Source organism: Gordonia sp. NPDC062954, from assembly GCF_044543825.1.
In the GTDB taxonomy this organism is placed as follows: domain Bacteria; phylum Actinomycetota; class Actinomycetes; order Mycobacteriales; family Mycobacteriaceae; genus Gordonia; species Gordonia tangerina.
The window spans coordinates 1-57671 of record NZ_JBITWL010000003.1 but is presented as its reverse complement, the minus strand read 5'-3'; the positions used below and the strand labels follow the sequence as shown (position 1 = coordinate 57671).

Annotated in this window: 44 protein-coding genes and 3 tRNA genes; 19 read left to right on the top strand and 28 right to left on the bottom strand. The window is 66.7% G+C overall.

All coding sequences use genetic code 11. The features are described from left to right. Window positions 1-233 precede the first annotated feature (233 nt). The 7 genes from ACIGKQ_RS04340 to ACIGKQ_RS04310 all read right to left on the bottom strand — a co-directional run bounded on the left by ACIGKQ_RS04340 (window position 234) and on the right by ACIGKQ_RS04310 (window position 10387). Window positions 234-3614: a translation initiation factor IF-2 N-terminal domain-containing protein gene (locus tag ACIGKQ_RS04340; protein ID WP_396572482.1), complete on the bottom strand. Its 3381-nt coding sequence runs from the start codon at window positions 3612-3614 to the stop codon at window positions 234-236. 379 nt (window positions 3615-3993) lie between these two features. Continuing rightward, window positions 3994-4410 carry a nucleoside-diphosphate kinase gene (ndk, locus tag ACIGKQ_RS04335; protein ID WP_235722317.1) on the bottom strand — a complete coding sequence of 139 codons (417 nt, stop codon included), beginning with the start codon at window positions 4408-4410 and terminating at the stop codon, window positions 3994-3996. A gap of 48 nt (window positions 4411-4458) precedes the next feature. Next, window positions 4459-4875 (bottom strand): hypothetical protein, encoded by a 417-nt coding sequence (locus ACIGKQ_RS04330; protein WP_396572481.1) that lies wholly within the window; start codon window positions 4873-4875, stop codon window positions 4459-4461. Window positions 4876-5056: 181 nt separating this feature from the next. Beyond that, window positions 5057-5458, bottom strand: coding sequence for a DUF4233 domain-containing protein (locus tag ACIGKQ_RS04325; protein WP_396572480.1), 402 nt, complete (start codon window positions 5456-5458; stop codon window positions 5057-5059). After that, entirely contained in the window at window positions 5455-6849 is a 1395-nt protein-coding gene (locus ACIGKQ_RS04320) for a bifunctional folylpolyglutamate synthase/dihydrofolate synthase (RefSeq protein WP_396572635.1), read from the bottom strand. Before ACIGKQ_RS04320 ends, ACIGKQ_RS04325 begins: the two co-directional genes overlap by 4 nt. Window positions 6850-7106: 257 nt before the next feature. Next, window positions 7107-9755 carry a valine--tRNA ligase gene (locus ACIGKQ_RS04315; RefSeq protein ID WP_396572478.1) on the bottom strand — a complete coding sequence of 883 codons (2649 nt, stop codon included), beginning with the start codon at window positions 9753-9755 and terminating at the stop codon, window positions 7107-7109. Window positions 9756-9781: 26 nt separating this feature from the next. After that, window positions 9782-10387, bottom strand: a complete 606-nt coding sequence (locus ACIGKQ_RS04310; protein ID WP_235722320.1) for a molybdenum cofactor guanylyltransferase — start codon at window positions 10385-10387, stop codon at window positions 9782-9784. 47 nt (window positions 10388-10434) lie between these two features. On the opposite strand from ACIGKQ_RS04310, the gene ACIGKQ_RS04305 reads away from it, so the two are divergent. Next, a complete protein-coding gene (locus ACIGKQ_RS04305; RefSeq protein ID WP_396572477.1) occupies window positions 10435-12756 on the top strand; it encodes an FdhF/YdeP family oxidoreductase in 2322 nt (773 codons plus the stop codon). Window positions 12757-12839: 83 nt separating this feature from the next. Here ACIGKQ_RS04305 and clpX read toward each other — a convergent pair whose 3' ends face one another. From clpX to ACIGKQ_RS04280, 5 genes are all read right to left on the bottom strand, one after another. Then, a complete protein-coding gene (clpX, locus tag ACIGKQ_RS04300) occupies window positions 12840-14120 on the bottom strand; it encodes an ATP-dependent Clp protease ATP-binding subunit ClpX (protein WP_235722322.1) in 1281 nt (426 codons plus the stop codon). 339 nt (window positions 14121-14459) lie between these two features. Next, window positions 14460-15158: an ATP-dependent Clp protease proteolytic subunit gene (locus ACIGKQ_RS04295; RefSeq protein ID WP_235722323.1), complete on the bottom strand. Its 699-nt coding sequence runs from the start codon at window positions 15156-15158 to the stop codon at window positions 14460-14462. A 53-nt stretch (window positions 15159-15211) separates the two neighbouring features. Next, window positions 15212-15823 carry an ATP-dependent Clp protease proteolytic subunit gene (locus ACIGKQ_RS04290; protein WP_235722324.1) on the bottom strand — a complete coding sequence of 204 codons (612 nt, stop codon included), beginning with the start codon at window positions 15821-15823 and terminating at the stop codon, window positions 15212-15214. A gap of 265 nt (window positions 15824-16088) precedes the next feature. Continuing rightward, the gene (gene tig, locus ACIGKQ_RS04285; protein WP_396572476.1) at window positions 16089-17486 is read right to left on the bottom strand and encodes a trigger factor; all 1398 of its coding nucleotides are present in this window, start codon (window positions 17484-17486) and stop codon (window positions 16089-16091) included. 81 nt (window positions 17487-17567) lie between these two features. Next, a tRNA-Pro gene (locus ACIGKQ_RS04280) sits at window positions 17568-17641 on the bottom strand. Window positions 17642-17868: 227 nt separating this feature from the next. Here ACIGKQ_RS04280 and ACIGKQ_RS04275 point away from each other — a divergent pair. The 4 genes from ACIGKQ_RS04275 to ACIGKQ_RS04260 all read left to right on the top strand — a co-directional run bounded on the left by ACIGKQ_RS04275 (window position 17869) and on the right by ACIGKQ_RS04260 (window position 20622). Then, window positions 17869-17942 (top strand) — tRNA-Gly (locus ACIGKQ_RS04275). Between the two features lie 103 nt (window positions 17943-18045). Next, window positions 18046-18231: a hypothetical protein gene (locus tag ACIGKQ_RS04270; RefSeq protein ID WP_235722326.1), complete on the top strand. Its 186-nt coding sequence runs from the start codon at window positions 18046-18048 to the stop codon at window positions 18229-18231. 169 nt (window positions 18232-18400) lie between these two features. Further along, on the top strand, window positions 18401-19669 hold the full coding sequence (locus tag ACIGKQ_RS04265; protein ID WP_396572474.1) for a lipase family protein: 1269 nt from the start codon (window positions 18401-18403) through the stop codon (window positions 19667-19669). 245 nt (window positions 19670-19914) lie between these two features. Continuing rightward, on the top strand, window positions 19915-20622 hold the full coding sequence (locus tag ACIGKQ_RS04260) for a L,D-transpeptidase (protein ID WP_266061269.1): 708 nt from the start codon (window positions 19915-19917) through the stop codon (window positions 20620-20622). 83 nt (window positions 20623-20705) lie between these two features. Here the strand turns inward: ACIGKQ_RS04260 and sthA are convergent, their stop codons facing one another. Both sthA and ACIGKQ_RS04250 read right to left on the bottom strand, forming a co-directional pair. Then, the gene (gene sthA / locus ACIGKQ_RS04255; protein WP_235722393.1) at window positions 20706-22157 is read right to left on the bottom strand and encodes a Si-specific NAD(P)(+) transhydrogenase; all 1452 of its coding nucleotides are present in this window, start codon (window positions 22155-22157) and stop codon (window positions 20706-20708) included. Between the two features lie 173 nt (window positions 22158-22330). Next, the gene (locus tag ACIGKQ_RS04250) at window positions 22331-23266 is read right to left on the bottom strand and encodes a PE-PPE domain-containing protein (protein ID WP_396572472.1); all 936 of its coding nucleotides are present in this window, start codon (window positions 23264-23266) and stop codon (window positions 22331-22333) included. Between the two features lie 168 nt (window positions 23267-23434). Between ACIGKQ_RS04250 and ACIGKQ_RS04245 the strand changes: the two genes are divergently transcribed. Beyond that, window positions 23435-23569 (top strand): hypothetical protein, encoded by a 135-nt coding sequence (locus ACIGKQ_RS04245; RefSeq protein ID WP_266061267.1) that lies wholly within the window; start codon window positions 23435-23437, stop codon window positions 23567-23569. Between the two features lie 30 nt (window positions 23570-23599). Here the strand turns inward: ACIGKQ_RS04245 and ACIGKQ_RS04240 are convergent, their stop codons facing one another. Then, on the bottom strand, window positions 23600-24418 hold the full coding sequence (locus ACIGKQ_RS04240; protein WP_235722329.1) for an Fpg/Nei family DNA glycosylase: 819 nt from the start codon (window positions 24416-24418) through the stop codon (window positions 23600-23602). 27 nt (window positions 24419-24445) lie between these two features. Continuing rightward, entirely contained in the window at window positions 24446-24922 is a 477-nt protein-coding gene (locus tag ACIGKQ_RS04235; protein WP_235722330.1) for a ribose-5-phosphate isomerase, read from the bottom strand. A gap of 22 nt (window positions 24923-24944) precedes the next feature. Between ACIGKQ_RS04235 and ACIGKQ_RS04230 the strand changes: the two genes are divergently transcribed. Next, window positions 24945-25988 carry a M48 family metallopeptidase gene (locus ACIGKQ_RS04230; RefSeq protein WP_396572470.1) on the top strand — a complete coding sequence of 348 codons (1044 nt, stop codon included), beginning with the start codon at window positions 24945-24947 and terminating at the stop codon, window positions 25986-25988. 22 nt (window positions 25989-26010) lie between these two features. Here ACIGKQ_RS04230 and ACIGKQ_RS04225 read toward each other — a convergent pair whose 3' ends face one another. After that, entirely contained in the window at window positions 26011-26643 is a 633-nt protein-coding gene (locus ACIGKQ_RS04225) for a DsbA family protein (RefSeq protein ID WP_328714912.1), read from the bottom strand. A 120-nt stretch (window positions 26644-26763) separates the two neighbouring features. On the opposite strand from ACIGKQ_RS04225, the gene pepN reads away from it, so the two are divergent. Then, a complete protein-coding gene (gene pepN / locus ACIGKQ_RS04220) occupies window positions 26764-29373 on the top strand; it encodes an aminopeptidase N (protein WP_396572468.1) in 2610 nt (869 codons plus the stop codon). 146 nt (window positions 29374-29519) lie between these two features. On the opposite strand, the gene ACIGKQ_RS04215 is transcribed toward pepN, so the two are convergent. The 3 genes from ACIGKQ_RS04215 to ACIGKQ_RS04205 all read right to left on the bottom strand — a co-directional run bounded on the left by ACIGKQ_RS04215 (window position 29520) and on the right by ACIGKQ_RS04205 (window position 31057). Continuing rightward, entirely contained in the window at window positions 29520-30017 is a 498-nt protein-coding gene (locus ACIGKQ_RS04215; protein WP_266061264.1) for a DUF5130 family protein, read from the bottom strand. Next, the gene (locus tag ACIGKQ_RS04210) at window positions 30004-30252 is read right to left on the bottom strand and encodes a hypothetical protein (RefSeq protein ID WP_235722334.1); all 249 of its coding nucleotides are present in this window, start codon (window positions 30250-30252) and stop codon (window positions 30004-30006) included. The genes ACIGKQ_RS04215 and ACIGKQ_RS04210 overlap by 14 nt, the downstream gene beginning before the upstream one ends. A 139-nt stretch (window positions 30253-30391) precedes the next feature. Continuing rightward, on the bottom strand, window positions 30392-31057 hold the full coding sequence (locus tag ACIGKQ_RS04205) for an HNH endonuclease (RefSeq protein ID WP_266061263.1): 666 nt from the start codon (window positions 31055-31057) through the stop codon (window positions 30392-30394). A gap of 160 nt (window positions 31058-31217) precedes the next feature. Between ACIGKQ_RS04205 and ACIGKQ_RS04200 the strand changes: the two genes are divergently transcribed. Both ACIGKQ_RS04200 and ACIGKQ_RS04195 read left to right on the top strand, forming a co-directional pair. Further along, window positions 31218-31658 carry a globin gene (locus ACIGKQ_RS04200; RefSeq protein WP_266061262.1) on the top strand — a complete coding sequence of 147 codons (441 nt, stop codon included), beginning with the start codon at window positions 31218-31220 and terminating at the stop codon, window positions 31656-31658. 68 nt (window positions 31659-31726) lie between these two features. After that, window positions 31727-33781, top strand: a complete 2055-nt coding sequence (locus tag ACIGKQ_RS04195) for a glycoside hydrolase family 13 protein (RefSeq protein ID WP_396572465.1) — start codon at window positions 31727-31729, stop codon at window positions 33779-33781. A 9-nt stretch (window positions 33782-33790) separates the two neighbouring features. Here the strand turns inward: ACIGKQ_RS04195 and ACIGKQ_RS04190 are convergent, their stop codons facing one another. The 7 genes from ACIGKQ_RS04190 to ACIGKQ_RS04160 all read right to left on the bottom strand — a co-directional run bounded on the left by ACIGKQ_RS04190 (window position 33791) and on the right by ACIGKQ_RS04160 (window position 46819). Next, the gene (locus tag ACIGKQ_RS04190; RefSeq protein WP_396572463.1) at window positions 33791-34486 is read right to left on the bottom strand and encodes a hypothetical protein; all 696 of its coding nucleotides are present in this window, start codon (window positions 34484-34486) and stop codon (window positions 33791-33793) included. Continuing rightward, the gene (locus ACIGKQ_RS04185; RefSeq protein ID WP_235722339.1) at window positions 34483-34944 is read right to left on the bottom strand and encodes a thioesterase family protein; all 462 of its coding nucleotides are present in this window, start codon (window positions 34942-34944) and stop codon (window positions 34483-34485) included. The genes ACIGKQ_RS04190 and ACIGKQ_RS04185 overlap by 4 nt, the downstream gene beginning before the upstream one ends. Before the next feature lie 131 nt (window positions 34945-35075). Beyond that, on the bottom strand, window positions 35076-37304 hold the full coding sequence (locus tag ACIGKQ_RS04180; RefSeq protein WP_396572461.1) for a molybdopterin-dependent oxidoreductase: 2229 nt from the start codon (window positions 37302-37304) through the stop codon (window positions 35076-35078). A gap of 67 nt (window positions 37305-37371) precedes the next feature. After that, window positions 37372-42201 (bottom strand): NAD-glutamate dehydrogenase, encoded by a 4830-nt coding sequence (locus ACIGKQ_RS04175; RefSeq protein WP_235722341.1) that lies wholly within the window; start codon window positions 42199-42201, stop codon window positions 37372-37374. 152 nt (window positions 42202-42353) lie between these two features. Continuing rightward, on the bottom strand, window positions 42354-44027 hold the full coding sequence (ettA, locus tag ACIGKQ_RS04170; RefSeq protein ID WP_235722342.1) for an energy-dependent translational throttle protein EttA: 1674 nt from the start codon (window positions 44025-44027) through the stop codon (window positions 42354-42356). A gap of 181 nt (window positions 44028-44208) precedes the next feature. Beyond that, on the bottom strand, window positions 44209-44664 hold the full coding sequence (locus ACIGKQ_RS04165) for a single-stranded DNA-binding protein (protein WP_235722343.1): 456 nt from the start codon (window positions 44662-44664) through the stop codon (window positions 44209-44211). 127 nt (window positions 44665-44791) lie between these two features. Next, complete coding sequence (locus tag ACIGKQ_RS04160; RefSeq protein ID WP_396572458.1) at window positions 44792-46819, bottom strand: cytochrome c oxidase assembly protein; 2028 nt, start codon at window positions 46817-46819, stop codon at window positions 44792-44794. 56 nt (window positions 46820-46875) lie between these two features. Between ACIGKQ_RS04160 and ACIGKQ_RS04155 the strand changes: the two genes are divergently transcribed. Continuing rightward, a tRNA-Arg gene (locus ACIGKQ_RS04155) sits at window positions 46876-46949 on the top strand. Window positions 46950-47217: 268 nt separating this feature from the next. On the opposite strand, the gene ACIGKQ_RS04150 is transcribed toward ACIGKQ_RS04155, so the two are convergent. Then, the gene (locus ACIGKQ_RS04150; protein ID WP_235722345.1) at window positions 47218-48489 is read right to left on the bottom strand and encodes a uracil-xanthine permease family protein; all 1272 of its coding nucleotides are present in this window, start codon (window positions 48487-48489) and stop codon (window positions 47218-47220) included. 110 nt (window positions 48490-48599) lie between these two features. Here ACIGKQ_RS04150 and ACIGKQ_RS04145 point away from each other — a divergent pair, with 110 nt between their 5' ends. The 8 genes from ACIGKQ_RS04145 to ACIGKQ_RS04110 form a co-directional block, all read left to right on the top strand. Further along, entirely contained in the window at window positions 48600-49103 is a 504-nt protein-coding gene (locus ACIGKQ_RS04145; protein WP_235722346.1) for an Rrf2 family transcriptional regulator, read from the top strand. A 45-nt stretch (window positions 49104-49148) separates the two neighbouring features. Further along, window positions 49149-50330: a globin domain-containing protein gene (locus ACIGKQ_RS04140; protein ID WP_235722347.1), complete on the top strand. Its 1182-nt coding sequence runs from the start codon at window positions 49149-49151 to the stop codon at window positions 50328-50330. Then, window positions 50330-50755 carry a hypothetical protein gene (locus tag ACIGKQ_RS04135; RefSeq protein ID WP_235722348.1) on the top strand — a complete coding sequence of 142 codons (426 nt, stop codon included), beginning with the start codon at window positions 50330-50332 and terminating at the stop codon, window positions 50753-50755. Before ACIGKQ_RS04140 ends, ACIGKQ_RS04135 begins: the two co-directional genes overlap by 1 nt. A 132-nt stretch (window positions 50756-50887) precedes the next feature. Beyond that, window positions 50888-52561 carry an ABC transporter ATP-binding protein gene (locus ACIGKQ_RS04130; RefSeq protein WP_235722349.1) on the top strand — a complete coding sequence of 558 codons (1674 nt, stop codon included), beginning with the start codon at window positions 50888-50890 and terminating at the stop codon, window positions 52559-52561. Between the two features lie 28 nt (window positions 52562-52589). Continuing rightward, the gene (locus ACIGKQ_RS04125) at window positions 52590-53135 is read left to right on the top strand and encodes a PadR family transcriptional regulator (protein ID WP_235722350.1); all 546 of its coding nucleotides are present in this window, start codon (window positions 52590-52592) and stop codon (window positions 53133-53135) included. Window positions 53136-53181: 46 nt separating this feature from the next. Then, a complete protein-coding gene (locus ACIGKQ_RS04120) occupies window positions 53182-55245 on the top strand; it encodes an NADPH-dependent 2,4-dienoyl-CoA reductase (protein WP_235722351.1) in 2064 nt (687 codons plus the stop codon). A 206-nt stretch (window positions 55246-55451) separates the two neighbouring features. Then, a complete protein-coding gene (gene cmrA, locus ACIGKQ_RS04115; RefSeq protein ID WP_235722352.1) occupies window positions 55452-56261 on the top strand; it encodes a mycolate reductase in 810 nt (269 codons plus the stop codon). Between the two features lie 73 nt (window positions 56262-56334). After that, a partial coding sequence (locus ACIGKQ_RS04110; protein ID WP_396572454.1) for a DUF222 domain-containing protein occupies window positions 56335-57671 on the top strand: 1337 nt, incomplete at its 3' end.

Below are 57671 nucleotides of genomic sequence, written 5' to 3'. Positions count from 1 at the left end.
CATCCTGGTGCGGTCCGCGGGCGAACCCGCGGATGCAACCGGGGTCACTGTGGATCACTCCAGAGGGCCTGTCGGCGGTTCCGCGCGGCTGATCGGTGCGATTCAGGTGGACCTGATCGTTCCGGGCACAGCGCAGACCCTCCGCCGAAGGCGACCAATCAAGATTACGGGAACGCCGTGTGCCGGGTCAAACTCGACCACCGGCGCCCCGACCTGCTGGTCGCCCTTCGACGTTACTGCTCGGACGGTGGCGGGCCCGCCGGTCGTCCGGCCGTGCGGCGACGAGGCCGCCGGCGTACCGCGACCGCGGCCTCCGCCGTACCACTCGAATCCGTCGGGCCGAAGGTCGTCGTCGGTGTCGGTGTCGAGCCGACCTCGTTGTCGGCGGAGATCACGATCGGCTCGGACGCCTTCGGTGGCGCCGCGGCCTTCCGCACCACCCGCCGGCGACGCCGCGACCGCCCGGACGCAGCGGCGTCGGAGGCACCGGCATCGGACTCGTTGGGCTCGGACGCCGCGCCGGCAGGTTCTGCCGGGGACGACGCGGTCGTCTCATCCGACGCTCCGTCGGTGGGGGTCGCCTCGGTCGCGGGTGCGCTGGCGACGGCAGCATGCTCGTCGGCCGCCGTCACACTCCCCGACTGCGCGGTCGCGCTCGCGTCGCTCATCGCAGCGACCACATCGTCGTCTGCGTGGGTGTCGCCTGCGCGGGTGTCGTCTGCGTGGGTGTCGTCACGTCGACCGGCGTCTGGGGACGCCACCTGCTCGGCGGCGCCCCGCGCACCGTCGGCACCCTCGACGTCGTGGTCGTGGTCGTGGGCATGGGCGGCCATCGCGCGGAACATCGGGTGCTCGGCCGGGTTCTGCGCCGGCTTGTGCTGCTCAGGCGCCGGTTCGGACTTGCGCCGATTCCGCCGTGAACGTTTGGAGCCACCGCCGTCGTTGGCGCTCGACTCGTCGGGACGCGCCTCCACCGGGTTGGCGTGGACCACGATGCCCCGGCCACCGCAGTGGGTGCATGGGGTCGAGAACGCCTCGAGCAGTCCGGTGCCCAAGCGTTTGCGGGTCATCTGCACCAGGCCCAGCGAGGTCACCTCGGATACCTGGTGACGTGTCCGGTCGCGTGCGAGCGCCTCGGTCAGCCGCCGCAACACCAGATCCCGGTTGGATTCGAGGACCATGTCGATGAAGTCGACGATGATCATGCCGCCGATGTCGCGCAGCCGCATCTGACGCACGATCTCCTCGGCCGCCTCGAGATTGTTGCGGGTGACCGTCTCCTCCAGGTTGCCCCCGGAGCCGGTGAACTTGCCGGTGTTGACGTCGACGACGGTCATCGCCTCGGTGTGCTCGATGATCAACGTGCCGCCCGACGGCAGCCACACCTTACGGTCGAGCGCCTTGGCGAGTTGTTCGTCGATCCGGTGCACCACAAACGAGTCGGGCGCATCGGCATGCGGCTTCTCGAAGCGCTCGACGCGCTGCATCAGGTCCGGCGCCACCGCAGTGATGTACCGCTCGACGAGGTCCCACGCCTTGCCGCCCTCGACGACGAGTTTCTTGAAGTCCTCGTTGAACAGGTCGCGCACCACGCGGACCAGCAGATCGGGTTCCTCGTAGAGGGCTTGTGGCGCGCTGGCCCCCGAACCCTTCTTCGCCTTGCCGACCGCTGAATCGATGTCCTTCCACTGCTTTTCCAGACGCGCGATGTCGGCGGCGAGTTCGTCGGCGCTGACACCTTCCGACGCGGTCCGGATGATCACGCCGGCGTCGTCAGGAACCAGTTTGCCCAGGATGCTCTTGAGGCGCTTGCGCTCCACATCGGGCAGCTTGCGGCTGATGCCGGTGGACGACCCGCCGGGCACGTAGACCAGGAAGCGACCCGCCAGCGAGATCTGGGTGGTGAGCCGGGCTCCCTTGTGCCCGACCGGGTCCTTGCTCACCTGGACCAGCACGTTGTCGCCGGGCTTGAGTGCCTGCTCGATCTTGCGCGATCCGCCGTCGAGCCCGGCGGCATCCCAGTTCACCTCACCGGCGTAGAGCACACCGTTGCGACCGCGCCCGATGTCCACGAAGGCCGCCTCCATACCGGGCAACACGTTCTGCACACGCCCGAGATAGATGTTGCCGACCATCGACGACGATGTCTCGGTGGTGACGAAGTGTTCGACGAGGACACCGTCCTCGAGCACGGCCACCTGGGTGTAGTCCTCGATCGGCACGGCCTGACCGGTTTCGCCGGAACCGTTGGCCCCGGTGATCGCACTGTTGGCGCTACGTTCGCGGACCACCATCACCCGGTCGACCGCCTCGCGGCGCGCCAGGAACTCCGATTCACTGAGGATGGGCGGACGGCGACGGCCGGCGTCCCGGCCGTCGCGGCGACGCTGACGCTTGGCCTCGAGACGGGTCGAACCGGAAATGCCCTGGACCTCGTCGCGTGCCTTCTTGCTGCGGGGTTCACGCTCGTGCACGACGGTGTTCGGCGGATCGTCCGGTGAGCTGTCCTCGGCGTCGGCCCCGCCCTTGCGACGGCGGCGGCGACGACGACGCTTCGACGACCCCGCCTCGGTGTCGTCGACGCCCGACGAGTCCGAATCCGACGAATCTTCCTCGGATACCGAACCCTCGTCGGTTCCGGTGGACTCCTCGGAGCGCTTCTTTCCCGAGGAGTCCTTGTCGGCGTCGGCCTTGTCGTCTCCGTGCTTGCCGGATTCGCCCTTGTCGGCGCCATCCTTGCCGGACTTGCCGCCGTCGGACCGGTCGCCCTTCTTCCCCTTCTTGCCGGAGGGCCGTGCGGAGTCGTTGTCCCCATCGGACCGGTCCGTCGCGTCGGACGTGTCGTCGCTCGCCTGCTGCGGCTCGTCTGCACCGTTGTCGGACTGATCACCGCGGCCCCGGCCGCGCCCTCGGCGGCCTCGGCGGCGACGGCGCGAGCCACGCTCACCGTCTGCCGATGTGTCGCTGTCGCCGGTCGAATCGTCGGTGCTGCCGGACTCGTCGGATTCGACCCGCTCGTCCTCGCCGGACCGGGTCGGACGCCGGGTCGGCTCCGCAGCCTGTGGCGACAGGAACAGCGGCTGTGCCATGACGTCCTCGGCCGTCTGCCGCACCGGGTGGTGCTGAGTCTGATCGACCGCCGAGAATAGGGTCGGCGACTCCTCGTGGGTGGCAGCCTGCTCGGATTCGCGAGGCAGCGCGGGCTCGTCGTCCCCGGTTACCGCCTGTGCCGGGGTCGCCTGATCGGCAGCCGGCTGCTGCGTGGTGGTCTGTTCGGCAGCCTCGACCGACGAGCCGGCGCTCTCGGCGGACGCGGCCTCCTCGGCGGGTACCGCGGCCTCCTCGGGCGGTCTCACCGGCGTCTCGGCCTGCTCCGGCGCGTCGACCCGCTCGGCCGCGCCACGCACACGCGCGGCGACCGTCTGGGCGGTCTCCCGGTCGATGCTTGATTGGGGGCTGCGTGTCTCGATGCCGATCTCGGCGAGGTGCGCCAAGACCTCTCGACTCGTCATGCCCAGCGCTCTGGCGAGCGCATGCACACGAAGCCTGCTGGGGAACTCCTCCACCGGTTCCGACGCTGCGTTCGCGTCAGCCGGCGACCCGTTGTCGGTCACTCAAATCTCCTAGAGCCCCCGGGCGCGTCGGGCTGACGCGGCCACGCGAGGGCTTCACTGTCTGTCCCGGTCGGCTGTGGACCGGTGTTGTGTGGTCTTCGCGCGTTCTCTGCGCACCGGAAGACCCGGTCCGCGAGGCGGCGCCTTGCGTTGTCGATGACCTCAACCGGCCGTCGTCTTCCACGCCATCGTCAACACCGATGGGGAAGACGCGCGAATCGGGGTGTCCGATGCCGGATGCGTCATCCGGTTGTCGACGGCAAAGTGTGTCGCCCACAACTGTGCAAGTATCCCACACGACGAGTCGTTCCCCGCACACTACGCACGTTTGGCATCTCCAACGGCGTGTGTGGCGGGGAACGAGAAGGCGAAGGTCGGCTCAGACTCCCAGGTCAGGAAACCACAGGGCGATCTCCCGCTCGGCGGACTCGGGCGAGTCCGAGCCGTGCACCAGATTGTTCTGCGTGCTCAGCGCAAAGTCTCCACGGATTGTTCCCGGGACGGCCTTCTCGACCGGATCGGTGCCGCCCGCGATCTGCCGGAAGGCGGCAACCGCGCGCGGCCCCTCGAGGACCGCGGCGACCAACGGTCCCGACGTGATGAATTCGAGCAGCGAGGGATAGAAGGGTTTGCCCTCATGTTCGGCGTAGTGTCCGCGCGCCACCTCGTCGCTGACCGTCTTGAGTTCCAGGGCGACCAGCGAGAGGCCCTTGCGCTCGATCCGGCTGATGATGTCGCCGACCAGCGACCGCTCCACGCCGTCGGGCTTGATGAGTACCAGAGTCCGTTCAGTCACGAGCACACCATAGCGAGAAGCCGAAAGACCGGTCGGCGATGGCCACCGTCACGAGCAGTATTCGCCCGCCACCGGGAAGAATCCGTAGTTGAACAGGCTCCCGGACCGGGCACGCGGATCGACCACGACCTGCACGCAGCCGCCGGGGGACGCCAGCGCACTCGTGAGAGCGATGTCGAACTGTGCGGCCAGCCCGAGATTGGCCGGACGGTACTGCTGCGGGACGGGCAGTGCCGCGATCGCCTCGGGCACCTGCATCGACGATGCCCGCGAGGTGACCTCGTGGGTGGCGAGGTAGCTGTACTCCCCTTCGCCGACCGTCATCGGTGCTCCGGCGACCGGAAGATCCTCGGTCGGCACAGCCGGCTCGGCGGCGGCGATTCCCGCGCCCAGCGACGTTCCGATCACGGTCAATGCCATCGCGGCGGCGGCCCGGGGGCGGCGAAGGCTGGAGATCACAGACAAGCTATTCCTCACGTCATGAACGGTCACCTGATGGTCCGGGGCCGCGGCGCGAGCCGCTCTTCCCCGGCAGCGACATTCTCACAGCATCGACCACCTCAGGGCGAGAGCCGACAGGTCACAGTCGGGCAACAGGAGTTGCAGGAGCCGAATCGCAGGTCCGGGGTGCAGAAATCCCGGCAGATCACTCGTCGATCGGTTGCTGCCCCGGCAGCATCCCCTTGGCCATCCGAACCTCGACGTCGTGCTTCACGTAGGCGATGTAAACCCAGACACACAGGAAGATCACGCCCACCACGGCCACCGACCACTGCAGGAACCCTCCTGCGATCACCAGGATCTGCAACCCGATATCGAGACGCAGCGCATACGACCGGCCCTGCAGACCGGCTGCGACGATGTGCGCCACCACCACCGCCCCGAGGTATCCGCCGGACAACCAGGTGATGCCCGGCCCGAGATTGGCGACGATCGGGAACGCCAGGCCCAGGACGATCACCTCGAGGATCAAGGTGCCCGCCATCACCCCGCGCAACCCCTTCCACGGGTCCGTCGACGGCGGCGTGAAGCGTACCGGGTCGGTCATGAGGGCTCCTTGCCGAACAACGTCCGGGCCGCCCCGGCGGTGACCACCGAACCGGTGACCACGACGCCGGCACCGGCGACCGGTTCGCCGTCGGACTCTTCGGCAAGTCCGATGGCGGTCTCCACGGCGTCGGGCAGGAACGGCTTCACCACCACCCGCTCCTCACCGAAGATCGGCAGCGCGATCTCGGCCAGCATCTCGGTGTCCAGTGCGCGCGGCGAACCGTTGTTGGTGAGCACCACGCTGTCCAGAACGGGCTCCATGGCCTCCAGAAATCCTTCCGCATCCTTGTCACCGAGCATGCCGATCACCCCGACGAGTCGTCGGAAGTCGAATTCCTCGGTCAACGCCCGCGCCAGCGCCTCGCCGCCGTGTGGGTTGTGCGCGGCGTCGATGAACACCGTCGGGGCCGATCGCACACGTTCCAGCCGGCCCGGGCTCGCCACCGCCGCGAAACCGGCCCGTACCGCGTCGATGTCGAGTTGGCGATCCGGGCCCGCCCCGAAGAAGGCCTCGACCGCAGCAAGTGCGAGTGCGGCGTTGGCCGCCTGGTGAGCACCGTGCAACGGTAGGAATACTTCGTCGTACGCTCCACCGAGGCCCTGCAGACGCAGCAACTGGCCGCCGACAGCGGTGATCGACTCGAGCACGGCGAACTCGGAATCCTGCCGGGCGACGATGGTCCCGGTCTCGACCGTCTGACGCAGCAGGACGTCCATCACCTCGGGCTCCTGCGGCGCGATCACGGTGACAGGGTCCGTGGGCACCAGATCGTCCGCTGCCTTCTTGATGATCCCGGCCTTCTCCCCGGCGATCGCGCTGAGCGTGTCACCAAGGTAATCGGCATGATCCATCGCTATCGGAGTGATGACGGCCACGGTCGCGTCGACGACGTTCGTGGCGTCCCATCGACCGCCCATGCCCGTCTCCACCACCGCGACGTCCACCGGCGCCTCGGCGAAGACGGCATACGAGATCGCCGTCAACACCTCGAACTTGCTCATCCGCGGTCCGCCGGCAGCGGTGGACGAATCATCGACCATCGTGATGTACGGCTCGAGTTCCCGGTAGATGTCGATGTAGGTGCGGGCGGAGATCGGCGCACCGTCGACGGAGATGCGTTCGGTGACGCGTTGCAGATGCGGACTGGTGATCCGCCCCGTGCGCCGGTGTAAGGCGATGAGCAGCGCGTCGATCATCCGGGCCACCGACGTCTTGCCGTTGGTTCCCGCGATGTGGATGGCCGGATAGCCGTGCTGCGGCGAACCCAGCAGATCCATCAGAGCCGCGATGCGGGTCAGCGAGGGCTCGATCTTGGTTTCGGGCCAGCGGGTGTCGAGTTCGGCCTCGACCTCCGCGAGTTCGGCGAGCGTCGCGGCGTCGTCGATCAAGCGTGCGGGACGCCGCGATCCTCCGGCCCCGTCCTCCTCGTCGTCGGCGGGGTCGACATCGGCGGGGTCGACATCGGCGGGGTCGACATCGGCAGAATCGATATCGTCAGGGTCGAGGTCGGCATCCCGCGCGTCGATCTCGTCGAGCAGGGCGCCGAGATCCCGCGACACCGGACCGTCGGGACCGAGGTGGTCGCGATCAAGATCGTCGTCCCAGTCGTCGGCATCGGCGCCGTGGTCCTGATCGTCGCGGGAACTCACGCGCCACCCAAAGCGGCGAGCGCACCACCGAGGCGTTCGACTTCCTCGGTCGCCACCTTCTGTCGTTCCCGGATCTTCGCCACGACCTGTTCAGGGGCCTTGGCCAGGAATTGTTCGTTGCCGAGTTTGCCAGTGGTGGAGGCGAGTTCCTTCTCCGCGGCGGCGAGGTCCTTGGTCAGCCGTTTACGTTCGGCCGCCACGTCGACGGTCCCGGACGTGTCGATCCGGACGGTCACCGTCGCCGACGACAACCGCACGTCGATCGTCGCGGTGGCCGCGAAACCGTCGTCGGCGGGCTCGAGCCGAGCCAGCGAATCCAGATATCCACGGGAGGAATCGAGTGCCGCCGCGTCGAGGCCGTCGATCTCGGCGGCCACCCGCTGTCCCGGGCGCAGACCCTGGTCGCTGCGGAAGCGCCGAACCTCGGTGATGAGCCGTTGCAGGTCGTCGATGTGTTGGGCCGCCGGGGCGTCGGTCGGCACACCACTGGCCGCCGGCCACGACGCGATCACCACCGACTCCTGCCCCGTCAGCGACCTCCACAGCACCTCGGTGACGAATGGCATCACCGGGTGCAGCAGCCGCAACAGGTTGTCGAGCACAGTGCCGAGCACCACCGACGTCGACGCGGACCGTGCGTCGTCGTTCTGCGCATACTGGACCTTGGCCAACTCCAGATACCAGTCGCAGACCTCGTCCCACGCGAAGTGATACAGCGCCTCACAGGCTTTGGAGAACTCGTATGCCTCGAAACCGGCATCGGCCTCGGCCCGGACCTGCTCGAGTCGATCCAGAATCCACCGGTCGGCTTCGGTCAGCGTTGCGCGATCGGGTAGTTCAGCTACCGTGGCGCCGTTCATCAGCGCGAACTTGGTGGCGTTGAACAGTTTCGTCGCGAAGTTGCGCGAGGACTGTGCGTGGTCCTCGCCGACCGATATGTCGCTACCCGGGTTGGCGCCGCGAGCGAGCGTGAAGCGCAACGCGTCGGCGCCGAAGCGCTCCACCCAGTCGAGTGGATCGATGCCGTTGCCCTTCGACTTCGACATCTTGCGGCCGTGCTCGTCGCGCACCAGACCATGCAGGAACAGGTTGTGGAACGGCACTGCGTTGCCGTCGCCGAGTCGGTCACCGACGTAGGTACCGAACATCATCATCCGGGCCACCCAGAAGAACAGGATGTCGTAGCCGGTGACGAGAACCGAAGTGGGATAGAACTTCTCGAGGTCGGCGGTGTTGTCGGGCCAGCCCATGGTGGAGAACGGCCACAGGCCCGACGAGAACCACGTGTCGAGGACGTCGGTCTCCTGGACATAGCCGTCGGGTGCCTGCTCGTCGGGCCCCACACAGACGACCTCCCCCTCGGGGCCGTAGAAGATCGGGATGCGGTGACCCCACCACAGCTGACGAGAGATACACCAGTCGTACATGTTGTCGACCCAGCCGAACCAGCGCGGCTCCATCGAGGTCGGGTGGATCACGGTGTCACCGTTGCGAACCGCGTCGCCGGCCGCCTTGGCCAAGGACTCGACGCGCACCCACCACTGCATGGACAACCGCGGTTCGATGGGCTCGCCGGTCCGTTCGGAATGTCCGACGCTGTGCAGGTACGGCCTGACCTCGGTGACGATGCGGCCCTGCTCGGCGAGAGCCTCCCGCACCTTGGCCCGCGCCTCGAACCGGTCCATCCCGTCGAACACGGTTCCGGTGTCGGCGATGCGCGCCTCGTCGTCCATGATGGTCGGCATCGGGAGGTCGTGGCGTTGCCCGATCGCGAAGTCGTTGGGGTCGTGTGCGGGAGTGATCTTGACCGCGCCACTGCCGAACTCGGGATCGACGTAGTCGTCGGCGATGACCGGGATGCGCCGGTCGACGAACGGGTGGTCGAGTTCGGTGCCGATCAGATGGGCGTAGCGCTCGTCGTCGGGGTGCACGGCGATCGCGGTGTCGCCGAGCATCGTCTCGAGGCGGGTGGTGGCGACCACGATGTGTGGCGCGTCGTCGTCGAGGCTGCCGTAGCGGAAGCTGACCAGTTCGCCCTCGACGTCGGCGTAGCTCACCTCGATGTCGCTGATGGCGGTCTTGAGCACCGGCGACCAGTTCACGAGCCGCTCGGCGCGGTAAATCAGCCCGTCGTCGTACATCTGCTTGAACACTGTCTGCACGGCGCGTGACAGACCGTCGTCCATGGTGAAGCGTTCGCGGCTCCAGTCGACGCCGTCACCGAGACGCCGCATCTGCGTGCCGATGTTTCCGCCGATCTCGGCCTTCTCTGTCCAGACGCGATCGATGAATGCCTCGCGACCGAGGTCGTCGCGCGTCAATCCGTCCTCCGCGGCGATCTTGCGCTCCACCATCGTCTGCATCGCGATGGCCGCATGATCCATTCCGGGCAGCCACAACACCTCGTAGCCCTGCATGCGGCGGCGACGCGCCAACGCGTCCATCAGCACATGCTCGTAGGCGTGGCCCATGTGCAGCGACCCGTTGACGTTCGGCGGCGGGATGACGATCGAGAACGCCGGCCGGTCGCTGGTCGCGTCTGCGGTGAAGTAACCGGCGTCCACCCAGCCCTGATATAGCTGTGCTTCGTGTTCGGCGGGGTCCCAGGACTTCGGTAGCTCGCGGCTCGGATCGGGTGTGCTCACCCCACAATCTTAGGAAACGTCACAGGCTAGACATGGAGCCGGTGCAGGTCTTCGGGAGCGTTGACATTGGTGAGCCATTCCGGATTGCCCACGGCAACGCGATGAGTGGTCAACGCATCGAGCGCGGCGAGCATCCGTCGTTCACCTCCCGCGGTCAGCTCCGCGATCACCGGCGCGACGTCGGTGCGATAGAGCCCGGCCATGGGGTGGTCACGCTGCGCATCGGTGGCGATGACCGCCTGGGTCGACACGGTGACCCCCCGCAACAGCTCGTCGATCAACTCCGAGGAGATCAGCGGCATGTCCGTCGCACACACGAACGCCCATGCCGCGCCGGCATCGGCCGCCCGGGACAACCCCACCGCAAGACCGGCGAGCGGCCCGCCGCCCGGCGTTTCGTCGGTGACCCACTGCGCCTCGGGGCCGCCGGTGCCGTGGAGCCCCTGATAGGCCGCGGATTCCTCCGGGGCCACCACGAACACCGGATCGCAGCGCTGCCCCACCGTCCGGACCACGCGCGCCAGCATCGGCTCTCCTGCCCAGTCCATGGCCGCCTTGTCGCGACCCATCCGTCGGGAACGGCCGCCTGCCAGCACGATTCCCGCCACCCGCTGCTCATCGGTTTGCGCCATGGGACCAGTGTGCCGACAGTCCGGCCCACTCGGGGCAAGATGGGAATATGAGCCGTCAAAGCCAGTCCACCGACATCGCCGTCACCGAACCCGTCGACACCGACACCGGAGTGATCAAGGATCATGCGGCCGGGGTCCCAGCGGTCGCGGTGGCTCTGGCGCGGGGGCTCGAGCAGATGGGTCCGGTCCGCACGGCGCGCACGCTGGCGAAACTCAATCAGCGCAACGGGTTCGACTGTCCCGGGTGCGCCTGGCCGGAGACGCCCGGCCACCGCAAGCATGCGGAGTTCTGCGAGAACGGTGCCAAGGCGGTCGCCGAGGAGGCCACCCGGCGACGGGTGACCCCGGAGTTCTTCGCCGCTCACTCGGTGGACGACCTGCGGGAGCGGTCGGGCTACTGGCTGTCACAGCAGGGGCGGTTGACCCACCCGATGTACCTCGCTCCGGGTGACTCACACTACCGGCCGGTGTCCTGGGAACAGGCCAACCAGCTCATCGCCGACGAACTCTCGGCGATGTCATCGCCGCACGAGGCGGTCTTCTACACCTCCGGCCGGACCAGCAATGAGGCGGCGTTCGTCTATCAACTCTTCGCGCGCAGTCTGGGCACCAACAACCTGCCGGATTGTTCGAACATGTGCCACGAGTCCTCGGGCTCCGCGCTCGGCGCATCGATCGGCATCGGCAAGGGATCGGTCACCGTGCCCGACATCGAATCGGCCGATCTCATCATCATCGCCGGTCAGAATCCCGGCACCAACCATCCGCGCATGCTGTCGACATTGGAGAAGGCCAAACACAACGGCGCCCGGATCGTCGCCATCAATCCGCTGCCCGAGGCCGGTCTGATGCGGTTCAAGGATCCGCAGAAGATCGGTGGCGTCGTGGGGCACGGCGTGAAACTCGCCGACGACTTCCTGCAGATCCGTCTCGGCGGCGACATGGCCCTGTTCCGCGGTGTCGCGCGACTGTTGCTCGACGCCGAGCGGGCCGCCCCGGGCACCGTCTTCGACCAGGACTTCCTCGACGCCCACTGCACAGGGGTCGACGACTACCTTCGGTCGCTCGACGATGTCGATGTCGACGAGATCCTTGCGGCGACCGGACTGACGTACGCACAGATCCGCGACCTGGCCGAGGCGGTGGCCTCGGCGGACCGGGTCGTCCTGTGCTGGGCGATGGGCCTGACCCAGCACCGGCATTCGGTGGCCACCATCGGCGAGGGCACCAATGTGCTGCTGCTACGCGGGATGATCGGTAAGCCGGGCGCCGGCCTGTGCCCAGTCCGCGGGCACTCCAACGTGCAGGGCGATCGCACGATGGGCATATTCGAGAAGATGCCCGAGTCTTTCCTCGCGGCCCAGGACGCCGAGTTCGGCATCGACTCTCCACGCGAGCACGGGTATGACACGGTGGCGGCCATCGGCGCGATGGCGCGCGGCGAGGTCCGCGTGTTCTTCGCGATGGGCGGCAATTTCGTGTCCGCGGCACCGGACACCGACCTCACCCGCGCCGCCCTGGCCCGCTGTGCACTCACGGTGCAGGTGAGCACCAAACTCAACGAATCTCACCTGGCCACCGGTCGCGCCGCGCTCATCCTGCCGACCCTTGGACGCACCGACAAGGACCTTGTCGACGGTGTGGCACAGCAGGTGTCGGTCGAGGACTCGATGTCGGTGGTACACCTGTCGCGCGGTTCGTTGCCACCGGCGTCGGCGCACCTGCGCAGCGAGGTCGGCATCGTCTGCGATCTCGCCACCGCCGCCCTGGGCCCCGATCACCCGGTGCCATGGCAACACTTGCGCCGCGACTACAACCTGATCCGTGACCACATCTCTCGGGTCATCCCGGGTTTCGAGGACTTCAACATCCGCGTCCGACTCTCCGACGGATTCGTGCTACCCCATCCCCCGCGCGATCGCCGCGAATTCGACACCCCGGACGGCCGCGCGCACTTCGCGCTGCATCCCCTCGACTGGGTACGGGTACCGGAGGGAAAACTGATCCTGCAGACCCTGCGCAGTCACGATCAGTACAACACCACGATCTACGGCCACGACGATCGCTATCGCGGCATCAAAGGCAACCGCCGGGTCATCATGTGTCACCCTGATGACATCGCGGCCGCAGGTCTGCACGCGGGCGATCGCGTCGACATCATCTCCGAGTACGAGGGCGAGGCCGGCATCGAGGAACGTCGCGTCGACGATTTCGAACTCATCGCGTACTCCACCCCGCGGGGTAACGCCGCGGCCTATTATCCCGAGACCAATCCCCTGGTCCCGCTCGGATCGGTCGCGCGGGAATCAAACACCCCGGTCTCCAAAGCGGTGGTGATCCGGCTCGAACCCAGCAGGACGGCGGACTGACCCGCCGCGGCGCGTCCGCCCGCGACACGCCGCAACCCCCGGGGCATCGGAGCTCCCGGGGGTTGCGGTGATGAGAAGGCGGGTCAGGCGCTCTTGTCTCGGCGCTCGTCGCGGCTGTTCTTGCGCGGGACAATCGTCGGGAGCACATTGTCGCGGACGGTCTCACCGGTCACGACGACCTTCTCCACGTCGTCTCGACTGGGAATGTCGTACATCACCGGAAGCAGCACCTCTTCCATGATGGCGCGCAGCCCGCGCGCGCCGGTACCGCGGTGGATGGCCTGATCGGCGACGGCTTCGAGCGCATCCTTGCTGAACTCGAGTTCCACGTTGTCCATCTCGAACAGCTTGGTGTACTGCTTGACCAGGGCGTTCTTCGGCTCGGACAGAATGCTGACGAGGGAGTCCTTGTCCAGGTTGGTGACCGAGGCGACGATCGGCAGACGACCGATGAACTCCGGGATCAGACCGAACTTGATGAGATCCTCCGGCATCACCTCGGCGAAGTGATCGGTGGTGTCGATCTCGTCGCGGCTGGTCACCTCGTTACCGAAGCCGAGCCCGCGCTTGCCGATTCGTTCGGACACGATCTTCTCGAGACCGGCAAAGGCACCCGCCACGATGAACAACACGTTGGTGGTGTCGATCTGGATGAACTCCTGATGCGGATGCTTACGCCCGCCCTGCGGCGGCACCGAGGCCTGCGTCCCCTCCAGGATCTTCAGCAACGCCTGCTGCACACCCTCACCCGAGACGTCTCGGGTGATCGACGGGTTCTCACTCTTGCGCGCGACCTTGTCCACCTCGTCGATGTAGATGATTCCGGTCTCGGCGCGCTTCACATCGTAATCGGCCGCTTGGATCAACTTGAGCAGGATGTTCTCGACATCCTCGCCGACATACCCTGCCTCGGTGAGCGCCGTCGCGTCGGCGATGGCGAACGGAACGTTCAGCATCTTCGCCAAGGTCTGGGCCAGGTAGGTCTTCCCGCAGCCCGTCGGACCGAGCATCAGGATGTTGGACTTGGCGATCTCCACCGACTCACCGGTGCGGGAGTCCTTCTTCTCACCGGCCTGGATTCGCTTGTAGTGGTTGTAGACCGCCACGGCCAACGTCCGCTTGGCGGTGTCCTGACCGATGACGTAGTTCTCGAGGAAGTCACGAATCTCGGCCGGCTTGGGCAGCTCGTCGAGTTTCACATCGCCGTTCTCGGCGAGCTCCTCTTCGATGATCTCGTTGCAGAGATCGATGCACTCGTCACAGATGTACACGCCGGGGCCGGCGATCAGCTTCTTGACCTGCTTCTGACTCTTTCCGCAGAACGAGCACTTCAGCAGGTCGCCACCGTCTCCGATTCGTGCCATCTCGTGTACGTACCTTCCTCTTGCTCCGGTCGATTCGACGGACCTTCACCGTGCGCAGCCGGGCATGGGTGACCGTGCGGCATGCGGATCGCCCAATAACCCGACGGTACCCGCGCGCCGCTCGAACTTCGACCGATAACGCCAAATGTCGTGTCGGAAGTTTCGGTCGTCGTCCGCTATCTGGTTGTGCTGGGCGTCATGGCCGCCGCCATCTGGCTTCCCGCTTCTGCACGGCGATCGAACTCCCGCGCAGACGTCCAGGATGACTGCCGACGACCATGTTGGGCACGCACCTCGACCCGGCGTGTCGAGACGAGGTGCGTGCGGGCCGGATCCGGCTCAGGCCTTCTTCATCGACTTCTTGCGATACTCGAAGACCTCGTCGACGATGCCGTATTCCTTGGCCTGATCCGCCGACAGGATGTTGTCGCGGTCGGTGTCCTTGCGAATCTTGTCCTTGTCCTGCCCGGTGTGGCGGGACAAGATCTCGTCGAGCCGGTTGCGAATGCGCTCGATCTCTGCGGCCTGGATCTCCAGATCTGACACCTGACCCTGGTAGGCACCGCCGGTCCGTGGCTGGTGGATCAGCACGGTGGCATTGGGCAGCGCCGCGCGCTTGCCGGGTGTACCGCCGGCGAGCAGAATGGCCGCCGCCGAGGCGGCCTCACCCAGGCAGACCGTCACGATGTCGCAGTGGACGTACTGCATGGTGTCGTAGATCGCCAACATGTCCGGAACGCTGCCGCCCGGCGAGTTGATGTACATCGTGATGTCGCGGTCAGGGTCCTGGGACTCGAGCACCAGCAGTTGCGCCATCACGTCGTTGGCGACGGTCTGGTCGATCGGGGTGCCGACGAACACGATGCGCTCTTCGAACAGCTTCGCGTACGGGTCGTACTGGCGCTGTCCGTTGGGGGTGTGCTCGATGAACTGCGGGAGGATGTAGCGCGCCTCGATGCTCTTGATCGCCAGCGCCGACGACGGGATGCCGGCGGCGACGTCGGCGGGCAAGTGGTCGAGCGAGAAGGAGTTGGTCATCTGCTGCTCCGTTGGTGAGATGTGGCCTCGTGTTTGCGGTGCGTGGTCGGCGCTCAGGACGGGGTCACCGAGCCCGCGCGGGTGACCACGTGGTCGACGAGTCCGTACTCGAGCGCTTCGTGCGCGGTGAACCACTTGTCACGGTCCGAGTCGGCCTCGATCTTCTCCAGCGGCTGACCGGTGAACTCGGCGTTGAGCCGGTTCATCTCCTTCTTGGTGGCCGCGAACTGCTCGGCCTGGATGGCGATATCGGCCGCGGTGCCGCCGATACCGGCCGACGGCTGGTGCATCATGATCCGCGAATGCGGCAGGGCATGCCGTTTGCCCGGAGTGCCGGCGGCCAGCAGGAACTGGCCCATCGACGCAGCCATACCCATCGCGTAGGTGGCGACATCGCATTCGGCGAGCTGCATGGTGTCGAAGATGGCCATACCCGCGGTCACCGACCCGCCCGGCGAATTGATGTAGAGGTTGATGTCGCGGGTCGGATCCTCGGCCGAGAGCAGCAGGATCTGCGCGCACAGCCGGTTGGCGATGTCGTCGTCGACCTGGGTGCCGAGGAAGATGATGCGCTCACGCAGCAGTCGTTCGAACACCGAATCGGTCAGATTCAGCCCGGACACTCCCGAACTCAGGGTCGGCGTGTGGATCGTCGGCTCACTCACTGTTCCTACCTTTGCCTGTCGTGGTGACGTGCGGTCACAAACCGCGTCCACCGGTTTCCTCGGTCCAGCTTGTCTGCGATGACTTGTTCTGCCGTGGCGACCCTAGGGGTCTCACGAAAGCATCATCGCGAGGTCCTCACCGACACTAACCAATGCCGCCGGAGGGACAGTCCCGACAAGCCCCCTATTCGCTGAGAGCAGAACAGCCGGCCACCGGGTATGGCGACCCGGGTCCGGCTGTTGTGCCCACTACTCGTGCGATGAATCAGTTCTCGTCGTTCTTGTTCTCGTCGTTCTCGTTCTCGTCGCCAGCGGTCGCGTCTGCAGCGACATCGTCCTCATCGGCCGCACCGAAGAACTCGTCGGTGTCCACGGTGGCGCCGCTGGTGTCGGTGACCGTCACCTCGGAGACAATTCCGGCGAGCGCCTTGCCGCGGCGCACGTCGGCATAGACCGCGCCGACCTGGCCGGCACTCTGCAGTTGCTGGATGAACTCCTGCGGCTGCATGCCGTAGCGCTGGGCCTGGAACAGGATCTGCTGGGTGAGCTCGTCCTGATCGACCTCGGTCTCCCGCTGATCGGCGATCGCGTCGAGCAGCAGCTGGGTCTTCACCGACTTCTCGGCCTCCTCGCGGGCCTCGGCGTCCCACTCCTCGCGAGTCTTGCCCTGCGCCTCGAGGAACTTTGCCACCTGCTCGTCGTCGTGCCCGAGTGCGTGCACGATTTGATGCTGCTGACCCTCGACCTCTTCTGCGACGACCTTCTCCGGCAGCGGGACCTCGACCTTGGCGAGCAGCTCCTCGAGGACCTTGTCGCGGATCGCGTTCGCCTGCTCCATCTTCTTGGACTGCTTGACCCGGTCGACAAGGCTGTCGCGCAGCTCGGCGACGGTGTCGAACTCGCTGGCCATCTGGGCGAACTCGTCGTCGAGTTCGGGCAGTTCACGTTCCTTGACCGAGTTCACGGTGACCGTCACCTGCGCCTGCTCGCCCGAGTGGTCTCCGGCGACCAGCGTGGTGGTGAACTCCTTCGATTCGCCGGCCTTGACACCGACCAGGGCCTCGTCGAGGCCCTCGATGAGCTGACCGGAACCGACCTCATGCGACAGACCCTCGGTAGAAGCCTCCTCGACGGCCTCGCCGTCGACGGTTGCCGCCAGGTCGATGGAGACGAAGTCGCCCTCCTGCGCGCCACGGTCGACACCCTTGAGTGTGCCGAAGCGCGCACGCAACCCCTCGACCTGCTCATCGACCTCGGCGTCATCGATCTCGATGGTGTCGACCTCGACCGCGAGGGTCGAGTATTCCGGCAACTCGATCTCCGGGCGGACGTCGACCTCGGCGGTGAACGTGATGGGACTGCCGTAGACGAGCTCGGCGAGATCGATCTCGGGCTGGCCGATCGCCCTGGTCTCGGTCTCTGCCACGGCCTGAGAGTACTTGCCCGGCAACGCGTCGTTGACCACCTGGGCGAGGATCGAGTCGCGACCGACGCGAGCCTCGATCAGCTTGGCGGGCGCCTTGCCCGGACGAAAGCCCGGGATACGGATCTGCTGGGCCAGCGAACGGTAGGTCCGGTCGAACTCGCCGGACAGCTCCTCGAACGGGACTTCGACATTGAGCTTCACCCGGGTCGGGCCGAGCTGCTCGACGGTGCTCTTCACGCCTGCTCCTTACATCTGCATTTCTGCGTCGGTGTCATTGGTCTGTGCGTATCTGTCGCGGGCGTGCCGCCACCACATCGGTCGGGATGACAGGATTTGAACCTGCGACCCTCCGCTCCCAAAGCGGATGCGCTACCAAGCTGCGCCACATCCCGGTGGCCTGATGTCCCACGCCCGATCGATGACCGACGAGACGCAGAGCAGGGCCAACAGAAGATAGTACGTGCCGGGTTGTCGACCACCTAAACGGGTGGGCACCGGCAGCGCGCCGATACCCGGCAAAACGCGACTCGCCGAGTGCGATTTCTGGTTGGGACATCGCATTGGGTACAGTCTTGGACGCACGCGACGCCGATGGCGATCCCACCAGGTGACGCGGCACGCGGGTGTAGCTCAATGGTAGAGCCCTAGTCTTCCAAACTAGCTACGCGGGTTCGATTCCCGTCACCCGCTCCACCTGACCGGAGGTCCCTCGGGCCTCCGGTCTTTCGCTTCCATCGGGCGAGTTGGCTACGCAAGACGACTGTGATGGACGTCACTGTGGGCGTAGGCTTGGGACATGTCTTCCAGCCACGCCAAGAGTCAGCGCAAGTGTCCGAGCTGCGGAGCCAATCTGTATGTCCGCAAGGATGTGGTGCACTCGGCTTCCGGTCCTGGACGGGTGGATGTGATGCTCGTCTGCCGTGACGAATCATGCTCGGAACCGGTCCGTCACCTGCGCACCGAACACCCGCAGCCCGCCTGACCGCTCGGTGGCCGGCACATGCGCGCAACGTGCACGTGCGGTTCGCCTTTGACGAGTTCGCACCCGGCGTTGTGGTTTTTCGGGCCGATGGCCGATGATGGACTGACGATGGGACTCAGGGGGTCGGTGTCCGTCGAGAACTGACACTGCATCTTCCCTGGGGGGAACCATGACCGAATCACGTGGTGGGCACCGACGTGCCACCAACCGCTCCGGGCCGCCCGCATTGCGTGGCGCTCTGATCCTGGCCGCCATCGTCGCCACCGTCATCGGACTGCTGGCCGGCGCCCCGAACGCCACCGCCGACAACGTCGCCCTACCGACTCCGCTGCATGACCGGTTCTACGACGCACCGCCGAACCTGGCTTCCCTCGCACCAGGCGAGATCATCGCCACCCGGGATCGCCCGAACCCGCCGGGCTTCTTCGATGTGCGCACCTACCAGTTGGCGTTCCGCTCGTCGGACAGTCAGGGAGAGCCCATCGCGGCCGTGACCACGGTCCTGGTCCCCACCCGCAAGACGGCCGACGGGCCGCTGCTGTCGTTTCAGCACATCATCAACGCGACCGGCCTGGAGTGCGCACCGTCGCAGGCGCTCTGGACCCAGGACCCCAACCTGGCGATCCGGGAGGCCCCCGGCCTCAACGTCGCCCTGCAACAGGGGTGGGCGGTGGCGATCCCCGATCACCTCGGACCACGCAGCGCCTACGGGGCCGCGAAGCTCGGTGGTCAGATCACGCTGGACAACATCCGTGCGGTGAAAGACTTCGGTCCCGCGAAGTCCGCCGACAGCCCCATCGGTCTGGCCGGCTATTCCGGCGGCGGGATGGCCACCGCGTGGGCGGCCGCGCTGGCACCCACTTACGCGCCCGACCTCGACATCGCGGGCGCCGCGTATGGCGGGGTGCCGATGAATCTGCTCAAGATGGCCGAGGGCCTGGGGTACAGCACGCCGCATCCCGCGTTCGGGCTGGCCTTCGCCGCCGCCATCGGAGTCTCCCGCGAGTATCCGAAGCAGATCCCGATGTGGCAGCACCTGTCACCACTGGGCAAACAGATGTACCTGGGTATGCGCAATGCCTGCACGAACGACATCTTGCGACTCGGCGCCGGTCACGACGCCCAGCAGGTCACCGTCGGCGGGCGGGCGATCTTCGATGACCCTGTGGCCCGCCGCGTGGTCGAACAGAACAGCCTGTCGCTCTACCGCGGCATCCCACGCACCCCGATCTTCGAGTGGCACAGTCCCACCGACGCCCTGATCCCGGTGTCGTCCATCGACCACACCCTTGACCGCTATTGCCGCGCCGGACTCCCGGTCGAACGGATGTCGACGCCGTCACCTGATCACCTGTCCGCCGCGCTCATCGGCTTGCTTCCGGCGTTCCGGTATCTGCAGGATCGGTTCCAGGGCGTACCGGCACCGAGCTCCTGCTGAGCTGCCGACTCTGCGCTGGTTCGGTTGCCGCGTGCGCGCGACCCGGCCGAGGAGGCGTGATGGTGATCACACAGAGCGGGTCGTCCGACCCGCCCACCACGCTCTTCACCCTCAGACCCAGCGCAACGTCCATCGTTCGACGACTGTTACGCTGCTCGGCTTTGGCCCTAAGGCAACGTTTGTGTAACGATGGTTGCGCGCTCCGGGGGATGCGCTTCAGTAACTCAAACTGCAAAGGTCTCTCAGTGTTCACATCGAAGACTTCTCGTCGCGCCCGTCGCGGCACGACCCGACGTGCGGTTGCCGCCGTGATCGGCGCCGCTGCCGTGATGCTCATGCTGCCGATGACGGCGGGTGCTGCACCGGTCACCGTGATCCCGGGCCTGCCCCCGGTGGAGATCCCGAACATCCCCGGTGTGCCGCAGATGCCCGGCACCCCATCGACGCCGCAGACCACCACCCCGACTCCGGAACCGACGCCGTCGACACCGGAGACGCCCAAGGGTCCGGCGATCCCGAATGTGAAGACCTCGACCGGTTGGATCGCGCTGGCCGACGACGCCACCCACCAGATCACCTGGTGGCACAACGGCAATCAGGTCAAGACGATGCCGATCTCGATGGGCTCCGACAAGCATCCGACTCCCAACGGTGTCTACTACACCAAGGAGAGCTACCGCGACATGTACATGGATTCGTCCACGTACGGCGTTCCGGTCGACTCGGCCGAGGGCTACCGGACCTACGTCGAGTACGCCACCCGCATGTCGTGGGACGGCATCTTCATCCACGCCGCCCCGTGGTCGGTGGAGCAGCAGGGCCGCAGCAATGTGAGCCACGGATGCATCAACGTGAGCACCGCCAACGGCAAGTGGGTGTTCGACACCATCCCGCGTGACACCCCGATAGTGGTCCGCGGAACCATCGGCCCGGACTACATCCCCGGGAGCTGAAACAAACGCACTCAACACAGGTCAGGCCCGGACAGTCGTCCGGGCCTGAGCTGTGTTGTGGGCTGTCGTCGGGCCGGCCATCGTCAGTCCGGTAGCGGCGACCCGGCGTCCAGATCGAGCCGGTGGCCCTCCGAGCGCACCCGCGCGATCGCACGCATCTTGTTCACCGCGTCCAGGGCGGCCACTTTGTATCCCTCGGCCAGGGTCGGATAGTTGAACACCGCATCGACCAGGTAGTCGACCGTACCGGCCAGGCCCATCACGGTCTGACCGATGTGCACCAGTTCGGCCGCGTTGCTGCCGAAGGCGTGGACTCCCAACAGTGTCCGGTCCTCGGCGTGCACCAGCAGCTTGAGCAGGCCATACGAATCGCCCATGATCGCACCGCGGGCCAGTTCCCGATACCTCGCCACCCCCACCTCGAACGGGATGTTCTGGGTGGTCAGTTGGTCTTCGGTACGACCGACGAAGCTGATCTCCGGGATCGCATAGATGCCGATGGGCTGCAGGTCGGCATCGGTCGCACCGACGGGTTCGTCGAAGGCATGGTAGGCGGCCCGCCGCCCCTGCTCCATCGACGTCGCCGCCAGGGCCGGAAAACCGATGATGTCGCCGACCGCATAGATGTGATCGACGGTGGTGCGGAAGTGTTCGTCCACCTTCAACCGCCCCCGCGCATCGGCGGTGAGGCCGGCCGCCTCTACTCGCAGCTCGTCGGACACCCCTTGCCGACCGGCCGAGTAGAGGACCGTATCCGCCGGGATCTTCTTGCCCGACTCCAGAATCGTGAGGGTGCCCGAGGGGTGGTTCTCCACCGTCTGCACCTGCTCGCCGAACCGAAATGTCACGCCCCGCTCGCGCAACTGATACTGCAACGCCTCGACGATCTCGCGGTCACAGAAGTCCAGCATCGTCGGTCGTCGCTCGATGACGGTCACCTTGGTGCCGAGCGCGGCGAACATCGACGCGTACTCGATCCCGATGACCCCGGCGCCCACCACGACCATCGATCCGGGGACGCGGTCGATGGCCAGGATCTGGTCGGAGTCCACGACGGTGACCCCGTCGAACTCCACCGTGGACGGACGTGCCGGACGCGTGCCGACGGCGATGACGAAGTGGTCGGCGGTGACCCGCTTGAGATCACCCGTCGCATCCTCGATCGCTATCTCGTGCGCGTCGACGAAGTACGCGTTACCGATGAGCATGGCGACCGAGTTGCGGGCCAACTGGTTCTGGATGACATCGATTTCTTTACCCACCACATGCATCGTCCGGGCCGAGAGATCCGCGACGGTGATGTCGGACTTCAACCGGTACGACTCGCCGTAGAGTTCTCGCTGGTTGAGTCCGGACAGGTACAGCACCGCTTCCCGCAGGGTCTTGGACGGGATCGTGCCGGTGTTGATGCACACCCCACCCACCATGTGGCGTCGTTCGACGATCGCGGCGCGCTTGCCGAGTTTCGCGGCCGCGATCGCCGCCTTCTGGCCTGCCGGACCCGAGCCGATGACGACGACGTCGAAGTGGTCCACAATTGATCTCCAGTCGGTGAGTGCTCGACGCACCGGAACACCTGGCCCTCGACGCTGCTGATCACCGATCAGTCTCGCGCAGCGACGCTCAGGTCACGACCCGAAAACCACTCGTTCGGCGGGATTTAACACCACCGAAGCAATGGCGCCCGGCGCAGGTTTCCCGTCTGCCCTCACGCGACCAGATCGCGGAGACCGGCCTCGTGGGCCTCACCGACCTCGGAGAAGGTGGCGCAGACCTGCAACCACGCGGCGAGCGCCTCGCATCCGGTGGTGTACGGATCGGTCAGCGAGTGCCGACGATAGGGTTCGCGTGCATACGAGGTGTGTCGCCCACCTCGTCGGTTGCGCACCTCGATCGTGCCCCAGCGCAGGGTGTTCGGCAGGTAACCGAGCACCTCGCGTGCCGCCGCAACCAACCGCGCCCCGTCCCGGACCATCTGCCGAAGCCCCAGGGAGGTGCGGCCGGCGTTCTGGAATGTGTTGTGTCGCAGTACTGTCCACACGTGCGACAACCATTCACCCCAGTACCCCACCGCGAGGGACGGCGTGATGTCAGCGATGTCGCGAACGAAAGAGTCCGAGGATGCGTTACAGATCATGTCCTCGACGGCGCCGACCCAGAAGTAGTCGATCCCGCTCGGAAGTTCCGGCCCACCGCCGGCCACTCCCCACCCCGCACAACCGGGAACCGCACCCGGCGGCTGGTGGGGGTCGGCCACGAAGCCCACCGCGATCACACGTGCGATCGCCGGGTGGTCAGCATCGGCGAGTTGCCGCAGTGCGTGTCGAATGACCACTGCCCCTTGCGAATACCCGATGAGGGCAACGGGGCCCTCCGTGCGGATGAGGGCCGTGCGCAGATTGTCGACGCCGATCTCGACACTGCGCAGATAGCTGATGCCGGCGAGATCGGGGGCCGGACCGTAGCTGGCCGGGTAACCAACCCAGCGACACCGGAACCGCGCATCGAGCCCGAGAGTGACGCCGGCCAGCAGGCCGCTCACCTCCGTACGGGTGTCACCCGCGAACGACTCGCCCGTTCCGCCGACCACCAACAGGGTCACATGTCGATCGGCCTGGTCGATCGATGCGGTCAAACCATTCATGATCCCATCATGGCGCGCATCGATGTGAAAGTGCATGAGCGACACTGAGGAGCCCCTGTGAGCTCGGGACACCGTAAGGCACATCACGCCTGGTCAGGTTGATTAACCTATTCGTAATACGGAGAATGGATACAAGAGAGCACAGTCAATTCAGGAAGTTGTACCGGCATGTCCATCGCACGTCTTCGTGCCCGTTTCGTTCACACCAGCAATCGCAAGCTGTATGACCGCATCCACGCCGTCGGCAGCAGCACCCAGCGCGATGAGCTGCTGATCATGGCCCAACGCGCCGAGCTACGCTGACCCACAACACTTCTCCCGCTCGGGAAGACCTCAGATCTGACAGGTCGGACACCAGTAGAGGTTGCGGCCATCCAACTCCGCGGTCCGCACGGTCGTCGCGCAGATCCGACACGGTTCGCCCGCGCGCCGATACACGTAGGTTCGCGGCCGGTCCGGTGCATACGACCCGGGTCCGCGATCGTCCTCACGTCGGACCACATGGATGCGGCCGCGTCGCACCCCAATTCGCATGAGTCCCACCAGATCGTCCCAGACCGCTGCGACATCGGCGGCCGGTACCGACCGGCCCTCGCGGTAGGGATCTATCCGGGCCCGGAACAGCACCTCCGCGCGGTAGACGTTGCCGATTCCGGCGACCACCTTCTGGTCCATCAGCAGCGCTCCGATGGGCCGGCGTGATCGTGCGATGGCGGCGAGCATCGGTGTCGGATCGGCGTTTCGGCGGAGCGGATCGGGCCCCAACCGGGCGATCAACTCGTCGAGGTCGGTCGGCGTGAACAACTCACACGCCGTCGGGCCACGCAGATCGGTGCCGACCTGCGGACCCTCGATGCGCAGCCGCACCTGCCCCACCGGAGCAGCCAGAGGTGCCGGCGCTTCGGTGAAACTTCCATACAGCCCCAGGTGCACGTGGATCATCCGCCGGCCCGCCCGCCCAGTGGTACCGAGCGGGCGATAGTGCTGGATCAGATGCTTACCCCACGCCTCGGCCTTTGCGAAGACCATGCCGTCGACGACAGCGGCGCCGTCGGCGAATCGGCCTTGAGGACTGGACACCCGCACCGGCTCACCGCCGAAAACTCGTTGCTGACGACGCGCCAGACGATGCAGGGTATGACCCTCGGGCATGTCGGCTGCTCCGCTGCGGCCGGTGAATCAGTTGGCGCCGGGCACCGCAGGCGCCTCGCCGGTGCGCTCGTACTCGGCGAGGATGTCGATGCGGCGCTGGTGGCGAGGTTCTTCCGACCAGGCCGTCGCGACGAACGCGTCCACGATCGCGAACGCCTCGTCGGTGCTGTGCATCCGCCCACCGATGCCGATGAGCTGGGCGTTGTTGTGCTGTCGGGCCAGTTGCGCGGTTTCCACGCTCCAGGCCAGCGCGCAACGCGCCCCCGGCACCTTGTTCGCCGCGATCTGCTCGCCGTTACCGCTGCCGCCCAACACGATTCCCAGGCTGCCGGGATCGGCGACGGTCCGGCGGGCCGCATCGATGCAGAAGGCCGGATAGTCGTCGAGCGCGTCATAGACGTGCGCCCCGCAGTCCACGACCTCGTGGCCGGCCGACCGGAGGTGGTCGGCGATGAGGTTCTTCAGTTCGAATCCGGCATGGTCGGCACCGAGGTAGACACGCATGGCGTCACTATAGATTGGTCGCGTGGACGCACAATCGCCGATACCCAATGTTCCCGGCGTCGCCGATCCCTCCGCCGGCCAGATCAACAGGTCCGGCGGCGACCAGCGGCCGATCCAGGCGGGCGAGACGCCTCGTGACGGATTCTGGCTGCCGCCGGCCCACTACGCGGGACGTCCGCGGCTGCATCCGTGGGAGATCCCGATGCTGATCGCCGTCATCACCGTGACCCTGGTGGGATATCTCGCCATCGTCTGGCTGGTGCTCCTCGGCACGTTCAGTGACTATTTCCTGTTCCTGCTGGCGCTTCCGTTGGTCCTGCTGCTCATCCGCGGTCTGACCTACGCACAGCCACGGGTCAACGGCGTGCAGATGACACCCACCCAGTTCGCCGACGGCCACCGGATGGTGGTCGAGGCGGCCGCGCGCTACGGCCTGGAGTATGTACCCGACGCGTATGTGGTGCTGGGCAACGGCATGATCAACGCCTTCGCCTCCGGCCACGGCTTCCGCCGGTTCGTGGTGGTGTACTCCGACCTGTTCGAGGTGGGTGGGCGCGCCCGCGACCCGCAAGCCCTCGAGTTCATCATCGGCCACGAGGTGGGCCACATCGCCGCCGGACACACGTCGTATTGGCGCCAACTCGCCACCAGCGTCGGCATGAACATCCCGTTGGTCGGCTCGGCCCTGTCCCGGGCGCAGGAGTACACCGCCGACAACTACGGCTACTACACCCGACCGGCCGGTGTGCCCGGCGTCATCGGTGTCCTCTCCGCAGGCAAGTACATGCTGTCAGCGGTGGATTTCGACCAGTTCGCCGATCGCGCCACACAGGAACGCGGCTTCTTCACCTGGGCGACCAATGCGTTGGCGACCCACCCGGTGCTCACCTGGCGTGCGGCCGCACTGCGTGACCGTACCCGGGCGGGTGCGATGCTGTTCCGCCCGCGCACCATCGTGCGCGGGGTGGGCAGCGGCAATGTCGTCGCCGTCGTGCCGCCGCCCCACCCGGCCGCGGTCGCCGCGGGATCGCCGCCGAACGGTCTACAGATGCCGCCCAAGCTCTGACCTCCCCGGGCGGAAGCCTCGATCAGTCGAACTGCGGCGACTCGTCGCGGGAGCGCTTGAGTTCGAAGAAGTGCGGGTACGAGGCGAGCGCAACCGCGCCGTCCCACACCGTGCCCGCGGTCTCGCCACGCGGAATCCGCGAGAGCACCGGCCCGAAGAAGGCGGTGCCGTTGACGTGGATGGTGGGCGTGCCGACATCGTCGCCGACCTTGTCCATGCCCTCGTGATGGCTCGTGCGGATGTAATCGTCGAACTCCTCGGACTCCACCGCCGAGGCCAGCGCCGGGTCCAGCCCCACCTCGGCCAGCGATTCGGCGATCACCTGATCGAGATCGTCGATGCCCTTGTTGTGGATGCGGGTCCCCATCGCGGTGTAGATCGGGGCGAGGACCTCCTCCCCCCGCTGCGCGACCGCTGCCGCGATCACCCGAACCGGGCGCCACGCCGACTGCAGTTTCTCTCGGTACTCGTCCGGGATGTCCTTGTTCTCGTTGAGGACCGCGAGGCTCATGAGATGGAAGTTCACATCAATAGGCCGCACCTGCTCGGCCTCCAGAATCCACCGAGACGTGATCCAGCACCATGGGCACAACGGGTCGAACCAGAAGTCCACCCGATCCCGCTTATCTCCTGCTGTGTGCGTCGCTGCCGTCATGGAGCTCCCCTCCTGGTATCCGAGGTCAAACCAATTCCCCAACTGCAACCACGTGACTCGCGGATCATTCCCGTTAAGCTGGCCAGCGGACCGCGATTCGAGAGGTGGATGAACCCGACTGTGACTGCTCCGAACCTGACCAGAGACCAAGCACGCGATCGTGCCGCGACGGTCGACGTCGGCAATTACGCGATCGAACTCGACCTGACCGATGGTCAGGGCAAACCCGGTGTGACGACCTTCCGATCGGTGACGACGGTGACGTTCACCGCGACCGCCGGGTCCGACAGCTTCATCGATCTCGTCGCCCCGACGCTGGTCTCGGCGACCCTCAACGGCACCGATCTCGACGTCTCCGACTTCGATGAATCCGAGGGCATCGGGCTGCCGTCGCTGGCGGCCGAGAACACCCTGACCGTGGTGGCCGAATGCGCGTACTCGAACACCGGCGAGGGCCTGCACCGGTTCGTCGATCCCACCGACGAATCGGTCTACTTGTACTCACAGTTCGAAACAGCCGACGCCAAACGCATGTTCGCCTGCTTCGACCAGCCGGACCTGAAGGCCACCTACACCATCACCGTCACCGCCCCGGCGGACTGGAAGGTGATTTCCAATGCGGCACTGGTGAACACGCTGCAAGCCGAAACCGGGCCGAACGGCGAGCGCATCCATCGGTTCCGTGAGACACCGTTGATGAGCACCTACCTGGTCGCGTTGATCGCCGGTCCGTACGCGGAATGGACCGACACCTACAGCGACGACCACGGCACCATCCCGCTGGGCATCTACTGCCGCGCCTCGCTCGCCGAGCACATGGACGCCGACCGCCTGTTCACCGAGACCAAACAGGGATTCGGCTTCTACCACAAGAACTTCGGCATCCCGTACGCGTTTGGCAAGTACGATCAGCTGTTCGTCCCGGAGTTCAACGCGGGCGCCATGGAGAACGCGGGCGCGGTGACCTTCCTCGAGGACTACGTCTTCCGTTCCCGGGTGACCAAGTATCTCTACGAGCGCCGCGCCGAGACCGTTCTGCACGAGATGGCGCACATGTGGTTCGGTGATCTGGTCACCATGGACTGGTGGGACGACCTCTGGCTCAACGAGTCCTTCGCCACCTTCGCGTCGGTGTTATGCCAGTCGGAGGCCACCGAGTACACCAACGCCTGGACCACCTTCGCCAACGTCGAGAAGTCGTGGGCCTACCGGCAGGACCAGCTGCCCTCGACACATCCCGTGGCCGCCGACATCCCCGACATCGCGGCCGTCGAGGTGAACTTCGACGGGATCACCTACGCCAAGGGCGCGTCGGTGCTCAAGCAGCTCGTCGCCTATGTGGGACTGGAGGACTTCCTCGCCGGTCTACGTGACTACTTCTCCGCGCACCAGTTCGGTAACGCCACCTTCGCAGATCTGCTGTCCGCGCTGGAGAAGTCGTCCGGGCGCGACCTGTCCGATTGGGGCACCCAGTGGCTCAAGACGACCGGCATCAACGTGATGCGACCGGACTTCGAGGTCGACAGCGACGGGAAGTTCACCCGCTTCACCATCGTCCAGGACGGGGCCGCACCCGGGGCCGGCGAAACCCGCGTACATCGTCTGCGGGTGGGCGTCTACGACGACGACGACGGCTCGGGGACCCTCACCCGCACCGCCAGCGCGGAGCTCGACGTCGAGGGTGAACGTACCGACGTCGCCGATCTCATCGGGGTCGGTCGTGGGGCTTTGGTTTTGCTCAACGACGACGACCTCACCTACGCATCGGTCCGTCTCGACCCCGAATCGTTGGCCACGGCCACCGCGCGGATCGGTGACATCGCCGACCCCATGCCGCGGACGCTGGTCTGGTCGGCCACCTGGGAGATGACCCGTCAGGCCGAGATGGCCGCGCGCGATTTCATCGAACTGGTCTCGCGCGGCATCGCCGCCGAGTCCGAGATCGGTGTGGTGCAGCGCGTGCTCATGCAGGCGACCAGCGCCCTGGAGGCCTACGCCGACCCGGGCTGGGTCGCGCAGGAGGGTCGACCCGCGTTCAGCGCCCGCCTGCTGGAACTGGCGCGCGGCGCCGGCGATGGCTCCGATCATCAGCTCGCGTTCGTCAACACCCTGCTCGCGGGCCGGTTGAACGACGATCAGGTCCCTGTCGTGCGCGCCCTGCTCGACGGGACCGATCCCGCCGACCACGGCCTGGCCGGTCTGGTGGTGGACACCGACATGCGGTGGAAGTTGGTGCGCGCATTGGCGACCGTCGGTGCGATCGACACCGACGCGGCGTCATCCCCGGTGATCGACGCCGAGGCAGCCCGCGACAACACCGCCACCGGGCAACGGCAGGCGGCCGCCGCCCGTTCGTCGCGCCCGCTCGCCGAGGCCAAGGCGCAGGCATGGCGTCAGGCCACCGAGGACGACTCGTTGTCGAACATCTACACGCGCACCATGATCGAGGGCTTCGCTCGGCCTGGGCAGGGTGAGCTGCTCACCGATTACGTGGCCAAGTACTTCGCCGCCGTCCCCGACATCTGGGCGCGTCGGTCCAGCGAGGTCGCGCAGACCGCGGTCATCGGGCTTTATCCGCACTGGGCCATCGACGAGGCCGCGCTGTCGGCAGCCGACGAGTTCCTGGCCGCCGATCATCCTCCCGCCCTCAAGCGGCTGATCTCCGAAGGCCGCGACACCGTCGCACGATCGCTTCGGGCGCGCCGATTCGACGCCGAATCGGCGTCCTGACGTCCGATCCCGAGGATTCTGGCCGCAGTTTCCGGTTCCGGCTTGGACACGAAACTGCGGCCAGAGCCTGCAGGTGCGGCCAGCACCGTCTCATAGCAACGGCGGCCCGCTCACCGAGGTGAGCGGGCCGCCGTTGACGGGATGGGTCAGGAGGCCGCGGCTGCGGTGGACATCACGCGCAGCGCTGCGATCAGACCGTCGATCAGGTCTCCCTGTCGGAAGCTGGTGACCGCCGCGGTCACGCCCAGCTGGGCGACGCGGTCGTTGACGCGGTCGGCAACGTCGACGCCCGACACGACCACCACATCATGGCTGTTGGGCGAGACCGCGATCAGGGCTCCGTTGGCCGGTTCCGGCGCGCGCAGCAGGACGGCGCGGGCGTCGGCAACCGCGTCGGTGCCCAGCTCGCCGATGAACACCGAGAACCGCACGTAGGCCTTCTCGCTCGCCGCCTTCAGGGCCTCGTCGAGCCCGATGAGTTCCTCGCGGGTGAACGGCGGCGTCGTGGGAGCCTGTCCCGGGTATCGGGTGCCCGATACCCGTCCGCCGTTGGTGACGACCGTGCCGATCGGCAGCGCACTCGCCGCTGCCGAGGCGACGGCGACGTCACCATGCTGTCCGGATACCACCTCACCACTTGCCACTGGCCGAACCTCCGTCCGCGTCGGTCGCTTCTGCATGATGCGCCAACGTCATCGGCTCGATGTCGGTGGCACTGAACAGCAGCGGCTCGTGCTCCCACTGCTGGTCGAGGGTGTAGTTCTGCACCTTCGGATACTTCACGTCGTTCGGGACGGCCATCGCGACGACGCAGCCGATCACGAACAGAACACAGATGACCGTGACGGGCACTCCGATGGCGACGATCAGGTTGTCCATGCCACCCTTTCGATCAGTTGATGCTGAGGGCTGTTGCCGGTGCCTGCAGCCACTGCGGCGCAGGTCGTGTGATCAATCTAGCCCACCACGTGACGCCGCGGGCATCGACCCCTACAGCGCGTCGTAGATGGTGAGCCGATCAGGCGGCGCCGGCGTCGATGTACTGCGTCCACACCGGGTCGATGTCCTTGATCGTGGCGAGCAGCCGCCAGTGACGTCCCTTCGGGGCCGATGGCGTCGTGCGCAGCTTCCAGCCCAATTCGCTGAGCAAATGGTCGGCCTTGCGGTGGTTGCAGCTCGCACAACAGGCCACACAGTTGTCCCACGAATGTGCTCCACCCCGGCTGCGCGGCACCACGTGGTCGATGGTCGTCGCCTTCGCTGCGCAGTAGCCGCACCGGAACCGGTCCCGATGCATCAGTGCGGCGCGGGTCATCGGGATGACGGCCCGGTAGGGAACCTTGACGAACGAGCGCAGCCGGATCACCGAGGGCACCGGCACCGACAGGTCGGCCGAATGGACCAGCAGGCCGTTGTCGTCGGCGTGCACCACGTCGGCACGTTCCCGAAGCACCAGCACGATCGCCCGACGCAAGGAGACCGCCGTGAGCGGCTCGTAGGTGGCATTGAGCAGCAGCACACGGCGCCGACCCCACAGCGAAGCGCCCGCCGAGGACGAGGCGATCGGCGAGCCCACCTGCGTCACGGAATCCAGATCGCGACCGCCTGGCACAGTCGCGAGAGCGCGGACACGCGGCCGGGCGCCTTCTACCGAGGTCACCGACGTTGCGTTCCTGGACTTCATACGCGTCTCCCACCTGAACACCGACGAGGTCAAGTTGACCACGGAACAGACCCGTTTGCACGACAATTCTGCGTGTCCATGCAGGTCGGCAACGTGAACAACCGATGACGCACCTCCCCGACCCGCATCGGTGTTGATGAGTGCGCGGGTGGTCAGGACAATGGGGATCGTGAGCAGTCAGGTCCCCGGTGGCATCCAGCCCAGCACCCCCGCGACGCAACGCACCTTCTATGAGGAGGTGGGAGGCGCGGAGACGTTCCGAAAGCTCACCGCCAGGTTCTACGAAGAGGTCGCCGCCGACGAGGTGTTGCGGCCGCTCTACCCCGAGGAGGACCTCGGTCCCGCCGAACGACGCCTGCGCATGTTCCTCGAACAGTACTGGGGTGGCCCGCGCACCTACTCCGACGAGCGCGGGCACCCGCGCCTGCGTATGCGTCACCACCCGTTCCGGGTCGGGCCGATCGAGCGGGATGCGTGGTTGCGTTGTATGCACATCGCAATCGCGTCGATCGATGCCGAGACACTCGACGACGCGCACCGGCGGGCGCTGGTCGATTACATGGAGATGGCGGCGAATTCCATGATGAACTCGCCTGTGTGACACGCCGGGTGCGGGCACGACGCGCCGACGCCACCTGGGGGACTCACCGAAAACACAGGTAAGGCACAATGACGACGGTGAGCGACGAGACATCCAAGGATGGCCCCGCCGCACCGGAATCAGACGGTGCGGACCAGGCATCGCAGGGCGAGACCGACGCCGCCGCCGCGACTCCGACAGATCCCGAAGCCCCGGACCCCGAGCTTTCGGATTCCGATGGCCCCGATCTCGATGCCTCAGCAGCAGACGACACCGCAGCGGCCGAATCCGAAGCTGCAGAGACCGGCCATGCCACCGTGGAGTCGAGCGCGGTGGCCGACACCGACGAGCCGCCAACAGACGAGGACCACACCGACTCGACCGTCGGCGCGGCGGAGTCAGACGCCGTCGACGACGCCGAGCCTGTGTCCCTGGACACCGAAGCTCCCGAGGCGCCGGACACCGAAGCCGTTGTCGCGCCACCCGCGTCCGCGGCCACGCAGCTCGATCCCGCCGACACGACCTGGTGGAAGTCGGCGATCTTCTACCAGATCTACCCGCGGTCGTTCTCAGATCTGAACGGCGACGGCGTCGGCGATCTCGCCGGAGTCATCGACAAACTCGGCTACCTCGAACTTCTCGGCATCGATGCGATCTGGCTGAGTCCCATCATGCGCTCCCCCATGGCCGACCACGGCTACGACGTGTCCGATCCCCGAGACATCGATCCGCTCTTCGGCGACATCGCGCTCTTCGACGAGTTGATCACCGAAGCGCACGACCGCGACATCCGCGTGACGATGGACCTCGTCCCCAATCACACCAGCGATCAGCACGAGTGGTTTGTCGAGGCGTTGGCCGCCGAGCGCGGCAGCGCTGCCCGCGCCCGCTACATCTTCCGCGATGGGCGGGGAGACGACGGCGAGGAACCACCGAACAATTGGCACAGCGTGTTCGGCGGTCCGGCCTGGACCCGGGTGCCAGATCCCGACGGCAGTCCGGGCCAGTGGTACCTGCACATCTTCGCCGCCGAGCAGCCTGACCTGAACTGGGAGAACCCGGAAGTCTTCGCCGACCTGGAGAAGACGTTGCGGTTCTGGCTGGATCGGGGCGTGGACGGATTCCGCATCGACGTCGCCCACGGCATGGCCAAGCCCGCCGATCTGCCGGACATGGATGTCGAGTCGGCCGGCCTGCTGCAGAATTCCGACGACGACCCGCGCTTCAACAACTATGCGGTACACGACATCCACCGCAAGATCCGGACCGTTCTCGACGACTACCCCGGTGCGGCCAATGTCGGCGAGATCTGGGTGGACGACAACGAGCGTTTCGCCGAGTATCTACGACCGGACGAGCTGCATCTGGGATTCAACTTCCGTCTCGCCAAGGCGACGTTCGATCCGACCTCGATCCGCGATGCGATCGAGAACTCGCTGGAATCGGTGCTGTCGGTGGACGGAACACCCACCTGGACCCTGTCCAATCACGATGTGGACCGCGAGGTCACCCGCTACGGACGGCTCTCCCCCGTCGGCTCCGACACCGATCCCGACGGTGCGAGCGACACAGACTCGCCCACGGTGGATGTCGATCTGGGCATCCTCCGCGCGCGGGCGATGCTGCTGGTGGAACTGGCACTGCCGGGCACGGTGTTCATCTACAACGGGGCCGAGTTGGGATTGCCGAACGCCGACCTGCCCGACGACGCGCTGCAGGACCCGGTGTGGGAGCGGTCCGGACACACCGAACGGGGCCGCGACGCATGTCGGGTTCCGTTGCCGTGGGAGGGCTTCGAGCCGCCCTATGGCTTCAGCAGCAACCCGGACACCTGGCTGCCGATCCCCGACTCGTGGACGCGATTCACCGTCGAAGCGCAGTTGGAGGATGTGGGCTCGACCCTGTCGCTGTACCGGCAGGCCATCGAGATGCGGTATCAGCGACCGGAATTCGACGGCGACACGGTCGAATGGTATGGCGCACCCGAGGGTTGTCTGGCCTTCCGGCGTTCGGTGGGTCACCTGGTGTGTGCACTCAACACCTCCGACGTGCCGGTCGGGCTGCCCCCGGGCGAGGTCCTGTTGACCAGCTACCCGCTCATCGACGGGCAGCTGGCCCCGAACTCGGCGGCCTGGCTGGTCTGAATCGACGCCTCACCGAGGCGTCATGGACAGACGTTCGCGACGCTGGAAGACCGACCCGAATCGCGCATCGATCCGAATCCATGCGCCCGACAGGCGAATTCGTACTGGTTCAGCTGGATCGATGAGCTCGATCGGTGACGTCTCGGTCACCTCGCGGCCCTCGGCGTCCCGGACGAAGCCCATTGCGGTCAGCGCGAACAGCGAGCGCATCGAGACCGCGGCGCGACCCTCGGTGCCCGACCCGGAGATCTCGAGGACGTCCTGGTCCAGCAGACCGGTGGCCGGCCCGTGGGCGCTGCCTTCGTTGCGGGCCAGATGCGCACCACCGCGCGACAACTCGACGACGGTTCGGGCGGGGACATCGTCGAGTTGGGCGAACCCGCCGGCCGCCGGCAACGACCCACGCCACGCGCTCTCCATCCCGAAACCGGGGTCTATATGCTCGCCGGGCGCGGCAGTGGTCAGCGAGTCACGCAGAGCCGCTGCGTCGCAGACGAGGTCGTCGGGTCGTTGCCGACCGAACACCGATCTGCCCGCGAGTACGTCGAAACCCGTGGTGACCCAGAGACCGATCAGCCCGTCTGGCCGGGCGGCGATCCGGACCACGGCGGCGTCGTCGAGCCGCAGCGCGCGCCCCAGAAACGCAATGGCGTCGGCCCGGTCGTCGGCGCCGGTGAGCGTGATGTGACGCTCGGGGTCCGTCATCGGTTCGCCTGCTGATCACGTCGGAACGACGCCAAGTAGTCCTTCTCCGGTGCGGTCAGGCGACGCAGTCGTTGTGCATCGACGTCGAAGGCGACCAATTGGGTGGTGGCGGTGACCGCGGGCTTGGCGCCGGGCGGATCGGTAGCGCGGCGGACTTCGTAGCCGACGGTGAAGTCGACGGCCCGCAGTTGCTCGACGAACATCGTGACCACGATCGGCCCCTCGTCGTGGCGCACCTGCTCGCGGTAGCGAACATGCAGATCGGACACGACACATCCGTGGCGAAGGGCCGCGGTCGGCCGCTCGTCGTAAAACAACCACGGGATGCGCGCCTCCTCGATCAGCGTCACCATCCGTGCGTGGTTGATGTGTGCGAAGACATCCATGTCCGACCAGCGGACGGGCACCCGCACCACGTAGCCGGCCTCGGTTGTGGTTCCTTCGTCTTCGTATCGCACTCGACTCCTCCCTGACGGTGATCCGACCGCGTTCCGACGACCTCGACAGTCCCTGGTCGGTTGCGTCCCAACCCTACGCACCCGGCATCCTCGCCCCCGACAGCGCTCGTGCGAGGGCCCAGCGAGAGCGTTCAGACCGGGGCGATCTCCACGGGCAGCCCGTTCAGGGTCACCGTCCCCGACAACGGGTCCATCCGACTGCCGTCGTTGAGTTGGTTCACGTTGGCCCCGGGTGCGGCGGCGGCCACCGACAAACGGGTACCGGCGAGGTCGTGGCCCCAGCCGTGCGGCAGGGACACGACTCCCGGCAGGATGTCGGTGCTCAGTTCCACGGGCACCGCCACTTCGCCGCCAGGGCCGCGGACGACGGCGATGTCGTCGAGGCCGAGCCGGTTCGCGTCGTCGGGATGTACGTGCAGGGTGCAGCGGTTGCTGCCGCCGGACAGCGCGGTCAGGTTGTGCATCCAGCTGTTGTTGGATCGCAGATTGCGGCGGCCGATCAGCACCAGTCCCTGCGGCGCGCGGTCGAGCGCGGTGCGCAGCCGTTCGACATCGGCGACGAGGTCGTCGGCGGCGAGCTCGACGGTCCCCGATTCGGTGCGCAACACCCCGGGTAGTCGCGGGCGCATCGGGCCCAGGTCGATCCCGTGCGGCGCGGCCTGCACGTCGGCGAGGGTGATGCCATCGTCGCGGGCACCGAACGCGTCCCCGTAGGCACCCAGCCGCAACATCATGTCCAAGCGGCGTTCGTGGCCGGGAGCGTCCGGCAGCATGGCGACCAACTCGGCGACGTCTCGGCCCGCGACCGGTGAGTGCGGATCGATCACCTCTTTGCCGAGGGTGGCCGCGATGACCTGCTCGTCGACCATCGCCGGATCGGCGTCGGTCGATGCGCCGCTGAACCCGAGGATCAGCCGGCACAGGATCTCCGATTCCCCTGGCCGGCCGTCGTCGGTAGGCAAGACCGGCGGTGAGTACCGCGCGGTCGCATGCACCGCGAGGTTGTTCAGAAGGAAGTCGAAGTGCGGGCTGCGTGAGGGCGGTGGCGGCGGGAGGATCACGTCGGCGTGCCGAGTGGTCTCGTTGAGGTAGGGGTCGACACACACAACCAGGTCGGCGGCCTCGAGTGCTCGCGACAGCCGATCACCGTCCGGCGCAGACAACACCGGGTTGCCGCCGATGGTGATCAGTGCTCGGATGCGACCGTCCCCCGGTGAGTCGAGTTCTTCGGCCAACGCCGCCGCGGGCAGTTCGCCGGCGACCTCGGGATGGCCCGACACCCGGCTGCGCCAACGCCCCGTCCGGAACGGGCGTCCCGGTCTGGGCGGGCGGGGGGCCGGGGCGGAAGGCGGGGTCGGGAACATCACGCCTCCCGGCCGGTCGAGGTTGCCGGTGAGAATGTTGACGGCGTCGATGAGCCAACTGGTGATGGTGCCGAACTCGACGGTGGTGGTGCCCATCCGCCCGTAGACGGCCGCCGAGGGTGCCGCGGCGACCCCGCGCGCAAGATCGCGGATCTCGGTCGCCGACACGCCGCAGTGGTCGGCGACCCGTTCCGGAGCGAAGTCACGCGCCTGCTCACCGAGCGTCTCCACACCGCTGACGTACTGGGCGATCCCGCCGAGGTCGGCGGCGACGAGGTCCTCGTCGAACAGTGTGTGCACCACCGCGAACAAGAGCGCGGCGTCGGTGCCCGGCCGCGGCGCGATGTGGGTGTCGGCGAGTTTCGCCGTGCGGGTCCGCGCCGGGTCGATCACCGTCAGGTGCCCACCGCGTTTACGCAGGGCGGTCAGTTTCCCGGGGAAATCGGCGGCGGTGGTGACACTTCCGTTTGAGACCACGGGATTTGCGCCGATGATGACGAGGTGATCGGTGCGGTCGAGATCGGGCACACAGAACGCAAACGGATTGCCGAACAGATATCCCAGCGCGATCTGTTTGGGCATCTGATCGAGCGTGCTGGCACTGAAGATGTTGGTGGTGCCCAACGTGCGCGCCAACATCGGCGCGTGCAACGCGCCGGCAACGGTGTGCGCGGTGGGGTTGCCCAGATACACACCCACCGCCGTCGCACCGTGGGCAGCGCGGATCGTGCCGACCCGGTCCACGACGGCCTGCAGGGCCTGCGCCCAGTCCGTCTCGACGAGTGCGCCGTCGCGGCGGATGAGTGGCCGGCTGAGACGGTCGGCGTCGTTGTCGAGTTCCGGCAGACTGGCGCCCTTCGGGCAGATGTAGCCGTGGCTGAACACATCGTCGGCGTCACCTCGCGCCGAGCGCAGTCGGCCGTCGTCGTCGACGGTCACCGTGAGGCCACAGGTTGCCTCACACAACGGACAGATTCTCAGCGCGGTCCGACCCATGCCTCACGATAAACCGCCCGGCGGGTCGCGTGGCCTCGCCTGCGCGAAATGCACTCCTCAAACGCGCTCAGCGGATCACGCTGCGCAGCTGACGAGCGGCGACCGACAACGTCGCGAGGTCGGGATCGGCGAGCTCATTGATGTCGGTCAGCATCGTACGCATCCGGGACAACCGCGACGACTGCGACGACTCCCACTCGGCGATCATCTCGCCGGCCGACTCGTCGGGCTCGCCGATCTCCAGGATCTTCAAGGTGATGGCACGCAATGCACCATGCATATCGTCACGAAGCGCCAAGCGCGCCAACGCATGCCAGCGATCGCCATATTCGAGATCGGAGACCGAGGTCAACAATTCCTCGATGCCGAAGTGTTCCATCACGCCGAAGTAGACCTCACCGACCTCCACCGGGTCACGGTCGGCGATCTCGGCGGCGTCGATGATGTCGAGCAGACAGAAGCGGTGCAGACCGATGGCGACGTCGTGGGCGAGATTCTGCGCCACCCCGGACGCCTGATAGCGCTGCACCCGTCGGTCGACGTCGAGTGCCGAGCTCGACCCCATCCAACTGTCCAGCAACGCCGACAATTCGGTGACCCGGTCTCGGTAGCGGGTGATCTCGGCGGCCATCGCCAGCGGCTGCGGCCGGAAGGCGAGCAACCAGCGCGACGCCCGGAACAGCAGGCGCCGCGCGTAGAGCGTCATCTCGTCGATCATGGTGACCGGCGCGGCGGCGTGCAGCACCCGATCGAACAGCTCGTCGAGTCCGAACACCGCACTGGCCACGACGTAGGCACGCACCCCTTCCTCGGTGGACGCGCCGGCACCCTCCCGAAGGCGGAACAGGTGAGTGGTGCCCGCCTTGTCCACGACGTCGTTGACCAGCGTCGTCGTCACGATCTCGCGCCGCAGGCGATGGGAGCGGATGCCACCGCTGAATCCGGTACGCAACGGCACTGGGAAGTATCGGGCCAGCCGCTGGTCGAACACGTCGTTGTCGGGCAGGTCGGTGTCGAGCAGATCCGCCTTGGTGGCCAGCTTGACATGCGCCATCAGCGTGGCGAGCTCGGGCGAGGTCAACCCGCGCCGGGTCTCACCGGCGAACCGTTTACGCAGCTCCCCCGGTTCGGGTAGCGCCTCCAGGTGCAGATCGACGTCGTGCGTGTCGGCGAGGTCGGCCAGTTGGCGGACGTGGACGTCCACGCGTTCCTGCGCGAAGGTGCGGCAGAAGCCGAGTTCGGAATTCTGCGAGATGTTGTCGGCGAGAACCAGATCGGCGACCTCGCCGGTCATCGAGTCGAGCAGCTCGTTGCGGTGTCCGGCGTCGAGGTCGCCCGACGACACCGCGGTGTCGAGCAGGATCTTGATGTTCACCTCGTGGTCGGAGCAGTCGACACCGGCGGAGTTGTCCATCGCGTCGGTGTTCACCCGGCCGCCGCACAGATCGAACTCGATACGGCCGCGCTCGGTGGCCCCGAGGTTGCCGCCCTCCCCGATCACCTTGACCCGCAGCTCGTCGCCGTTCACCCGGATGGAATCGTTGGCCTTGTCCCCGACCTCGGCGTCGGACTCCGTCGACGCCTTGATGTAGGTGCCGATCCCGCCGTTCCACAACAGGTCGACCGGTGCGAGCAGCACCGCGCGGATGAGTTCGGGCGGCGACAATTCGGTGATGTCGCCGTCGAGTCCCAGCGCCTCGCGCATCTCGCCGCTGACCGGAATGGATTTCTGGTGCCGCGACCATACTCCGCCTCCCGGACTGATGAGTTCAGGGTCGTAGTCGTCCCATGAGGAGCGCGGTAGGTCGAACAGTCGTGCCCGCTCCCCGAACGACACGGCCGCGTCGGGCGTGGGGTCGACGAACACATGCCGGTGGTCGAACGCGGCGACGAGCCGGATGTGTTCGGACAGCAACATCCCGTTGCCGAAGACATCACCGCTCATGTCGCCCACACCGACGACGGTGAATTCCTGCGACTGGGTGTCCACACCCATCTCCCGGAAATGGCGTTTCACCGACTCCCACGCTCCGCGGGCGGTGATCCCCATCTCCTTGTGGTCGTAGCCGGCCGATCCGCCCGATGCGAAGCCGTCGCCGAGCCAGAACCGGTAGTCGGCGGCCACATCATTGGCGATGTCGGAGAACGACGCGGTCCCCTTGTCGGCGGCCACCACCAGGTACGGATCGTCGCCGTCACGGCGCACCACCGATCGGGCGGGCAGAACCGTCCCGCTCTGTCGGTCGATGTTGTCGGTGACGTCGAGCAACCCGGCGATGAACGCGCGATAGCACGCGATGCCCTCGGCGCGGAACGCATCCCGGTCGGCCGTGGGGTCGTCGGTCGCCGCCGGAGGACGTTTCACCACGAAACCGCCCTTGGCGCCGACCGGCACGATCACGGCGTTCTTCACCGCCTGCGCCTTGACCAGACCGAGGATCTCGGTGCGGAAGTCCTCGCGGCGATCCGACCAACGCAGCCCGCCACGCGCCACCATGCCGAATCGTAGGTGCACACCTTCCACGCGCGGTGAGTAGACGAAGATTTCGTGCATGGGCCGTGGTTGCGGGGCCTGGGGAATGTCACGTGGCCGCAGTTTGAACGACATCACCGGCTGATGTCCGCCGTCGTCACCGGAGACGTAGAAGTTGGTACGTGAGGTCGCCGTCACCACGGCCGCGAACGCCGACAGAATCCGGTCGGCGTCGAGGCTGATCACGGATCCGACCTCACGACGCAACGTGGCGAGGGCATCCTCGCGGCGATCGTCGTTGGCCGAATCCGGGTCGAAGGATGCGGCGAACAGCTCGACGAGCCCGCGTACGACCGCCGGGTGGTCACCGAGAACCGCGGCGACATGCGTGGTGGTGTAGGAGAACCCGCACTGCCGGAGATAGCGGCCGTATGCCCGCAGCATCGCCGCCGAGCGCCAGTCCAGACCGCATCGGATGACCAACTCGTTGATCGCGTCGACCTCGGCGTTGCGGCGCCAGAGCTGCTCGAAGGCGTCGGTGAACCGACTCTGCAGGTCCGCCAGCGAACCCATGTCGATGGTCATGCCCTCGGTGAGGCGCACCCCGAACTCGTACGCCCAGCACGAGGATCCGTCGCCGCGGATCAGGTGATACGGATGCTCGTCGAGGACGTCGAGGCCCAGGCTGTGCAGGACCGGGAGGACATCGGTGAGGGTGGCGGTCTCATCGCACAGGTACAGCGTGAAGGTCCACCGTTCGGTCCGCAGATCCCGACCGTCGGCCGCCCCGCCCGCCAACGTCAACTCTGCCGGGTCGACGTCGACGTCGGCGTCGAGGTCGTCGAGGACCCGCCCCAAGGTCACGGTGACATCACCCGGCGCCAACTGCGTCACGTGAACGAGGTCGGCCAGGGCCTCGCGCGGATTCCGCTGTTCCTTGTAGTCGTCGGTGAGCGACGGCAACATGCGCAACACCGCATCGACACCGCCGATCGGCCACGACGCCTCATTCGACTCTGCGGCGATGCGCCCGAGTTCGCGTACCCGTTCGTCCCAGCTGCGGATGATGTCGGCCAGGCGTGCCTGCATGCGCAGGTGCTGCTCGCTGCCGGTGTCCACCGAACCGATCGATCGGACGATGTCGGCGTCCACGCGCACGAGTACCTGCAGCAGGGCCAGCGGCATCTCGCTGACCCGGGCGGTGTACTCGATGGCGGTGCCGCCGAGCGCCCGCAGCAGTTCTGCCTGCAAGGTCAGTCGGGTCTGGGTGTTGTAGCGGTCGCGGGGCAGATACACCAGCGCCGACGCCATTCCGCCGCCCGGGTCCGTACGGACGAACAGCCGAAGCGAACGGGTGGCACCGGCGTCGAGCATCTCGTGGATGCGTCGGCTGAGTTCGGCGTCCGTGGACGCGAACATCTCCACGATCGGGTAGTTCTGCAGCAGTTCGAGCATCGCCTGGCCGGCATAGGAATCATCGTCGACCTGAGCGCGGCTGAGCACACCCTGCACCTTGGCCCGCAGCACGGGGACGTCGAGAACCGTCTGATGCAGACCCGAGGACGTGAACGTGCCGACGAAACGATGTTCGCCGACCTGCGCACCGTCGTCGCCAAATGCCGGGATCTGCAACAGGGTGGGGAAATCGGACCGTTGGATGCCGGTCTCGAGGTACACCCGGGAGACGACCGGGAGCAGCGGCGGACGCGTGGCCACCGGGAAGTCGGCGGCGACGGTGTCGGTACGCCAGATACCGAGCCGTGGGCCCACGTCGGTTCCGTCCGTGTGTACCTGCGCATAGCCGAGCGGCAAGAAGTGATTTCCGGCGAACCATTCCAACAGGCGGGCGTACTCCTGACGGTCCCCGGCGAGCAGGCCACCCTGACCGGCGATGGGCGCAGTCGCGCACTCGGCGGCCAACCGGGTGAGGGTGGCCCGCATCGTGGCCGCGTCACGGTCCACATCGGCGACGCGGCCGATCACCTCGACGAGATCGGCGCGGAGGGCCTCGGCATCGAAATCCGGCTGACGCGACAACGCCACGACGAAGATCCACGACTCCACCGCGGTGGGATTGTCGGCGACGAAGTCCGAGAGCACTCCGTCCGATGACCGCACCACCGGGATCACCGGATGATCGATCCGACTGACCACCAGATCGTGCGCCTCGACCGTGGCCAGCACGGCCTCCACCGACAACGGCATGTCGTCGTTGACGACGACGATCTCGATTCCGCCGGATTCGGTGCCGGCGACCTCGACCAGTCGTTCCCGGTCGCCTCGCCGTTCGGCGATCTCGAGGTGCCGCCGCACGCGCGCCACATCGTCATCGTCAAAGGTGTCCGGGTCGGGCAACTGCGCGTCGTCGAGCACCGACGACGAACTGAAGTAGCGTGCAATCGCTTGCGGTAGAAGCGATGTCATATTCGTCACCGGCGCTCACCCCGTCGCTGCAGAGGCAGGAACCCCGGAATCTCCGGGGGTGTCCCTCTCCTGCGATCGTAGTGATCCCGACGCCGTCTGGGTCCGCGTTGGACCGCCGCGTGTCCGCCGGGACGGACACGCGGCCACAGCGGTCAGTCGCGGGTCAGGCGACGGTGGGTAACCCGGTGCGGGCGGGCGGCGTCTGCACCGAGACGTTCGATCTTGTTGGCCTCGTAGGCCTCGAAGTTGCCCTCGAACCAGAACCACTGGCCTTCCTCGACGTTGCCCTCCCACGCCAGGATGTGGGTACAGGTGCGGTCCAGGAACCAGCGGTCGTGGCTGATGACCACGGCACATCCGGGGAACTGTTCGAGTGCGTTCTCCAGCGAGCCGAGGGTTTCCACGTCGAGGTCGTTGGTCGGCTCGTCGAGCAGGATCAGGTTGCCGCCCTCTTTGAGGGTCAGTGCCAGGTTCAGCCGGTTGCGCTCACCACCGGAGAGCACCTCCGAACGCTTCTGCTGGTCGGGTCCCTTGAAGCCGAACGCACTCACGTACGCGCGTGAGGGCATCTCGTTCTGGCCGACCTCGATGAAGTCGTTGCCGTCGGAGACCACCTCCCACACCGTCTTCTTGGGATCGATGTTGGCGCGACCCTGGTCGACGTAACTGAGCTTGACCGTCTCGCCGACCTTGACGTTGCCGGAATCGGGCTCCTCGAGTCCGACGATGGTCTTGAACAGCGTGGTCTTACCGACGCCGTTCGGACCGATCACGCCGACGATGCCGTTGCGCGGCAGGGTGAACGACAGGTCTTTGATCAGTACCCGACCGTCGAAACCCTTGTCGAGGTGGGAGACCTCCACCACCACGTCGCCCAGACGCGGCGGGGTGGGGATCTGGATCTCCTCGAAATCGAGCTTGCGGGTCTTCTCCGCCTCGGCGGCCATCTCCTCGTAGCGGGCCAGACGCGCCTTGTTCTTGGTCTGGCGGGCCTTCGCACCCGACCGCACCCAAGCCAACTCCTCCTTCAGTCGGCGCTGCAGCTTCTGATCCTTCTTGCCCTGCACCTCGAGGCGCTCGGCCTTCTTCTCCAGGTAGGTGGAGTAGTTGCCCTCATACGGGTGCAACTTGCCGCGGTCGACCTCACAGATCCAGCCGGCGACATGGTCGAGGAAGTACCGGTCGTGGGTGACGGCGAGAACGGCACCGGGGTAGGACGCGAGGAACTGCTCGAGCCACAGCACGCTCTCGGCGTCGAGATGGTTGGTCGGCTCATCGAGAAGCAGCAGGTCAGGCTTCTGCAGCAACAACTTGCACAGCGCCACGCGGCGTCGCTCGCCGCCGGACAGATGGGTCACCGGCGAGTCGCCGGGCGGGCAGCGCAGGGCGTCCATCGCCTGTTCGAGCTGCGAATCGAGGTCCCACGCGTCGGCGTTGTCGAGATCCTCCTGCAGCTTGCCCATCTCCTCCATCAGCTCGTCGGAGTAGTCGGTGGCCAGCGCTTCGGCGATCTCGTTGAAGCGGTCGAGCTTGACCTTGATCTCGCCCATCCCCTCCTCGACGTTCTCCTTGACCGTCTTCTCCTCGTTGAGGGGCGGCTCCTGCAGCAGGATGCCGACGGTGGCCTCGGGGTCGAGGAACGCCTCCCCGTTGGACGGCTGATCGAGTCCGGCCATGATCTTGAGGATCGACGACTTACCCGCACCGTTGGGGCCGACGACGCCGATCTTGGCGCCCGGGTAGAAGGACATGGTGACGTCGTCGAGGATGACCTTGTCGCCGTGCGCCTTGCGCACCTTCTTCATGGTGTAGATGAACTCAGCCACTTACAGCGTCTCCTTCAGACCTAGATATCGGTCCCGCAACCGGTCACGGTGAGCACTCTCCGGGGTCGATCCGGCCGTGTCGGCGGGATGGCACAACTTGTCCCCAGCCTAGTGGGCCGACGACGCCCGGTCGCGGACACCCCGCGACGCAGGGGGCGCGGGGTGTCCGCGGTGTCACAGGTCAGGCCGCTCTGCGGGTCTCCGCGTCGGGTGCCGCACCGTCGGCGGCCGTCGCGACCTGCCGTGGTGCGGTGTCGTCGGTGGACGGCTCCTGCCCCGGAGCGCCATGAAAACTCACCACACACCTGCTCAGGTCCAACCCGACGGCGGTGGCGGTCATCTCCAGGTCGGCGCGCCGCTCGCCGTCCGCGGTGACGTACTCGTTGGTCTTGATCTGACCGTGCGCGATCACCGGGCGCCCCTTGGCCACCGCCTGCGACACACCGGTCAGCAGTCGCCGCCAGCAGCTCACCGTGAGATACAGCGTCGGCCCGTCGATCCACTCCTGGGTGCGTTTGTCGATCCGGCGCGAGTTGCAGGCGACACGAAACGAGATCACCGCCTCCCCTGTCGTGGTCTGGCGATGACGTGGATCGGACACCACGGTCCCGATGACGGTCGTGTAGGTCTCGTACATGCTCTCGACTCCTCCGTTCGGTGCTTGCCACGTCGTCGCGTGACTGCAGTCAGCATCTCTCCAGAGGTGGCCCCGCAACGGGACCGCGACAACATCTGTGGACAACTCCTCGGGTGTCCCGAACAGGTCACTTGCGCTTGTTGAGTTCCGAGAGCATCTCGTTGTAGCTGTTGAGGTCGGCGTCATGGTCACGCACCGCCCGACGGTCGTAACGACGCGCCTGCCGCTCATCCTGGCGCCGCCATTGCACCAGCAACGCCAGCATGATTACCACCAGCGGGATCTCACCGGTGGCCCAGGCGATCCCCCCGCCGACGCGCTGGTCGTCGAACAGCTCGTAGTCCCAGGGCAGATTGAGCCCGCGGTAGTAGCTCTCGGCGATCACGGCGCTGGTCATCATCAGCGCCACGCCGAAGAAGGCGTGGAACGGCAACGAACCCATCACGATGCCGAGTTTGGCCACCGGCGTCACCTGCCGTGGCGCGGGGTCGATACCGATGACGAGCCAGTAGAACAGGTAGCCGCTGACCACGAAGTGCACGTTCATGAGCAGATGCGCCGCGTGGTAGGGAACGATCGTCTCGAACAGGCCGCTGAGGTACAGCAGGTAGAAGCTGCCGACAAAGATGACCGCGGCGATCGCCGGGTGGGTCAGGAACCGCGACGGCGCACTGTGGATGGCCGACTGTATCCATTCCCGCAAGCCCGGCGGATTACCTCGGCCGGCGGGCGGCAGAGCACGTAGCGCCAGGGTCACCGGACCACCGAGCACCAACAGCACCGGGATCATCATCGACATCGACATGTGCGCGATCATGTGCACGCTGAACATCGCAGGCGAGTACCGACCGAGGCCCGACGAGGTGGTGAACAGCAGCAGCGCGCAGCCCAGTATCCAGGCGACGGTGCGGCCCACCGGCCAGTGGTCACCGCGTCGTCGCAAACGCACCACGCCCCGCAGGTACACCACCGCCAGGACGATCGCCAGGGCGCCGAACAGCAGGTCGAATCGCCAGTCGAACGCGATGCGCGCAAGCGTCGGCGGCCCGTCGATGCGGTAACCGATCTGGTTCTCCACCGCGCTGATGTCGGCGACCTCCCCGGCCGGGGGCGGAGTGCGCGACAACCCCACCGCCAGTCCGAAAGTGATCGCGAAGACCAGGACCTCGACGAGCCCGAACCGGACGAACAGGGATCGCTCGGCGGGCTCGTCGGCCAGTCGGGCGATCGTCGCCCGCCGGTGCCACGCGCCGAGTGCCCCCAGGACCACCAACGCGGACACCTTGGCCAGCACCAGCGCGCCGTAGACGTCGGTGAACAGATCCGCGAGTGACATCCGCACCAGTGCATTGATCACGCCGCTGACTCCGACGACGAGGATCGCCCAGAAAGCGACGCGAGAGAACCGCGCGACCGCCAGCACACGCCACCGGCCACCGGCGAAGGCGTAGAGCAGCACGGCGAAGAGTCCGCCCATCCACACCGCCGCGCCGACGATGTGCAGGATCAGGCTGTTGGTGGCGAGGTCGTGATTGCCGCCGGTCGAGGAATGGCCTGCCAGCGCGATCGGCATCAGGCTCATCACTGCGATGCCGAGTACCGCGACGGTCCAGCCCCACCGCAGCACGACGCGGGCGGTCGCGGCGGCGACCAGGGCGAAGACAGCCGTCCACAGCCAGGTACGCGCGTCGGCAACCTGCGAGTACGCGGTGATGAGGTTGGCCGGCCGCATCGTCTCCGAAAGGGGCTGCCCGCTCACGTTGGAGATGGAGAGCGGGATCATCAGCACCGCACAGATGGCCCACGCCAGCGACGCGGACGCGGCGATCCGGATCGCCCGGTACCCGCCGACGTCGAGCACCCCATCGGCCTGGGGTGGCACGAAGAACGCGGCGAACAGCGCGGACCCGACCGCGACCGCGGCCGCTACCTCCCCGACCGCGGTGACCGCGGCAACGCCGTAGGTGGTGATCCACCCAGGATCGGGGACCCCGGCCAGTTCGACCGCCGATGCCGCCGACAGCGCCGTCGCCACGATCGCCACGAGACCGGCCATCCATCCCGACGCCCAGGCGAGTCCCGCGACGATGCCGCGCTGCTCACGCATCGAGTCCCGGCCGGACGTGGCCGGAACTGTCGGCGTTGCGCTGGTCATGGGACAACTGTAGGACGGGCTATACTCGCCCACGCTGCCGCCTCAGGGCGGCATCAGCCTCCGTAGCTCAGGTGGATAGAGCAAGGGCCTTCTAATCCCTAGGTCGCAGGTTCGAATCCTGCCGGGGGCACTGTGCACACCCTGGCCGACCTCCGGTCGGTGTGCGCATCCCGGCCGACCTCCGGCGTGTGGACATCCCCGCCTTCGGGACCAAGGTCCCGTTGTCCCGCGGAAACCGCGCGGGGTCACCGCCCGACTCGTAACATCCCTCACATGGACTACATGTGGGTGATGCCGGCCGTGGCGTTCGTCTCGTGCGTGATCATCGGGATCGGGTTCGTGATGGGGATACCGGGCAGCAAAGACTGAGCGACCGTGCTCGATGGAGCACGCCCGCGTCAGGTGGTGACCGTCCCCCGCCACCGGCCGATCAGCGCCATCGAGTGGTAGATGGCCAGCGCGGCGCCGGCCCCCAGGGCGATGCCGCCGAAGTTCAGGTCACCGACCTCCCAGGTGAAGTCGGCGATGCCGATCACCAATGGGATGGCCGCGGTGAACTGATTGACCGGCCGTCCGAAGTCCACCCGGTTGGTGACCCAGATGTGCACGCCCAGAATGCCGACCAGGCCATAGAGCGCGGTCGTCACGCCACCGAGCACACCCGGCGGGACCGCGGCGATCACCGCGCCGACCTTGGGCGATAGTCCCAGCAGGATCGCGGCCGCGCCCGCCACCCAGTAGGCGGCGGTCGAATACACCTTGGTGGCCGCCATGACCCCGATGTTCTCGGCGTAGGTGGTGGTCGCCGACCCGCCGCCGCTACCGGCCAGCACGGTGGCCAGGCCGTCGGCGGCCAACGCCCGCCCGATCCTGCGGTCATAGTTGATGCCGGTCATCGTCGACACCGACTTCACGTGGCCGATGTTCTCCACCAGCAGCACCAGCACCACCGGCAGGAACATCGGGATCACCGACAGGTGGAAACTCGGCGCCTGGAACTCCGGCAGGCCGACCCACGCCGCGTCACTGATCCCGGTGGTGTCGACCTTGTCGAAAATCAGCGAGATCACATAGCCGAAGATGACGCTCAGAAAGATGGCCAGTCGGCCCAGCATGCCCCGGAACACCACCACCGACGCGACCAGTAACACCAGGACCACGGTGGCGATGACCGGATCCTGCTCGTAGTTGGCCTTCGCGGTGGGTGCGAGGTTCAGCCCGATGAGGGCGACGATCGTGCCGGTCACCACCGGCGGCATCAACACCTCGACCCAGCCGATGCCCGCGAAATGCGCGATCGCGCCGATCACCAGCAGTAGCGCGCCCACCACCACGATGCCGCCGAGCGCGGCCGATTGCCCCGTGGACGCAGTCGCGGCGAGTACCGGCGCGATGATCGCGAAACTCGACCCCAGGTAGCTCGGCAGGCGGTTGCGCGTGATGAGCAGGAACAGCAGCGTGCCGATCCCGGAGAACAACAGCGTCGTCGACGGTGGGAAGCCGGTGAGTACCGGCACCAGGAACGTCGCGCCGAACATCGCGACCACGTGCTGCAGGCCGATCCCCACGGTCTTCGACCAGCCAAGCCGTTCGTCCGGGGCGATCACCCCACCACCCTCAACCCGCTGCCAGAACAGGAAACCCCTCGGTCGCGTGTGCGGTGTCGCCATGGGACTCAGTGTGGCGCATGGCGGGTCGGCCTGCGGCCCAACGCGCAAGGTGACCGGCATCACGCGCAGTAAATATGCATCCTGTATTCCAATTATGGTCTACTCGATTCATGCAACTGACCCGGTTCACCGACATCGGCCTCCGGGTGGTGATGCGCCTCGCCGTCGCCGGTGAAAACGATTCGGACCCAACAGTCCTCACCACAAAGACCTTGGCCGCAGAACTCGCGGTGCCGTACACCCACGTGGCGAAGGTGGTGGGCCGACTGTCCGAGATGGGAGTCGTACACGCACGTCGGGGACGCAGCGGCGGCCTGGCGATCACCGACCTCGGGCGCGAGGCACGGGTGGGCTGGCTGGCGCAGAGCCTCGAGGGCACTGATGAGGTGGTCGATTGCGAAGCGCCCCAACCCTGCCCGCTGCGTCGGGCATGTCGGCTGCGGGGTGCGCTGGCCCGGGCGCGCACGGCGTTCTTCACCAGCCTCGACGAACAAACCGTGGCCGACCTCGTCGGCGAACCGACCGCCGCCGTACTGCTGTCGCTGACACCACGAGTCCCCGACGACACGACCAGCACTACGCACCCCAGAGCTGACAAGAGCACTACCCCCTGACGATCGAGATCTGAGCACCATCGCCACCGAGGAACAGGAGTCCCCATGTTGTCCGACACCCAACGGCGCACCCTCGCCGCTAGTCTGCCGTCGGTGCAATCCGCGCTCGGCGAGATCACCACCCGGTTCTACCAAGGACTGTTCACGGCACATCCGGAGTTGCGCGACAACCTGTTCAACCGAACGCATCAGCAGACCGGTGAACAATCCCAGGCGCTGGCCGGAGCGGTGGCCGCCTTCGCCGGACTGCAACTCGAGCCCGACATCCGGCGCCAACGTCTCATCCTCGACCGGATCGCGCACAAGCATGCGTCACTGGGCGTGACGCGCGACCAGTACGCCGTCGTACACGAGCATCTGTTCGCAGCGATCGTGGCGGTGTTGGGCGACTCGGTGACCGCCGAGGTCGCCGACGCGTGGGATCAGTTGTATTGGGACATGGCCGATCTGCTCATCGCGACCGAGAACGACCTGTACGACCACGCCGGCGTGGCGCCCGGTCAGGTGTGGCGCGAGGTCCGCGTCGTCGAACGTACCCAGGAGTCACCGGACACGATCGCGCTGAAGCTGATCGGCGCCGACGATCGACCACTGCCGGGATTCACTCCCGGACAGTACATCTCGGTACAGGTGCGTCTTCCCGACGGTGCGCAACAGATCCGCCAGTACAGCCTGACCGGGGCGCCGACCGCACCCGGATGGCGGATCAGCGTGAAACTGGCCGGCGAGGTCTCGGAATATCTGCACACTGAGGTGTTCGAGGGTGATTCGCTCCGGGTGAGCGCCCCGTTCGGAGATCTCGTCCTGCCCGACGACGACGCGCCGATGGTCCTCGCCTCCGCTGGAATCGGCTGCACCCCCGTCATCGGCCTGCTCGAAGCGATGGCCAACGCGCGGGACCCGCGATCGGTGACGGTTCTGCATGCGGATCGCTCACGCGACCGCCAACCTCACCGTGGCCGGCTCGCCGCCCTGGTCGACGCGCTGCCCGATGCCCGACTGGTCCAGTGGTACGAGAACGCGTCGCCCCACGTCATCTCCGCATCGGTACGACGCGGCCAGATGTCTCTACATGACCTGCAGCTGGATCGATCAGCACACGTGATGCTTTGCGGCCCAGGCGGATTTCTGTCAACGATGCGCGCGGAGTTCCTCTCCCGTGGAATCGACGAAGACCGCGTGCACTACGAGGCCTTCGGCCCCGAACTACTGCGATCGAAGTCCTGATGACCGCCACGGACGCCCTCGTCGGCGCGTGCACATTCCTCTGGTTGGGCATGGTGCTGGCAATCTCGTTCCTGGAGGCACCACTCAAGTTCCGTGCACCCGGGGTCACCCTGCCGATCGGGCTGGGGATCGGCCGTCTGGTGTTCCGCGCGCTCAACGCCGTGGAGTTGCTGTGGGCCGTCGCCATCGTCGTCGCCGTGGTCGCCGGTGATCCCCCGGCTGCGGCGGTACCTGTCGCAGCCGGTGTCGCAGTCGGGGCGCTCGCCGTCCAACTCGTTGGCGTGCGCCCACGATTGACCCGGCGCTCGGATGCCGTCCTGGCCGGCCGCACCGGACCCCGGAGCCACGCACACCTCGTCTATGTAGCCCTTGAGGTGATCAAGGTGGTGGCGCTCATCTGGCTCGGTGTGGCGGCGCTGACCTGAGTCCCAGAGGTCGCCACGTGGCGCTGACAGCGTTCTCCCAGTTCCGCGGAAGCTGGCCCGAAGGATGGCCGCCTAGGTTCTTCTCGGGTCGGCGTTGCCGCCGGCCGCAACTCACGGGAGGGCCGCATCCAGATGACCGCGCGCGACGCATTCCACCGCTTCTCGTTCGCGCTTGCCTCCGAGGGTTCTCGCTTCGCCCTGGCCGCCACGCTCCTGCTGATCGCCACTGGGTGTGAGATCGTCGGCATCTTCGTGCTGTCCGACGTGATCGACGGTGCACTCACCGCGACCAGTCTGACGCAGTTCGGCGCGCTGGCCGTCCTCTGGTTACTGGTGACTGCCGTGGCCACCGCGGCCGACTATTACGGCCAGGTGGCTGCGATCGGGATCTCCGAGCGCGTGGTGTTACGCCTGCGCGACAACCTGTTCGCCCACATCCAACGCCTCAATCCCGTCGTTCACCGCCGGTTCGGTGTCGGGGACCTCGTCACGCGGCACACCGGGGATCTGGAGGCCGTCGAGTATCTGGTGGGTTCCGGACTGATGCAGTTCGTCATCGCCGCGGTGAATACCGCCGGCCTGGTCGTCGCCGCATTCATCATGAGTTGGCAGGTCGCGTTGGTGGCGCTGGCCGCGGTGCCCGTCCTGTGGGCACTGTCGGCGCTCTACTCGCGTCGCCAGACGCTGGTCACCCGCGACGAACGCATCGCCAATGCCGACATCGCGCTGGCCGTCTCGACCGCGATCACCGGCCACGAGACGGCCGTCGCCTACAACCAACAGGACCGCGAGCATGCCCGTCTGCACCGTCACGGTGTCACCTGGCTCGGCACCCGCTTGACCCAGACCCGGATCGAAGCCGGATTCGGTGCGGTGATGGGCTTCGGACAGGTGGTGGTGACGCTGGCCATCGCCGTCGCCGGGGTGTGGCAGGTCCGCCAAGGTGCGCTCAGCGTGGGAGCGCTACTGGCCTTGACCGGCTACCTCGGCATGCTCTATCCCAAGATGCAGGAACTCGCCGAGGTCCGGCTCGCGCTCGCGTCGGCGACGGTGAGCGCCGAACGCATCTGCGAACTGCTCGATCTGGAACCGACCGACGCAGACCAGCCCGACGCGGTCGCCCATCGGGGAGCCGATCACCGGATCTCCATGCGCGCGGTGACTCTGCGGCGTGCGGGTGTGACGGTCCTCGATCGGGTGTCGCTGGATCTGAACCCCGGAGCCATCACCGCGCTGGTCGGGGCCAGTGGCGCCGGGAAATCCACCCTCGCGTCGCTGCTCTGCCGGTTCGAGCGACCCGATGAGGGCACCATCACCCTGGGAGACCGGTCGCTGTCGGAGCTCACCGGCCGCTCGATTCGCGAACACATCACCCTGCTCCCCCAGCAACCCGTCATCAAGACCGGCACGGTCGCCGACAACATCGCCTACGGATGCCCGGACGCCGACCGCGCATCGATCATCGCCGCCGCGATCGCGGCCGACGCCGACTCGTTCATCAGCGCCTTGCCCGCCGGGTACGACTCCCCACTCGCCGAGGACGGATTGACCCTCTCCGGCGGACAACGTCAACGCATCGCGATGGCGCGCGCCTTCCTGCGCAACACACCGATCCTCATCCTCGACGAACCGACATCCGGCCTCGATGATGCAACGACCCAACGCATCCTCGAGCCGCTGCAGCGGTTGGCTGCCGGTCGGTCCACCCTCCTCATCACCCACGACGGCCGCGTCACCGAGATCGCCGACGAGGTGCTGGAACTGCACGAAGGCAGAATTCGGCCACATATGAACTTTGTTGCATAGTGCGCAGGTGCAGTGCTAGATTCACATCGTGGCGCTCGAGCATGCGATCCTGGTGTCGCTGGCCGAACGGCCCGGAACGGGCTACGAGATCGGCCAGCAGTTCGACCGATCCATCGGCTACTTCTGGTCGGCTACCCATCAGCAGATCTACCGCACCCTGAAGAAGCTGCACGCTGACGGCCTGGTGAGTTTCGAATCGATTCCCCAGGACGGTCGACCCGACAAGAAGGTCTACACCGTCTCCGACGCGGGCCGGAAAGTGCTGGCGGAGTGGGCGATGAGTCCGACGCCGCTGCAGCCGCTGCGCAACGACCTCGGAGTCAAGTTGCGCGCCGCCGAATTCGGCGATCTGGCCACCATCATCGGCGAGCTCAAGGCGCATCGCGACGAACATCTCGCCCAACTGACCCTTTTCAACGGCTTCGAGGCGGCGTACTACCCCGCTCCCGACACCCTGACCGGCCGCAAACTCCATCAGTACCTGGTGCTGCGCGGCGGAATTCGATCCGAGCAGGGCTTCGTCGACTGGTGCGACGAGGTCATCGACGCCCTCGAACGCGAACTGTCCACCTGACCCACGATCACCTCCCCGCAACGACCCCGACACGAGAGGCAACGCCATGTCAGCCCACACGGCCGAGCGAAATCAACAGTTCCCCAACCTGTTCGAACCATTGCAGATCGGCGGGATGACCATCCCGAACCGCCTCATCATGGGTTCGATGCACACCGGTCTCGAGGATCGGGTGTGGGACATCGACAAACTCGCCGCGTATTTCGCCGAGCGCGCCAAGGGCGGTGCTGGGCTCATCATCACCGGCGGATTCGCCACCAGCCGTACCGGTGTGCTGTCCATCGCGGGCGGCAAGATGACCAACGTCCTGGAGGTCAAGCGACATCAGCGGGTCACCAAGGCCGTGCACGACGAGGGCGGCAAGATCGCAATGCAGCTCATCCACGCCGGTCGCTACGGCTACAACCCGTTCAAGGTCGCCGCCGGCTCCGAGCCGTCACCGATCCATCCGTTCAAACACCTCAAGATGAACGAGCCGATCATCCGGCACGTCATCCGCAGCTTCGGACGGTCGGCGAAGCTGGCCCGGCAGGCCGGCTACGACGCGGTCGAGATCATGGGCGGCGAAGGTTACCTGATCAATCAGTTCCTCTGCCCGCACACCAACGATCGAACCGACAAGTGGGGTGGCTCAACGGAGAACCGGCAGCGGTTCCTCGTCGAGGTCATCAAGGAGATGCGCCGCCAGGTGCCGCGTGATTTCCCGATCATCCTGCGCCAGTCCATCGCCGACCTCATCCGCAACGGCCAGACGTGGGACGAAATCGCGCTCATGGCCCGTAAGGCCGAGGAGCACGGGGTGGATGCCATCAACACCGACATCGGCTGGCACGAGGCGCAAGTGCCCACCATCGTCACCTCGGTGCCCCGCGGCGCATTCGTGAAATTCACCGAGCGTCTGCGCGACCAGGTGTCCATCCCGCTGATCGCCGCCAACCGCATCAACACCGCCGAACTCGCCGAGGAGATCCTCGAACGTGGGCGCGTCGACGCCGTACAGATGGCCCGACCGTTCCTCGCCGATCCCGAGATCGCCAACAAGGCCCGTGAGGGTCTGGCCGACGAGATCAACACCTGCATCGGCTGCAACCAGGCCTGCCTCGACCACGCCTTCGTCGGCAAGCACGTCTCCTGCCTAGTCAATCCGCAGGCGGGCCGCGAGACGACGCTGCTACTCGGACCGACGCGCCGCGCCAAGCGGGTCGCGGTCATCGGCGCCGGACCGGCCGGGTTGTCGGCCGCGGTCGCATCGGCCAAACGCGGCCACAAGGTGGACCTCTACGAGGGTGGCGCCAGCATCGGTGGGCAGTTCTCCATCGCCTCCCGCATCCCCGGCAAGGAAGAGTTCAGTGAGACGATTCGCTACTACACCCGTCAGCTGGAGATCAACGGTGTGAACGTGGTGCTGAACAAGCGCGCCACCGCCGACGAGATCATCGAGGGCGGATACGACGACGTCATCGTGGCAACCGGTGTCACCCCGCGCATTCCGAGCATCCCGGGGGTGGACCACCCGATGGTGATGTCCTACGCCGACGCCGTCCTCGGACGTCGCGAGATCGGCAAGCGTGTCGCGGTGATCGGTGCCGGCGGAATTGGCTTCGACGTCAGCGAATTCCTCGTCACCGACGAATCCCCATCGTTGAATCTCAAGGAATGGGAGCAGGAATGGGGCGTCACCGAGGACGGCGACAAGCCCGGCTTCGTCACCAAACCCCGTCCGCTGCCGGCGATCCGTCAGGTCTACCTGGTGCAGCGCAAGCCTGGTAAGCAGGGCAAGACCCTCGGCAAAACCAGCGGCTGGGTGCACCGCGCGACGGTGAAGATGAAGGGCGTGGAACAGATCTCGGGCGCCACCTACGACAAGATCGACGACCAGGGGCTGCACCTGAGCTTCCACGACGACGAGGGCAAGGTCACCGAGACCCGCATCCTCGAAGTCGACAACGTGGTCGTGTGTGCCGGTCAGGAATCGGTGCGCGAACTCGTGGACCCGTTGACCGTCGCCGGGGTGACCACGCACGTCATCGGTGGCGCCGACCTGGCCGCCGAGCTCGACGCCAAGCGGGCCATCCGGCAGGGCACCGAGGTGGCCGCCGGCATCGCCTGACCAAGGCGGAGGGGGTCTCGATGTCGGCGAGCGCAGCGGGTGTATCCCCGCCGATCCAGTAACCGCGCGAGCGCAGCGGGTGTATCCCCGCCGATCGAGTAACCGCGCGAGCGCAGCGGGTGTATCCCCGCCGATCGAGTAACCGCGCGAGCGCAGCGAGCCGGTGTATCGAGATCCCCCCGACCGCCCGACTAGGATCTTCAGACATGGGTGTCCCGTCGCCGACCGAGTCCGCCCGCGCCGTTGTCACCGGCGCCTCATCCGGCATCGGGATGGCACTGGCGCGGGCACTGGCCTCGCGCGGACATTCGCTCGTCTTGGTCGCTCGTCGCGGTGACATCCTCGAGGGCCTCGCCGCCGAGCTCCGTGGCAGCCACGACATCGCGGTCGAGGTGCGCCCGGTCGACCTCTCGGATTCACCTGCGGTCGAGGTGCTCTGTGCCGAACTCGCCGGACGCGAGATCTCCATCCTGTGCAACAACGCCGGGATCGCCACCTTCGGACCGGTCAGCGACCTCGACCCAGAGTACGAACGCGCGCAGGTCCGTCTGAACGTGAACGCCGTCCACGATCTGACCTTGGCCGTACTCCCGCACATGGTGCACCGTGGCTCCGGCGGAATCCTCATGGTGGGCTCGGCCGCGGGGAACATGCCGATCCCCAACAACGCCACGTATGCGGCCACGAAGGCGTTCGTGAACACCTTCAGCGAGTCGCTGCGCGGCGAGGTGTCCGCTCAAGGCGTCCACGTCACCCTGCTCGCGCCGGGGCCGGTGCGCACAGCGACGCCGGCACCCGAAAACCAGTCCATCGTGGACAAGATGGTCCCCGACTTCCTGTGGCACTCCAGCGACAAGGTCGCCGAGATGAGCCTGGATGCGCTGGAACACAACAAGATGCGGGTGGTTCCGGGCACCCTGTCGAAAGCGATGTCGGTCGCCGGTGGATACAGCCCACGCGCAGTGGTCGCGCCGATCGTCGGCACGTTCTATCGGAAACTCGGCGACGACGGCTGAGTCATCCACGGTCTGTTGTGGGGTTTGGCCTGCGTCGACGAAAGTTGTCGGTGGGTGCGGTTAGTTTGGTGTCATGAATTCGAGCGCGCCGGCGTTGGCCCAGATGGCCGATGATGAGCAGCACTGCGCTACCGAGTTGGTCGAGGTGCTTCATCATTGCAATGCGGTGCGCGCGGCCGCCGATTATCGGATGTTGCAGGCGGTCAGCCTGATTCATGAGGAACGTGAACAGGACCATCTGGTGCGGTTGGCTGCGGCGTTGGGTGAGCAGTCGACGTCGCTGGCCACTCTGGAACGTCTCGCCAGGCGTGCGGCGGCCGGGGAGGATCCACGCGCCCAGTACGGACCGACCGGGTTGGAGATGGCGATCGCCGAGGTCGGTGCGGCGTTGACGGTGCCACCGGCGCGGGCGCGGGAGTTGATCGAGGCCGGCAGCGTGTTACGTCATCAGTTGCCGTTCACCGGCGCCACCCTTGTCGCCGGCCGTATCGACCTACCGCGGTTTCTGGTGGTGGTACGCCACACCGTGCTGGTCGATCCCGCAAAGTTCACTGTGCTCGATACCGAGATCGCCGCGGCCATCGAGTCGCGCGAGCCGATGTCGATAACCCGGTTCACCACGATGATCGACAAGATCATCACGAAGATCGATCCGACCGCGGTGCGCCGTCGGCGTAAGCAGGTCGACACCGACCGCAACATCAGTGTGCGCCCCGACCGCCACACCCCGGGCCAGTCCCGGATCGGGGGTGTGTTGCCCGCCGAGCAGGCCGCGGCCATCGACGCCCGACTCCAAGCGATGGCCGCGGCGGTGCATCCCGACGACCCACGCACCGCCGCCCAACGCCGCGCCGATGCGTTGGTCGCCCTGGCCGATGGCGCTGACCGCCTGGACTGCCGGTGTGAGGTCTGCACCACCGACGCCAACGCCGATGACAGCGCCGCCGGCGAGGGGCTCGGTGCGTCCGACGAGACACCCGACAGTGACGCGATCGCAGTCGAGGACGAGGCGACGGCACCCGACCCCGCGGCGGCCGGTGAACCCGAGGTCCGCGACGGGCAGGGCGACACTTCGGGCGCACCGGTCGACGCTGACGCCGCCACGACGGATTGTGCGCCGCGTCCGACGTTTCACATCGTGGTCAATCTGAGCACCCTGCTGGGTCACGATGATGATCCGGCCTTCCTCGACGGCCACGGAGTCATCGATGCCGACACCGCCCGCGCATTGTTGGCCGAGGCCAAACGCTGCTACGTCACACCCGACACCACCAACCTCGCACAGGTCGACCGTTACGCGCCGTCGAAGAAACTTGCCGACCTCATCCGGGCCGGCGAGCTGTGTTGCAGCTTTCCCGGCTGCAACAACCGCGCCTATCACGCCGATGTCGACCATTCGGTCCCACACGC

What these genes read in the sequence shown, in the direction of transcription:
- ACIGKQ_RS04325 (WP_396572480.1), bottom strand. Translation starts at nt 5,458, where the DNA reads ATGACCGACCCGGTACGCTTCACGCCGCCGTCGACGGACCCGTGGAAG.
- ACIGKQ_RS04310 (WP_235722320.1), bottom strand. Translation starts at nt 10,387, where the DNA reads ATGGCGCAAACCGATGAGCAGCGGGTGGCGGGAATCGTGCTGGCAGGC.
- ACIGKQ_RS04305 (WP_396572477.1), top strand. Translation starts at nt 10,435, where the DNA reads ATGAGCCGTCAAAGCCAGTCCACCGACATCGCCGTCACCGAACCCGTC.
- clpX (WP_235722322.1), bottom strand. Translation starts at nt 14,120, where the DNA reads ATGGCACGAATCGGAGACGGTGGCGACCTGCTGAAGTGCTCGTTCTGC.
- ACIGKQ_RS04295 (WP_235722323.1), bottom strand. Translation starts at nt 15,158, where the DNA reads ATGACCAACTCCTTCTCGCTCGACCACTTGCCCGCCGACGTCGCCGCC.
- ACIGKQ_RS04270 (WP_235722326.1), top strand. Translation starts at nt 18,046, where the DNA reads ATGTCTTCCAGCCACGCCAAGAGTCAGCGCAAGTGTCCGAGCTGCGGA.
- ACIGKQ_RS04265 (WP_396572474.1), top strand. Translation starts at nt 18,401, where the DNA reads ATGACCGAATCACGTGGTGGGCACCGACGTGCCACCAACCGCTCCGGG.
- ACIGKQ_RS04250 (WP_396572472.1), bottom strand. Translation starts at nt 23,266, where the DNA reads ATGAATGGTTTGACCGCATCGATCGACCAGGCCGATCGACATGTGACC.
- ACIGKQ_RS04245 (WP_266061267.1), top strand. Translation starts at nt 23,435, where the DNA reads ATGTCCATCGCACGTCTTCGTGCCCGTTTCGTTCACACCAGCAATCGC.
- ACIGKQ_RS04240 (WP_235722329.1), bottom strand. Translation starts at nt 24,418, where the DNA reads ATGCCCGAGGGTCATACCCTGCATCGTCTGGCGCGTCGTCAGCAACGA.
- ACIGKQ_RS04235 (WP_235722330.1), bottom strand. Translation starts at nt 24,922, where the DNA reads ATGCGTGTCTACCTCGGTGCCGACCATGCCGGATTCGAACTGAAGAAC.
- ACIGKQ_RS04225 (WP_328714912.1), bottom strand. Translation starts at nt 26,643, where the DNA reads ATGACGGCAGCGACGCACACAGCAGGAGATAAGCGGGATCGGGTGGAC.
- ACIGKQ_RS04210 (WP_235722334.1), bottom strand. Translation starts at nt 30,252, where the DNA reads ATGGACAACCTGATCGTCGCCATCGGAGTGCCCGTCACGGTCATCTGT.
- ACIGKQ_RS04205 (WP_266061263.1), bottom strand. Translation starts at nt 31,057, where the DNA reads ATGAAGTCCAGGAACGCAACGTCGGTGACCTCGGTAGAAGGCGCCCGG.
- ACIGKQ_RS04200 (WP_266061262.1), top strand. Translation starts at nt 31,218, where the DNA reads ATGGGGATCGTGAGCAGTCAGGTCCCCGGTGGCATCCAGCCCAGCACC.
- ACIGKQ_RS04195 (WP_396572465.1), top strand. Translation starts at nt 31,727, where the DNA reads ATGACGACGGTGAGCGACGAGACATCCAAGGATGGCCCCGCCGCACCG.
- ACIGKQ_RS04190 (WP_396572463.1), bottom strand. Translation starts at nt 34,486, where the DNA reads ATGACGGACCCCGAGCGTCACATCACGCTCACCGGCGCCGACGACCGG.
- ACIGKQ_RS04180 (WP_396572461.1), bottom strand. Translation starts at nt 37,304, where the DNA reads ATGGGTCGGACCGCGCTGAGAATCTGTCCGTTGTGTGAGGCAACCTGT.
- ACIGKQ_RS04175 (WP_235722341.1), bottom strand. Translation starts at nt 42,201, where the DNA reads ATGACATCGCTTCTACCGCAAGCGATTGCACGCTACTTCAGTTCGTCG.
- ACIGKQ_RS04165 (WP_235722343.1), bottom strand. Translation starts at nt 44,664, where the DNA reads ATGTACGAGACCTACACGACCGTCATCGGGACCGTGGTGTCCGATCCA.
- ACIGKQ_RS04160 (WP_396572458.1), bottom strand. Translation starts at nt 46,819, where the DNA reads ATGACCAGCGCAACGCCGACAGTTCCGGCCACGTCCGGCCGGGACTCG.
- ACIGKQ_RS04150 (WP_235722345.1), bottom strand. Translation starts at nt 48,489, where the DNA reads ATGGCGACACCGCACACGCGACCGAGGGGTTTCCTGTTCTGGCAGCGG.
- ACIGKQ_RS04145 (WP_235722346.1), top strand. Translation starts at nt 48,600, where the DNA reads ATGCAACTGACCCGGTTCACCGACATCGGCCTCCGGGTGGTGATGCGC.
- ACIGKQ_RS04140 (WP_235722347.1), top strand. Translation starts at nt 49,149, where the DNA reads ATGTTGTCCGACACCCAACGGCGCACCCTCGCCGCTAGTCTGCCGTCG.
- ACIGKQ_RS04135 (WP_235722348.1), top strand. Translation starts at nt 50,330, where the DNA reads ATGACCGCCACGGACGCCCTCGTCGGCGCGTGCACATTCCTCTGGTTG.
- ACIGKQ_RS04130 (WP_235722349.1), top strand. Translation starts at nt 50,888, where the DNA reads ATGACCGCGCGCGACGCATTCCACCGCTTCTCGTTCGCGCTTGCCTCC.
- ACIGKQ_RS04120 (WP_235722351.1), top strand. Translation starts at nt 53,182, where the DNA reads ATGTCAGCCCACACGGCCGAGCGAAATCAACAGTTCCCCAACCTGTTC.
- cmrA (WP_235722352.1), top strand. Translation starts at nt 55,452, where the DNA reads ATGGGTGTCCCGTCGCCGACCGAGTCCGCCCGCGCCGTTGTCACCGGC.